The 57,671-nt window shown below is 33.7% G+C and carries 55 protein-coding genes (1 of these 55 running past the window's edge); 26 read left to right on the top strand and 29 right to left on the bottom strand.

The genetic code is table 11. From position 1 onward, the window contains the following. Positions 1–654 carry the 5' portion of a hypothetical protein gene (locus Q0845_RS23320; protein WP_298518863.1) on the bottom strand. The gene continues 42 nt to the left of window position 1, outside the view, so the window shows 654 of its 696 coding nt (coding positions 1–654); its start codon is at positions 652–654; its stop codon lies off the left edge, out of view. A gap of 183 nt (positions 655–837) precedes the next feature. On the opposite strand from Q0845_RS23320, the gene Q0845_RS23315 reads away from it, so the two are divergent. The 4 genes from Q0845_RS23315 to Q0845_RS23300 all read left to right on the top strand — a co-directional run bounded on the left by Q0845_RS23315 (position 838) and on the right by Q0845_RS23300 (position 5,284). Continuing rightward, positions 838–1,914 (top strand): mannose-1-phosphate guanylyltransferase, encoded by a 1,077-nt coding sequence (locus Q0845_RS23315; protein WP_298518860.1) that lies wholly within the window; start codon positions 838–840, stop codon positions 1,912–1,914. A 5-nt stretch (positions 1,915–1,919) separates the two neighbouring features. Next, entirely contained in the window at positions 1,920–3,419 is a 1,500-nt protein-coding gene (locus Q0845_RS23310) for a DUF389 domain-containing protein (RefSeq protein ID WP_298518857.1), read from the top strand. Positions 3,420–3,570: 151 nt separating this feature from the next. Then, positions 3,571–4,182 carry a DUF3841 domain-containing protein gene (locus tag Q0845_RS23305; protein ID WP_298518854.1) on the top strand — a complete coding sequence of 204 codons (612 nt, stop codon included), beginning with the start codon at positions 3,571–3,573 and terminating at the stop codon, positions 4,180–4,182. A 73-nt stretch (positions 4,183–4,255) separates the two neighbouring features. Beyond that, positions 4,256–5,284 carry a hypothetical protein gene (locus tag Q0845_RS23300; protein WP_298518851.1) on the top strand — a complete coding sequence of 343 codons (1,029 nt, stop codon included), beginning with the start codon at positions 4,256–4,258 and terminating at the stop codon, positions 5,282–5,284. Between the two features lie 38 nt (positions 5,285–5,322). On the opposite strand, the gene Q0845_RS23295 is transcribed toward Q0845_RS23300, so the two are convergent. Continuing rightward, entirely contained in the window at positions 5,323–6,093 is a 771-nt protein-coding gene (locus Q0845_RS23295; RefSeq protein ID WP_298518848.1) for an ABC transporter ATP-binding protein, read from the bottom strand. After that, positions 6,093–6,830, bottom strand: coding sequence for an ABC transporter permease (locus Q0845_RS23290; RefSeq protein ID WP_298518846.1), 738 nt, complete (start codon positions 6,828–6,830; stop codon positions 6,093–6,095). Before Q0845_RS23290 ends, Q0845_RS23295 begins: the two co-directional genes overlap by 1 nt. A gap of 138 nt (positions 6,831–6,968) precedes the next feature. Between Q0845_RS23290 and pafA the strand changes: the two genes are divergently transcribed. Further along, a complete protein-coding gene (gene pafA, locus Q0845_RS23285; RefSeq protein WP_298518843.1) occupies positions 6,969–8,657 on the top strand; it encodes an alkaline phosphatase PafA in 1,689 nt (562 codons plus the stop codon). On the opposite strand, the gene Q0845_RS23280 is transcribed toward pafA, so the two are convergent. The 3 genes from Q0845_RS23280 to Q0845_RS23270 all read right to left on the bottom strand — a co-directional run bounded on the left by Q0845_RS23280 (position 8,654) and on the right by Q0845_RS23270 (position 10,921). Next, a complete protein-coding gene (locus Q0845_RS23280) occupies positions 8,654–9,403 on the bottom strand; it encodes a LytTR family DNA-binding domain-containing protein (protein ID WP_298518840.1) in 750 nt (249 codons plus the stop codon). The genes pafA and Q0845_RS23280 overlap by 4 nt on opposite strands. Before the next feature lie 108 nt (positions 9,404–9,511). Further along, positions 9,512–10,390: a glycosyltransferase family 2 protein gene (locus Q0845_RS23275; RefSeq protein WP_298518837.1), complete on the bottom strand. Its 879-nt coding sequence runs from the start codon at positions 10,388–10,390 to the stop codon at positions 9,512–9,514. Positions 10,391–10,393: 3 nt separating this feature from the next. Beyond that, a complete protein-coding gene (locus Q0845_RS23270; RefSeq protein ID WP_298518834.1) occupies positions 10,394–10,921 on the bottom strand; it encodes a methyltransferase in 528 nt (175 codons plus the stop codon). Between the two features lie 175 nt (positions 10,922–11,096). Here Q0845_RS23270 and Q0845_RS23265 point away from each other — a divergent pair, with 175 nt between their 5' ends. The 3 genes from Q0845_RS23265 to Q0845_RS23255 all read left to right on the top strand — a co-directional run bounded on the left by Q0845_RS23265 (position 11,097) and on the right by Q0845_RS23255 (position 13,704). Next, positions 11,097–11,318 (top strand): hypothetical protein, encoded by a 222-nt coding sequence (locus tag Q0845_RS23265; RefSeq protein WP_298518831.1) that lies wholly within the window; start codon positions 11,097–11,099, stop codon positions 11,316–11,318. 144 nt (positions 11,319–11,462) lie between these two features. Next, positions 11,463–12,962, top strand: a complete 1,500-nt coding sequence (locus Q0845_RS23260; protein ID WP_298518828.1) for a lipopolysaccharide biosynthesis protein — start codon at positions 11,463–11,465, stop codon at positions 12,960–12,962. 220 nt (positions 12,963–13,182) lie between these two features. Beyond that, positions 13,183–13,704, top strand: coding sequence for a glutathione peroxidase (locus tag Q0845_RS23255; RefSeq protein ID WP_298518825.1), 522 nt, complete (start codon positions 13,183–13,185; stop codon positions 13,702–13,704). Positions 13,705–14,229: 525 nt separating this feature from the next. Here Q0845_RS23255 and Q0845_RS23250 read toward each other — a convergent pair. From Q0845_RS23250 to gcvP, 4 genes are all read right to left on the bottom strand, one after another. Next, the gene (locus Q0845_RS23250) at positions 14,230–14,622 is read right to left on the bottom strand and encodes a hypothetical protein (protein ID WP_298518822.1); all 393 of its coding nucleotides are present in this window, start codon (positions 14,620–14,622) and stop codon (positions 14,230–14,232) included. 2 nt (positions 14,623–14,624) lie between these two features. Then, entirely contained in the window at positions 14,625–15,419 is a 795-nt protein-coding gene (gene proC / locus Q0845_RS23245; RefSeq protein ID WP_298518820.1) for a pyrroline-5-carboxylate reductase, read from the bottom strand. Position 15,420: 1 nt separating this feature from the next. Then, entirely contained in the window at positions 15,421–16,479 is a 1,059-nt protein-coding gene (locus tag Q0845_RS23240) for a 3-oxoacyl-ACP synthase III family protein (RefSeq protein ID WP_298518817.1), read from the bottom strand. 243 nt (positions 16,480–16,722) lie between these two features. Further along, the gene (gene gcvP, locus Q0845_RS23235) at positions 16,723–19,569 is read right to left on the bottom strand and encodes an aminomethyl-transferring glycine dehydrogenase (RefSeq protein ID WP_298518814.1); all 2,847 of its coding nucleotides are present in this window, start codon (positions 19,567–19,569) and stop codon (positions 16,723–16,725) included. A gap of 148 nt (positions 19,570–19,717) precedes the next feature. Here gcvP and Q0845_RS23230 point away from each other — a divergent pair, with 148 nt between their 5' ends. After that, complete coding sequence (locus Q0845_RS23230; protein ID WP_298518810.1) at positions 19,718–20,533, top strand: hypothetical protein; 816 nt, start codon at positions 19,718–19,720, stop codon at positions 20,531–20,533. Here Q0845_RS23230 and Q0845_RS23225 read toward each other — a convergent pair whose 3' ends face one another. The 11 genes from Q0845_RS23225 to Q0845_RS23175 form a co-directional block, all read right to left on the bottom strand. Next, positions 20,534–20,791 carry a hypothetical protein gene (locus tag Q0845_RS23225; RefSeq protein WP_298518807.1) on the bottom strand — a complete coding sequence of 86 codons (258 nt, stop codon included), beginning with the start codon at positions 20,789–20,791 and terminating at the stop codon, positions 20,534–20,536. It lies immediately after the preceding gene. Positions 20,792–20,802: 11 nt separating this feature from the next. Beyond that, a complete protein-coding gene (locus Q0845_RS23220; RefSeq protein WP_298518804.1) occupies positions 20,803–21,357 on the bottom strand; it encodes a sigma-70 family RNA polymerase sigma factor in 555 nt (184 codons plus the stop codon). A 75-nt stretch (positions 21,358–21,432) separates the two neighbouring features. Then, positions 21,433–21,897 (bottom strand): SRPBCC family protein, encoded by a 465-nt coding sequence (locus Q0845_RS23215; RefSeq protein WP_298518802.1) that lies wholly within the window; start codon positions 21,895–21,897, stop codon positions 21,433–21,435. A gap of 41 nt (positions 21,898–21,938) precedes the next feature. Continuing rightward, positions 21,939–22,430 carry a hypothetical protein gene (locus tag Q0845_RS23210; protein ID WP_298518799.1) on the bottom strand — a complete coding sequence of 164 codons (492 nt, stop codon included), beginning with the start codon at positions 22,428–22,430 and terminating at the stop codon, positions 21,939–21,941. Positions 22,431–22,535: 105 nt separating this feature from the next. Further along, positions 22,536–23,228, bottom strand: coding sequence for a hypothetical protein (locus Q0845_RS23205; RefSeq protein ID WP_298518797.1), 693 nt, complete (start codon positions 23,226–23,228; stop codon positions 22,536–22,538). Between the two features lie 11 nt (positions 23,229–23,239). Then, positions 23,240–24,154 (bottom strand): TIGR01777 family oxidoreductase, encoded by a 915-nt coding sequence (locus Q0845_RS23200; protein WP_298518794.1) that lies wholly within the window; start codon positions 24,152–24,154, stop codon positions 23,240–23,242. A gap of 5 nt (positions 24,155–24,159) precedes the next feature. Continuing rightward, a complete protein-coding gene (locus Q0845_RS23195) occupies positions 24,160–25,047 on the bottom strand; it encodes a class I SAM-dependent methyltransferase (protein ID WP_298518792.1) in 888 nt (295 codons plus the stop codon). A gap of 14 nt (positions 25,048–25,061) precedes the next feature. Continuing rightward, complete coding sequence (locus Q0845_RS23190; RefSeq protein WP_298518789.1) at positions 25,062–25,502, bottom strand: hypothetical protein; 441 nt, start codon at positions 25,500–25,502, stop codon at positions 25,062–25,064. After that, the gene (locus Q0845_RS23185) at positions 25,499–25,828 is read right to left on the bottom strand and encodes a hypothetical protein (protein ID WP_298518786.1); all 330 of its coding nucleotides are present in this window, start codon (positions 25,826–25,828) and stop codon (positions 25,499–25,501) included. The genes Q0845_RS23190 and Q0845_RS23185 overlap by 4 nt, the downstream gene beginning before the upstream one ends. Before the next feature lie 87 nt (positions 25,829–25,915). Continuing rightward, entirely contained in the window at positions 25,916–26,419 is a 504-nt protein-coding gene (locus Q0845_RS23180) for a MarR family transcriptional regulator (RefSeq protein WP_298518783.1), read from the bottom strand. Positions 26,420–26,600: 181 nt separating this feature from the next. Next, positions 26,601–28,634, bottom strand: coding sequence for a M3 family metallopeptidase (locus tag Q0845_RS23175; protein WP_298518780.1), 2,034 nt, complete (start codon positions 28,632–28,634; stop codon positions 26,601–26,603). A 62-nt stretch (positions 28,635–28,696) separates the two neighbouring features. On the opposite strand from Q0845_RS23175, the gene Q0845_RS23170 reads away from it, so the two are divergent. The 3 genes from Q0845_RS23170 to Q0845_RS23160 all read left to right on the top strand — a co-directional run bounded on the left by Q0845_RS23170 (position 28,697) and on the right by Q0845_RS23160 (position 32,447). Then, entirely contained in the window at positions 28,697–28,882 is a 186-nt protein-coding gene (locus Q0845_RS23170; RefSeq protein ID WP_298518776.1) for a hypothetical protein, read from the top strand. A gap of 242 nt (positions 28,883–29,124) precedes the next feature. Beyond that, entirely contained in the window at positions 29,125–31,578 is a 2,454-nt protein-coding gene (locus Q0845_RS23165; RefSeq protein WP_298518772.1) for a T9SS type A sorting domain-containing protein, read from the top strand. Between the two features lie 80 nt (positions 31,579–31,658). Further along, a complete protein-coding gene (locus Q0845_RS23160) occupies positions 31,659–32,447 on the top strand; it encodes a T9SS type A sorting domain-containing protein (protein ID WP_298518769.1) in 789 nt (262 codons plus the stop codon). A gap of 546 nt (positions 32,448–32,993) precedes the next feature. On the opposite strand, the gene purE is transcribed toward Q0845_RS23160, so the two are convergent. Both purE and Q0845_RS23150 read right to left on the bottom strand, forming a co-directional pair. Then, positions 32,994–33,479 (bottom strand): 5-(carboxyamino)imidazole ribonucleotide mutase, encoded by a 486-nt coding sequence (gene purE / locus Q0845_RS23155; RefSeq protein ID WP_298518766.1) that lies wholly within the window; start codon positions 33,477–33,479, stop codon positions 32,994–32,996. A 1-nt stretch (position 33,480) separates the two neighbouring features. Beyond that, positions 33,481–34,635, bottom strand: a complete 1,155-nt coding sequence (locus tag Q0845_RS23150) for a 5-(carboxyamino)imidazole ribonucleotide synthase (RefSeq protein ID WP_298518763.1) — start codon at positions 34,633–34,635, stop codon at positions 33,481–33,483. A gap of 198 nt (positions 34,636–34,833) precedes the next feature. Between Q0845_RS23150 and Q0845_RS23145 the strand changes: the two genes are divergently transcribed. The 6 genes from Q0845_RS23145 (at position 34,834) to Q0845_RS23120 (ending at position 39,954) form a co-directional block, all read left to right on the top strand. Beyond that, complete coding sequence (locus Q0845_RS23145; protein WP_298518760.1) at positions 34,834–35,937, top strand: adenylate kinase; 1,104 nt, start codon at positions 34,834–34,836, stop codon at positions 35,935–35,937. After that, positions 35,927–36,733, top strand: coding sequence for a DUF3050 domain-containing protein (locus Q0845_RS23140; RefSeq protein WP_298518756.1), 807 nt, complete (start codon positions 35,927–35,929; stop codon positions 36,731–36,733). The genes Q0845_RS23145 and Q0845_RS23140 overlap by 11 nt, the downstream gene beginning before the upstream one ends. Before the next feature lie 18 nt (positions 36,734–36,751). Further along, positions 36,752–37,750 (top strand): GTPase ObgE, encoded by a 999-nt coding sequence (obgE, locus tag Q0845_RS23135; protein ID WP_298518753.1) that lies wholly within the window; start codon positions 36,752–36,754, stop codon positions 37,748–37,750. 61 nt (positions 37,751–37,811) lie between these two features. Continuing rightward, positions 37,812–38,252 carry a hypothetical protein gene (locus tag Q0845_RS23130; RefSeq protein WP_298518750.1) on the top strand — a complete coding sequence of 147 codons (441 nt, stop codon included), beginning with the start codon at positions 37,812–37,814 and terminating at the stop codon, positions 38,250–38,252. A 38-nt stretch (positions 38,253–38,290) separates the two neighbouring features. Then, entirely contained in the window at positions 38,291–39,262 is a 972-nt protein-coding gene (locus tag Q0845_RS23125; RefSeq protein WP_298518746.1) for a hypothetical protein, read from the top strand. Further along, entirely contained in the window at positions 39,259–39,954 is a 696-nt protein-coding gene (locus Q0845_RS23120; RefSeq protein WP_298518742.1) for a peptidase E, read from the top strand. The genes Q0845_RS23125 and Q0845_RS23120 overlap by 4 nt, the downstream gene beginning before the upstream one ends. Positions 39,955–40,145: 191 nt before the next feature. On the opposite strand, the gene Q0845_RS23115 is transcribed toward Q0845_RS23120, so the two are convergent. Further along, positions 40,146–40,823 (bottom strand): carboxypeptidase-like regulatory domain-containing protein, encoded by a 678-nt coding sequence (locus Q0845_RS23115; protein ID WP_298518739.1) that lies wholly within the window; start codon positions 40,821–40,823, stop codon positions 40,146–40,148. Positions 40,824–40,980: 157 nt separating this feature from the next. On the opposite strand from Q0845_RS23115, the gene Q0845_RS23110 reads away from it, so the two are divergent. The 3 genes from Q0845_RS23110 (at position 40,981) to Q0845_RS23100 (ending at position 42,684) form a co-directional block, all read left to right on the top strand. Next, positions 40,981–41,361 carry a cyclophilin-like family protein gene (locus Q0845_RS23110; RefSeq protein WP_298518736.1) on the top strand — a complete coding sequence of 127 codons (381 nt, stop codon included), beginning with the start codon at positions 40,981–40,983 and terminating at the stop codon, positions 41,359–41,361. A gap of 3 nt (positions 41,362–41,364) precedes the next feature. Continuing rightward, positions 41,365–41,736, top strand: a complete 372-nt coding sequence (locus tag Q0845_RS23105; protein WP_298518732.1) for a VOC family protein — start codon at positions 41,365–41,367, stop codon at positions 41,734–41,736. A gap of 111 nt (positions 41,737–41,847) precedes the next feature. Next, positions 41,848–42,684, top strand: a complete 837-nt coding sequence (locus tag Q0845_RS23100) for a hypothetical protein (protein ID WP_298518730.1) — start codon at positions 41,848–41,850, stop codon at positions 42,682–42,684. Between the two features lie 54 nt (positions 42,685–42,738). Here the strand turns inward: Q0845_RS23100 and Q0845_RS23095 are convergent, their stop codons facing one another. Further along, on the bottom strand, positions 42,739–44,514 hold the full coding sequence (locus Q0845_RS23095; RefSeq protein ID WP_298518727.1) for a T9SS type A sorting domain-containing protein: 1,776 nt from the start codon (positions 44,512–44,514) through the stop codon (positions 42,739–42,741). 354 nt (positions 44,515–44,868) lie between these two features. Between Q0845_RS23095 and Q0845_RS23090 the strand changes: the two genes are divergently transcribed. Continuing rightward, on the top strand, positions 44,869–46,104 hold the full coding sequence (locus tag Q0845_RS23090; protein WP_298518724.1) for a DUF4157 domain-containing protein: 1,236 nt from the start codon (positions 44,869–44,871) through the stop codon (positions 46,102–46,104). Positions 46,105–46,155: 51 nt separating this feature from the next. On the opposite strand, the gene Q0845_RS23085 is transcribed toward Q0845_RS23090, so the two are convergent. Beyond that, positions 46,156–52,797, bottom strand: a complete 6,642-nt coding sequence (locus tag Q0845_RS23085; protein WP_298518722.1) for an alpha-2-macroglobulin family protein — start codon at positions 52,795–52,797, stop codon at positions 46,156–46,158. 177 nt (positions 52,798–52,974) lie between these two features. Between Q0845_RS23085 and Q0845_RS23080 the strand changes: the two genes are divergently transcribed. Both Q0845_RS23080 and Q0845_RS23075 read left to right on the top strand, forming a co-directional pair. After that, positions 52,975–53,637: a DUF6624 domain-containing protein gene (locus tag Q0845_RS23080; protein ID WP_298518719.1), complete on the top strand. Its 663-nt coding sequence runs from the start codon at positions 52,975–52,977 to the stop codon at positions 53,635–53,637. A 41-nt stretch (positions 53,638–53,678) separates the two neighbouring features. Continuing rightward, complete coding sequence (locus tag Q0845_RS23075; RefSeq protein WP_298518717.1) at positions 53,679–54,821, top strand: hypothetical protein; 1,143 nt, start codon at positions 53,679–53,681, stop codon at positions 54,819–54,821. Positions 54,822–54,891: 70 nt separating this feature from the next. Here Q0845_RS23075 and Q0845_RS23070 read toward each other — a convergent pair whose 3' ends face one another. Then, positions 54,892–55,140: a hypothetical protein gene (locus Q0845_RS23070; RefSeq protein WP_298518715.1), complete on the bottom strand. Its 249-nt coding sequence runs from the start codon at positions 55,138–55,140 to the stop codon at positions 54,892–54,894. Positions 55,141–55,485: 345 nt separating this feature from the next. Here Q0845_RS23070 and Q0845_RS23065 point away from each other — a divergent pair, with 345 nt between their 5' ends. Both Q0845_RS23065 and Q0845_RS23060 read left to right on the top strand, forming a co-directional pair. Continuing rightward, positions 55,486–56,040, top strand: coding sequence for a hypothetical protein (locus Q0845_RS23065; protein WP_298518711.1), 555 nt, complete (start codon positions 55,486–55,488; stop codon positions 56,038–56,040). Next, positions 56,033–56,494, top strand: coding sequence for a hypothetical protein (locus tag Q0845_RS23060; protein ID WP_298518708.1), 462 nt, complete (start codon positions 56,033–56,035; stop codon positions 56,492–56,494). The genes Q0845_RS23065 and Q0845_RS23060 overlap by 8 nt, the downstream gene beginning before the upstream one ends. A gap of 131 nt (positions 56,495–56,625) precedes the next feature. On the opposite strand, the gene Q0845_RS23055 is transcribed toward Q0845_RS23060, so the two are convergent. After that, positions 56,626–56,880, bottom strand: coding sequence for a hypothetical protein (locus Q0845_RS23055; RefSeq protein ID WP_298518705.1), 255 nt, complete (start codon positions 56,878–56,880; stop codon positions 56,626–56,628). Positions 56,881–57,080: 200 nt separating this feature from the next. After that, positions 57,081–57,338, bottom strand: coding sequence for a hypothetical protein (locus Q0845_RS23050; RefSeq protein WP_298518702.1), 258 nt, complete (start codon positions 57,336–57,338; stop codon positions 57,081–57,083). Between the last annotated feature and the right edge of the window lie 333 nt (positions 57,339–57,671).

The raw sequence follows: 57,671 nt of genomic DNA, 5'->3' as shown, positions 1-57,671 counted from the left end.
TCCATCATAAATTTTAAAAAAATCTATAGGTGAATTCGCAACTAGTTTTACAGGTTCTTCGTGGTCATGAATCAAACGAAATACATTGCCTTTTTTATTGACGGCTACATAATTTCCATCTTCCATATCTAAAATGGTATAAAATAACTGATCATCAAGTTCAATTTCAAAAGAATCTGCTAATTCCAAAAGATTACGTTGTTCCGGAGTTAAAGGCTTAAGAATTTTTTCTACAATTGCTTGGTCAGGGTTTTCCCGAGGCAAATGTTCTAACTCAATATTTTCCTTTAAAATCTGTGTCAAATCATAAATTTTATGAAAATATTCAGGAGTGTCAACCTCAATTTTTGTCAAAGCATCTGATTGATAGTATAGTTTAATTGGTTGGTAACGCTGTTCTTTTTTATGAAATACAGAAATTCCAGTAAGATTAAAACAAGTTTTATGATTTCTATTGATGATTTTAAAATCTTCAGAATTATATTTAGTTGCAATGTAAATGCTCTTGGGATTTTGCATAAAACTTATTCCAAATATTTCAGAAAGACCAATTACTGTTTTTAATTCAGGCATTTCAGACGCTAATAATTCTGCGACTTGTAATCTAAATTGTTCAATATGTCTCTTTTTAGTTTTTTGATAGAAGATGCTCATTTTATATTTCCAACTATAGTTATTGTTAAAGCTATAATAATCTTACTCAAAATCAAAATATAGGACAATCACGTTGATTCAACGTTATAAAGCCGTTAATAATCTACAGTTTTGTTACTTTTTTCAGCAATCTGTATTATATTGCTTTCGTAATCGAAAACCTACCAACGAATAATGACGACAATGAACAAGAATTATTATGCAATTCTCATGGCTGGCGGCGTAGGATCGCGTTTTTGGCCTGTAAGTACTTCGAGTTTTCCTAAGCAGTTTCACGACATGTTAGGAACAGGAGAAACGCTTATTCAAAAAACATTTCATAGACTCTCAAAGTTAATTCCAAAAGAAAATATCTACATTCTTACGAATGAAAAATACAACGATCTGGTGTTAGAACAATTGCCAGATGCGACACAAAAGCAAGTGGTTTTAGAACCTGCCATGCGAAACACAGCACCGTGTATTTTATATGCTTCGCTTAAAATTCAAAAAGAAAATCCAAATGCAGTTATGGTGGTTGCACCAAGCGATCATTGGATTGAAGATGAAACTGCTTTTATAAATAATTTACAAGCATCTTTTGATAAATGTACGCAAGAAAATGTATTGATGACCTTGGGAATTCAACCAACATTTGCCAATACAGGTTATGGATATATCAACTTTGAAAAAAGCGAAAATGCCATTAAGAAAGTTCATAAATTCACGGAAAAGCCTAATTATGATACTGCAAAACAATTTTTGGAAAGCGGAAATTATCTGTGGAATGCAGGAATTTTTATTTGGAGTGTACAAACCATTGTAACATCTTTCCAAAAATTTCAACCAACACTGTACAAACTATTTGAACAAGGCATTTCTGTGTACAATACAGATTTTGAAGATGATTTTATTCGTGACAATTATGGCAACGCTGAAAACATCTCGATTGACTATGCCATTATGGAACACGCAACACAAGTATACGTATTGCCAGCTACATTTGACTGGAACGATTTAGGAACTTGGGGAAGTTTGTATGACAAGTTAGACAAAGAGGAAAACCATAACGCAGTTGTAAATGCAAAACCTATATTGCAAGATGCGAGCGGGAACATGATACGTACGACCAACAAAAAAGTCGTGGTAATTGATGGATTAAATGATTATATTGTCGTTGATAAAGAAGATGTTTTGTTGATTTATCCAAAAGAAAAAGAGCAAGACATCAAGAAAGTTTTACAAAAAGTTAAAGACACCTTTGGTGAAAATTACGGATAATACACATGAGTACAGAAGGAGAAAATAAATTTAATTTTACAGAAGACGAATCTAAAGAAACCACAAATGGTGCGCCGACACCAGTTTTAGACGATCCTAAAGGTATATGGGAAGGTGTTAAAAGCTTTATGCATAATCTTTTGGATATTCGTGACGATGTTGACAAAGATCAAACGATTGAAGATGTAAAAAAGGATATTCCGTTTAGAGGAGCCACCACGTGGATTTTAATTTGTTCCATTTTTATAGCATCGGTTGGATTGAATGCCAATTCAACCGCGGTAGTGATTGGAGCCATGTTAATTTCTCCACTTATGGGACCAATTTTAGGAATGGGAATGTCCATTGCGATTAATGATATTGATACTTTACGTAAATCGTTGATCAACTTTGGAGTCATGGTGGTGATCAGTATTTTGACTGCTTTCTTATTTTTTGAATTTTTCCCGTTACAAGAAGACTCTCCAGAATTGTTAGCAAGAACCAAACCCGATATCCGTGATGTATTGATTGCATTCTTCGGAGGTTTAGCATTGATTATTGCTCGAACAAAAAAAGGAACGATTGCTTCGGTAATTTTTGGTGTGGCAATTGCAACAGCCTTAATGCCACCTTTGTGTACGGTTGGTTTTGGTCTAGCAAAAGGCGGAAGCGTAGGTATGGGATATGCTGGAGGCGCCATGTATTTATTCATTATCAATACAATATTTATAGCTTTGGCGACCTTTTTAGTACTGAAAATACTGCGTTTCCCAATGTTAAAATATGCCAACTCTGCGAAAAGAAAACGTATTGCAAGATTGGCATCTGTAGTCGCATTAGCTGTAATGGTTCCTGCAGTTTGGATGTTTTGGAAAGTGTTGCAAGAAACTAATATTAGAAGAGATTATGATTTATTTGTTAAAAAAATTGTCGCAAATGATAAGGTTTGGTTGCATAAAGAAGGAAAAGATGGTTTGGATTTAGAGAAAAAACAAATAAACCTATATTTTAACGGTGAAATCTCAGAAATTTTAAAGACAGAATACACCAAAAATTTAGAATCATACTCGTATATCAAAGATTTTGACTTAGCTATTGAAGCTAGTAATACTAAGAGCGTCGATAAGATTTCTGATGCTTTAGATAGAGCTTATAAAGATATAGATCAAAAAGATATTATAATCAAAGGTTTAGAAGATCAAATAGTAAATTTAAAATCGCAAGTTTCTAATTTAAATACACAACTAGAATCAAAAGCTTCTCTAGAAAATCAAAACTATGTAGCCTTTAGTTCGGTTGCAAAAGATGCAAAGATTAAATATGGAGATTTACGCCAGTTTGGATTTGCTAGAATGTTAAGTTCACAAGATTTTAGTACTGTAGACACCATTCCAGTGGCTGCTGTAAAATGGAGAACTGAATTAACAGATAGTGTCCAAACGGTTCGTGAAGCTGAATTAAAAGTATGGTTACGCCAGAAACTAGCACTTGATACCTTGATTGTAGAGCGTATTAGAGAGTAAAAAGTATTGAAAATAATAACTCATTAAAAAGCGGACTTACCTAAGTTCGCTTTTCTTTTTGAGAACAAGAACCATCTTACATACACTTCAAGAGAAAGTTTTTTATGTATACTATCAATAATGACTTAGTTGTCTTATTAAATATTCCTTTATGAAAGTTAGATTATGGACAATTCAAAATGAGCAAGGTTGGAATGAACTCCAAACAAAAGGCATATATACAGGGAAAAAGGAATTCATAACTCCAGAATTTATTCTAGGATACGATTGGTTGCGTGCTCAAATGGAACAACGAATAGGAAAGTCTAAAAACCCTGAGCAATATCCAGTATGGGCTTGGTATCAATCCATAGATGATAAAAGAAAAAAACCAGATTTGCGTACTTCTGGACACTTGCCTTCGGGAGAAGTTGGATACCGAATTGAATTTGAAAAAGATGAGAAAGAAATACTATTGTCTGACTTCGTATTATGGCATTGGTCATTATGTTATCATGATTATATAGCTGATTCCGAAGAAGAAGCTATCAGCTTTGATGAAGAAAAAGAACGTAAAAATATTCGTGGTTTCCTCAGTGGTCATCTTGAAGAGTTATCTTCATCATTTCAAACAAAAATCAAGAAAAGTTGGGAGAAGATTTTTGATATGAATTTTGATCTAGAATATTATACGGATTCTTATCACGAAAAGAAAATTCAAGCGACATTTTGGGAACTCAAAAAGCAAGAAATTATCAAAGTAGATAAGTTCATTGCTAGATAACTAAAAGTGATCAGTTGTAACATTTTGCTATAATACACCACAAATACTATAAGAAACCGTAAACATTACCACTATGTTCAAAACTTCACTCACATCACTTGTCCTTGTTATTTTACTATGTATATCTTGTAAATCTAAACTCAATCCCGATCCAAATATAGAAGGCGCTTGGATACAAGTCTATTATCAGTTTTTAGAGGATGGAGATGATAAAACCGCTTTTAAAGACCCTTCTGGTAGTAAATTCTTTTTTAATTTTAAAGACAATACAGTTCATGTCAAAAAAATTGCAATCAATGCTCAGGGAAGAGCGATGGATACCATTGTCAATTTTACGTTGAAGAATGGTAAACTTACATATGGAGACGATGCTTCAAGTACAGTAGAAGTAAAAGTTACAAAAGACAACCTTGTCATGACATCGAATTATAATCAACCTATTCATACAGTATTCAGAAGATTACCAACCAATTCAAAAAAAGTACACTGGAATCCTAAAGGAAAAGAATATGTCACTTTTCAAGAGCAAGAAAAAATATACCATGATTATGTAAATGACACAGTAATGTACTCTCATTCAAAAGGTGTTGGATTGTTGATGAAACCGTATTGGGAGATTCAACATATTAATAATTATACTTTTTTAGTGTTTGAATCTGATCTTTATAGTGATGAAGAACCTGGTATTCATTATGCATTGGTAGATTCATTAGCAGGAAATAAAGTATACGTAACTGATTATATGGCTGGTAATAAGCCATACACTTTTGAAGAGCAAGAAATAGCACACGAAAAACCAATATCACTGTTTGGAACTTGGAAACTTGTTAAAAAAGAAAGTATACCTAGAGTAGATACCTTGAGTAGCGTTTCACTTCCATTAAACAGTTTACGTATTTCCCAAGATTCTATCTTAATAGATCAACGACTATTTAAATATTCAACTCAATGGAAGTATTATGAAAATGAAAAAACCATTGTATTACCTAAAAAAGAAAAAGTACTAAGCATTGTCAAACTATCAAAGGATAGTCTAGTATTAGACATGGATCTTTCTAATGACGAATTTACAAATAGAAAATTTACTTTCGTACGCGAATAAAATCAAAATGCATAATTGCTACTCATAACGAGTGGTAATTATTCTTTCAGTTCTTTTAAATATACTTCTCTTACTTTTTTGAATAAATCTGAAGAGTATACAAAGTCTGTCACCGATTCATTATCTGTCTTAAAGATTTCCTTATTCGTGCCTTCCCAAGCTTTGATACCGTTTTTTAAGAAGACAATCTTTTCGCCAATTTCCATTACAGAGTTCATATCATGTGTATTGATCACAGTTGTAATGTTATATTCGTCGGTGATTTCTTGAATCAGATTATCAATGACAATGGCGGTTTTCGGATCCAATCCAGAATTTGGTTCATCACAAAATAAATACTTCGGATTCATCACAATAGCGCGCGCAATAGCTACACGTTTTTGCATTCCTCCAGAAGTTTCTGCTGGAAATTTATGATGCGCATCTATCAATTTTACACGCTTCAATACAATATCTACACGATCTTGCATTTCACTCACTGCTTGATTTGTAAACATTCGTAATGGAAACATTACGTTTTCAGAAACGGTCATAGAATCAAACAAAGCACTTCCCTGAAAAACCATGCCCATTTCGGTACGCAGTTCTCGTTGTTCTTTGCTAGATAAACTTTTATAATCTTTCCCATCAAACAAAATAGCACCTTCTTCGGGTATGTGAAGACCTAATAAAGACTTTAAAAAAACGGTCTTCCCAGAACCACTTTGACCAATGATTAAGTTGGTTTTTCCCTTATCGAATGTGGTCGAAATTCCTTTTAAAATTTCAACGCCATCAAAAGATTTCTTTATGTTTTTTACTTCGATCATTAAGTCAGTAATAATTGTGTGATGAGGTAATTTATCAAAATAATAACAACACTCGTCCAAACGAACGATGTTGTACTTGCTTTTCCAACTTCCAATGCACCACCTTTCATATAGTATCCGTAAAAAGAAGGAATTGTGGCGAGCACAAAAGAAAATAGAAAGGTTTTAATAAAAGCATAGGTTACATGGAATGGAATAAATTCGATCTGTAATCCTTGAATAAAATCAGCGCTTGTTGAAAAACCTCCGTAAATAGAAGCTAACCAACCTCCAAAAACTCCTAAAAACATAGCGATGGTAATTACAAAAGGATACAAAGCCAATGCTACAATCTTAGGAAATACCAAGTAATTCAAAGAATTTACACCCATGACTTCCAAAGCGTCAATTTGCTCCGTTACACGCATGGTTCCAATACTCGAAGTAATGAACGAACCTACTTTTCCAGCCATAATAATAGAAATAAACGTCGGTGCGAATTCTAAAATTACAGATTGGCGTGTGGCAAAACCAACAAGGTATTTTGGGATTAAAGGATTGTTGATGTTTAAGGCAGTTTGTATGGCAACTACACCACCCACAAAAAAGGAAATAAAACATACAATTCCCATGGAACCGATGATTAAATCGTCAATTTCTTTAAAGATAAGATTTCTTAGCATGGACCATTTGGTCATTTTACTAAATACGCTTTTTAACATCAAAAAATAGCGTCCTATATTTTCTAGGTAAATCATGGGCTAAAAATACATTATTCGTAGAAGCTAATAAAATAATTAACGATTTAATGATTAGTTAAAATGTTATTTGCAGTAAAACAATTACTTTTGGCACAGTATAATTTCCCGAACTTAAAATAAATGATAAGATCCGTTATGAAAAATAGTATCTTACTTAGCATATTGTCTTTATTTTTTATTCAGTGTATTTCTGTAAAACAAAAAGTAAAAACAGCGTCTAAAACAGCAACGAATACAAATGCACAAGCTGCAGAATCTACGAAACCGAAATTGGTAGTAGGTATTGTAGTCGATCAAATGCGTTATGATTATTTAACGCGTTTTGAAAGCAAATACGGGAATGGCGGTTTTATGCGAATGATTAATGAAGGATATAACTGTAAAAACAATCATTACAATTATATTCCAACCTATACAGGTCCAGGACATGCATCTGTATATACGGGAACAACTCCAGAAAATCACGGAATTATTGCCAACGATTGGTATGATAAATTCATAAAGAAAGAAGTATACTGTGCGTCAGATGATCGCCAATCTTCAGTTGGAGTAGAAGGACAATGGGCAGGAAAAATGTCGCCACACAGAATGCAAACTACAACGGTTACCGATCAATTGCGTTTAGATACACAACAACGAGGAAAAGTAATCGGAATTGCCATTAAAGATCGAGGTGCTATTTTACCAGCAGGTCACGCAGCCAATGGAGCGTACTGGTTTTATGGAAAAGATAAAGGAAGCTGGATTACAAGTACATACTACAGAAATGAATTGCCAACTTGGGTCAAGGAATTCAATGCAGCCGATGAAGCTGAAAAATACTTGACAACTTGGAATACTTTATATGACATTAATACCTACACAGAAAGTGATATTGATTTAAGTGCTTACGAAAGTAGTTTTAAAGGCAAACCCAATCCAACCTTTCCGTATGATTTAAAAGCATTGCAAGCAGAAAATGGAGGCTTTGATGTGTTGAAAGCGACTGCGTACGGAAATAGTTTGACAACTGATTTTGCGATTGCAGCGATAAAAGGTGAAAACTTAGGAAAAGATGTTGATACAGATTTCTTAGCAGTAAGCTATTCCAGTACAGATTATGTTGGACATAGATTTGGAGTAAATTCTAAAGAAATTCAAGATACTTATTTACGATTGGATCAAGATATTGAGCGTTTGTTTGCAGTTCTTGATGCTGAAGTTGGAAAAGGAAATTATACAATTTTCTTAACAGCAGATCACGCTGCGGTACATGTTCCATCGTTTTTACAAGAAATGAAAATACCTGCTGGATATTTTGATCATGGAGCACTAGAGAAGCACTTGAAAAGTTTTCTAAATACCATGTATGGAAGCGAAAAATTAATCGAGAATGTTTCTAGCGGACAAGTATTTTTGAACTATGCAGAAATTAAGCGTTTACAACTTTCTGCAACGGCGATTGAAAATGCGTTGCAACGCGAATTATTAAGCTACGATAAAATATCAAAAGTATATACGCGAACGGCATTTCTTAATAGTGAATTCACGCACGGAATTGCTGCTGCTTTGCAACGTGGATTTAACCAAAAACGTTCAGGAGATGTTTGTTATGTGCTTGATATTGCTACCATTTCATACTCACGTACAGGTTCTACACATGGTTCAGGATTCAACTATGATACGCATGTTCCGTTATTATTCTATGGAAATGGAGTACAACAAGGAGAAACATTACAACGTACAAAAATTACCGATGTAGCGCCAACTATTTCAGCATTGTTAGAGATTTCACTCCCAAATGCTGCTACAGGAAATCCGATAGAAAGTGCTTTAAAACACTAAAGTGTTTTGCTGTTGTAAAGCTTTAAAAGATCAATTACTTTTTTACGATTTCTAGAGGAAGTCGCGATTTCTTTATTGTCAATCATAATCATGATTCCGTCGTGCGTAACTTTTTTTACATTTTGCAAATTGACTAAATACGATCGATGTACTCGGAAAAAATCACTGTGTTCTAACATATTTTCTATAGACTTTAAGTTTCTAGAAAATAATAACTGTTGGTTGTTTCTTAAATGAATAGTGGTATAACTTCCGGCTGCTTCACAATACAAAATGTTTGAAATCCGAATCGTAGTATATTCGCTTTTTTCATAAATTGTGATGGACGTGTGTTTGTTTTCTATTTGCAATTTAAACGCTTCATACTTTCGTCGATCAAAAGCAGAACGTTTTAGTTCATACATGTCCAACACTTTTTTAAGTTGTTCTTCCTGTATCGGTTTGTTTAAATAGTAAAAAGCAAAGTAGTCCATCGCTTTCTCTTTATAATCTACAAAACCAGTGGTGAAAATGACCTCAAATGTCATTTCGTTTTGTAATTGATCTAGAACTTCAAATCCGCTACCAGTGTTTAATTGAATGTCCAGAAATACAAGTTCGGGTTCTTTTTTCTTAATCAATGTTACTGCGTCATGAACATCGGAAGCCCAACCAAGAATTTTTATGTTTTTGTGATTTCGGTTTAAAATAGACGTCAAATATTCCATAGAAGACTTTTCATCTTCGACGATTATTGCTTTGATCATTTATGTATATTTTTCTGAATAGGGGATTCTTGAAAGGTAATATTGACTAAAATACGTTTAATTTCTGAAAAAATGCAAATTTTTATTAAAAATACGAAGTTGTACCTGCTATTTTTCTGACTGTCTGATGCCTAAAAAACTGGTTGCTTTTTGTGCTATTTGCGCACGTCTGTAGCTTCGAATGAAACGCGCTTGCGTTGGAGTTACCATTTTTTGAATCTTTGCCTTTTTAGCCGTAAAAAAGCCTTTCATATAATCTAAAAAAACATTGAGACTTTTCTTTTTGAGAGCAATTTTCAAGGAAGCAATGAAAGAAATCCAAAAACCATAACCCAGTTTGTAAAAGACAGCTCCATGATTGCGATGAACTTTCTGTTTATACGTCTTTCCTGTGGGTTTTAAATGTTTTATATGCAAAGATTGATCAACATATACCTTCCATCCATGAAAACGCGCTAAAAGTACATCTGCGGTGTCCCAACCTAATGATTTTTGTAAACCACCAATTTGTTCAAAACAGGTTTTTCGATAGGCTTTAAATGGACCGCGGACATGATTTTTATCTGCAACAGATTCATAAACCCAGTTGCCATTATGTTCAATATAGGCTAAACCGCCTGCGACACCAATTTTTGGATTATTTGTAAAGTGATTGCAAATCGTTTCAAAATAGTTGACAGGTAAAATAACATCTGCATCCAACTTTACAATGATATCAAAATTGTCATCTAAAGTTTCAAAACCTTTATAAAAAGCTTCTACCACTTTGCTGCCTGGAAGATGTTCATTGCTTGCATGTGTATTTACTTTTGAGATGAATGCATGTTGTTTTATAAATTCATCCACAATAGTTTCAGTAGCATCCGTAGAATTATCATTGACAACCACTACTTTTTTGGGAAGTAAAGTTTGTTGCACAACAGAAGCAAGCGTCATTTCAATAAAATCGGCTTCATTATGTGCAGGAATAACAATGTAATAATTCATAAACTATGCTTTGCGTTCGGCATACACAGCGTAATAGCGTGGAATTAAATGACGAAGAAGCGGTCGTGGTGCAATTGGCGGACGCGAAGGATTGGTCCATTTTCGTGTCTTTTTAATTTCCCAACCAGATTTCTCCAAAAGCCAATCAAACTGCCAGTCTTCAAACTCGTGGTAATGTCTGTCCCAAGGATCAGTTTTACTTCTGTAAGCAGTTGCAAACCACAAGCGCAACGGAACGGTTACCACCAATTTTTTAGCTTTAATTTCTTTCAAAACATTAAAAGGAGCCACCAAATGTTCGAAAATTTCAAACGCAGTCACTACATCAGCATCACTGTTTTGTACAGATGAAAAATCTTCATCCAAATCTTCTCCCTTTGTGTTCTCTACCACATATCCTTCCTTACTCATAATTTCAGAAAAAGGATTTTCTACTCCTAAATCTAAAACCTTTGAACCTTCAGGAATGACTTCTTGTAAGAACTCAAGGGTATATTTATAGCGTTTATGCGGATAGAATTTATTATACATATTTAAAGTCTTGGTAAATACAAATATATGTAAAAGAGTTTATGAGTTTGCGAGTTTGGGAGTGTATTTTTTGGATTTTTGGAGTGTTTCTTAAATCTAGAATCACTTTATAATTCTTATTGGGTAATGTTTTCCTGATTTTGATCCTATAATATATAAATCAAAACTCAAAGAAATGAAAAAACAAAAATTAAAAAGCTTAACACTAGAGAAAAGAATAATTTCTAAAATCACAAACATAGCGGGTGGTGCTCGATTTCATACCTATACGTGTAATTCCAATTCAGTATTAATGTGTCCAATTGATGCTGACACGAGTGATCCTTTAGATCCAATTCCAGACGAGCCAACATTATTTGTAGCCTCTGTGTGCTTTTGTTATACAGAAACATGCTAACAAAATAAAGATCATGATAGAAAAAGCGAACTTCGGTTCGTTTTTTTAATTTAATGCTCCATCGGTGAAATCTTTAATCTTTCCAACATTTAATTCAACAATACAGACAATTATGTACATTTGTGATACAAAGCAGTTCTACGATTGGAAAAACACCAAAAAGAAGTATCGTCGCAAACACTTAAATTTAGTATCATCAACTATGTTGGTGCGGCTATTGGAATTGTGTCTACGCTTTTTATTTACCCAAATGACAAAGAGTTTTTAGGCATCATTCGTTATATCTTTGATGGCGCGCAAATTCTTATGGCATTTTTTGTGTTCGGAACTTCACAATCTTTGGTGAATTATTTTCCTCGATTTAAAGAATCAGCTGAAAAGCGGAATATTTTCTTTTCAACGACATTGCTCATTGTCATTATGAATAGTGCATTGTTTTCAGTGATATTCTTATTGTTGGCAAGTTCATTATCGAGTTTGCTTCCAGATTTTCATGCCTTCGATTATATTCAATATTCTGTCATTGTAGGTTTTGCTTTCGCGATTATGGATGTCTGCAAACGGCAAGCATCTAACTATAAAAAAATTGCAATTCCGACAGTATTAGAGCGATTTTCAATTAAACTGTTCTTTCCAGCCATATTTCTACTATATTTAGGAAATATCATTACGGTAGAAACGGGCAAAATTATCTATGTGCTTTGTTTTGTTGTGATTATGATCATTGCTTTGTGGTATGCGAAAAAAGTAGCGAATATTCGATTTAATTTTTCAGCTAAAAAAGTATTTAATCGTTCGTTTAGAAGCGAATATACAAAGTACAGTCTGTTTGCTTTTTTCAGCATTTTGGGTTCGCTCTTGGCATTTAAGATTGACGGAATTATGGTGCCAAATTTAATTGAAGGTGCTAATGCTATGACAGCCAATGGAACGTACAGTATCGGCGTAGTTTTGGCAGCAACATTGGCAATTCCTGCGATTGGTTTATATACCATTTACAGTCCTATCATCACCGAATATATTGCTAAAGATGATATAGCTTCCTTAGGAAAAAAGTATCAAGAAGTTTCTAAATTGCTCTTTGCGATTGGTGGCTTTTTATTAGGATGCATCTTTTTAGGTGTGGACGATTTGTTTTCCATTTTACCTACTCGTGAAAACTTGATCGATACCATTCCTGTCATTCTAATTCTAAGTTTTAATGTGGTTATTGACATGACAACTTCGTTCAATTCACACATTTTGTTGTATTCGAAATACTATCGTTTCAATATGGTAGCCATTGCCATTTTGGTAGTGTTGAATATTTCATTGAATATATACTTCATCAAATATCTCAACATGGGCATAGAAGGTGCTGCGTATGCTACGTTGATTTCCATGACCTTGTACAATACTATCAAATTAATCTTTATCTATTCAAAATATAAAATCCAACCTTTTACCCAAGACCATATTTGGATGTTCATTTCTTTTGGGGGAACGGTAAGTTTGTTATATTTTATTCCGACAACAACGTATACAATTTTAGATATTATTATTAAAGTCGGAACGTTTATGTTGGTGAATGGAATTGTGATTTACAAACTTCGAATGATTCCGGCGATTAATGATTGGATTTCAGCCAAAATAGGGAAGAAGTAGGTTGTTCATGCGATATAGAATAGTTTCTTAGGTAATTTTTTGCATAAAATAAAAGACTAGACGTAACCTTTTTCGTCATCAAAGTAGTTCTTCAGTATTAATTTTAAAAATAGTTCAATGATTGTAGTACAGAGAAATGGAAGAAAAGTAGACTTTCTATTTCTCAATACGAATTCTAAAAGACACATAAAATCCGTATTTTTGTATGAAAAGAAAGGCTATGAAAACAATTGATAAACCTAAATTAAGTACTCCTGCAGAAACTGAAAGAAAATCGATGTACGATATTGAAATCAATGATCTTCAAGGAAATCCAATGTCGCTTTCAGCATTTAAAGGAAAGAAAATATTGTTTGTCAATGTAGCTTCTAAATGCGGATTTACTAAACAATATAAAGAACTGCAAGCGTTGAGTGATAGGTATAAAGATAATCTGGTGATTATTGGTTCGCCGTGCAATCAATTTGGAAAACAAGAACCTGGAGATGCAAGTCAAATTCAAGAATTTTGCGCAATCAATTTTGGTGTGACTTTTCCACTTACGGAGAAATTAGATGTCAAAGGTAAAAACCAACATCCGCTATATACTTGGTTAACATCTAAAAATCTGAATGGGAAAAAGCGTTCGAGTGTCAAATGGAATTTTCAAAAGTATTTGGTCGATGAATATGGACAACTTATTAATTATTACTATTCATTTACAAAACCGATGAGTTCGAAGATTACGAAACATTTGATTTGATTCGGTTTATGTGAGTTGTGAAGTAATTAGACTATAAACGTCTGATCGAGTGGATTTGTGTAACAAATTTGTATCGAGATCTGCTGTAAAGTAGTTTTGGGATTTATACTTTCAAAGTACTTCTCGATACTATTTTTGTGTATTTCGGCAAGCTCAATGTCAAAAAAATCACTCGAAGTGACGTGTTGTGTTATGAGATAATTTTAAATTGAATATTCAGTATTCAAAACTATAAACGTCTGATCGAGTGGATTTGTGCAACAAATTTGTGTCAAGATCTGCTGTGAAACACTTTAGGATTTATACTTTCAAAGTACTTCTCGATACTATTTTTTTGTATTTCGGCAAGCTCAATGTCAAAAAATCACTCGAAGTGACGTGTTGTGTTTCGTTGAGAAGTAATTCAGTATTCAAAACTATAAGCGTCTGATCGAGTGGATTTGTGCAACAAATTTGTATCGAGATCTGTTGTGAAAGACTTTAGGATTTACATCAAACACAGTCGCAACTCGTAAAATTTAGAGGTTATTTAACTTTTTTGATAGTACTGATATAAACAGTGTCGCCATCATAATCAATAAATCTTGATTCTTGTACGTAAGAATCGCCGTTTACACTGATAATCTTTACCATTAAATCATACATAGGCGTATCTTTTGGTCTTGATTTTAAAAAAGCTTCATTGCCTTCTAAAAACTTAAGTCGATAGCTGCAATCATCAATCCACGTAATTCTTAACTTGATTTCCTTTCCGCTGAATTGTTCTGTTTGAATAGAGTCATTTCGTTGAATGGTAGCTTTTACAATACCATTTTCGGTATTTATAAATTCTCCTGTTTTAAACTCTTCACACTTGTTTTGCGCATACGAAAATGTGCATGCAACTAGTAGAAAGCAAAAAGTAAGTACGTTTTTCATATTTATTTCTTCTGAATCGTTTCAATAGAAGTTTTAATTCCTTTAATTAATGATGAGCTAAATCCTTGATGTTCCATTTCGTTCAATCCTGCAATAGTGCAACCTTTTGGCGTGGTTACTTTGTCTATTTCTTCTTCAGGATGATTGCCGTTTTGGAGTAATAATTCACTGGCACCTTTTACGGTTTGAGACGCAATTTTTGTGGCTGTTTTGGCATCAAATCCAATTTCAATTCCACCTTGAATCATCGCGCGGATAAAACGCAAAACATAGGCAATTCCACAAGCACCTAATACGGTTGCTGCGTCCATTAAACTTTCGTCAATTTCAATAGTTTCGCCTAAAGCATCGAAAATAAATTTTGTTTTAGACATGTTTTCTGCGGAAGCATTATGCGTAGCTAAACAGGTAAGCGATTCGCCAATAGCTGCAGCCGTATTTGGCATGGCGCGTACTATTTGAATATCATCATTGACACATGCCGATAGTTGTGCTAAAGAAAAGTCACTAATCACAGAAATGATCAAATGTTCAGACGTAATATGAGGAGCGAGTTCTTTTAAAACACTTTCAATTCGATACGGTTTTAAGGCAAAAATTAACGTTTTCGATTGTTGTACTGCCAATACATTGTCCGAAGTTGTATGCACACCTTGTGACTTCAAGTCTTCTAGAAGTTCAACTTTATTGCGTGTGACATAAATTTGCGAAGGATTGTTGTGTTGTTTCAACAATCCTTGTGCAATAGATTTTCCTAAGTTTCCGCCACCAATAATGGCAATCGTATCTTGATTCATGCTAATATTTATAAACAATCGCGTTGATGTTCATTCCAGCACCAACACTTGCAAACATAATAATGTCGCCTTTTTGTATATCTTGATTATCTACTTGTCCTTTGGTAACCATATCGAATAAAGTAGGAATTGTTGCTACTGAACTATTTCCTAAATTATGAATAATCATTGGCATAATGCTTTCGGGAGCTTCTTTGCCATACAAACTGTAAAAACGCTCTATAATGGCTTCATCCATCTTCTCATTGGCTTGATGAATAAATATTTTCTTTAAATCATCAATAGCAACACCACTTTTATCCAGACATGCTTTCATGGCAGCAGGAACATTTGTCAATGCAAACTCGTATATTTTACGCCCGTACATTTTTATGTAACGCGTATCATTACACAAGTCAGGATTGTTTGATTTTCCAAAGTATAAATAATGCGCTTCTTCATAAGAATGTGTAGCAGTTTCATGTGCAATAATACCACAATCTTCGGTGGTAGCTTCAATAATAGTTGCACCAGCACCATCTGAATAAATCATAGAATCTCGGTCGTGTACATCTACAACTCTCGATAATGTTTCCGAACCAATAATGAGGCATTTTTTTGCAATTCCCGCTTTGATAAATGCATACGCTTGTATCATTCCTTCAAGCCAACCTGGACAACCAAATACAACATCGTAGGCTACACATTTTGGATTTTTTATACGCAAATTGTGTTTTACTCTACTCGCTAAACTTGGTACCATATCGCTTTGAACAGTACGGTGTTTTACGTCACCAAAATTATGAGCAAAAATGATATAGTCTAAGGTTTCAGGATCAATATTGGCATTTGCAATTGCTTTTTCAGCGGCAAAAAAACCTAAGTCAGAAGAAGAATGATGCGTTTCTGCATATCTACGTTCATCAATTCCTGTAATGGCTTGGAATTTTTTTATAATGATAGCTGTATTTTGCTTAAAAGGACTGCCGTCTTCATTTAAGAATTTGTGTTCAAGGAAAGCTTCATTGATTTCAACTTCAGAGGGAATATAACATCCTGTCCCAGTTATTTTCACTTTCATACAATCATAGGTTTTTTGGGATTATAAGCTACTAAATTAACGATAATAGGCTTTTAATTATTTAGAGGATGCTTCAAAATTAACATTTTTGAGGATAATGCACTGAAACGTTAAGGTTTTGAGGAATTCGTAAAATAAAGCGCTTAAAGATGATAATTCATCAAAGAAGAATAGAAAGAGTTCAAAAAAAGGAGCGTTTGTTTGAACGCTCCTTATATATTCTATTTGTATGTTTTAAAAACGTTATGCTTCCGCATATGCTTCAATAGGCGCACATGTACAAATTAAGTTTCGATCTCCATACGCATCGTCTACTCTACGAACTGATGGCCAAAATTTATTGTCGGCAACATATGGTAATGGAAATGCTGCTTTTTGACGTGAGTAGGGAAGATCCCATTCGTCAGCAGTTAACATGCCAAGTGTATGTGGCGCATTTTTCATTACATTGTTCGTGTCACTAGCAGTTGCTTCTGAAATTTCTTCAAAGATAGCTAACATTGCATCACAGAATCTATCTAATTCTGTTACGCTTTCACTTTCCGTTGGTTCAATCATGATGGTTCCTGCTACTGGGAACGATACTGTTGGCGCGTGGAAACCATAGTCCATCAAACGTTTTGCAATATCTGTTACCTCAATTCCGTGTTGTTTAAACGGTCTGCAGTCAATAATCATTTCGTGCGCACAACGTCCGCGTTCATTTGTATATAAAATATCAAATTTTGTTTCCAAACGTCCTTTGATATAGTTTGCATTTAAAATTGCGTATTCGGTAGCTTCTGTCAATCCTCTTGAACCTAACATGGCAATGTATCCGTAAGAGATTAAACATACCAATGCGCTTCCCCAAGGAGCTGAAGAAATTGCTGTAATGGCTTTTTCTCCACCAGTTTCAATAATTGGATTGCTTGGTAAGAAAGGTTTTAAATGTGCTGCAACACAAATTGGTCCTACACCAGGTCCACCACCACCATGTGGAATAGCGAATGTTTTGTGTAGGTTTAAGTGACAAACGTCTGCACCAATTGTTGCAGGATTTGTCAATCCTACTTGTGCATTCATGTTGGCGCCATCCATATATACTTGTCCACCATTATCGTGAATAATTTGCGTGATTTCTTTAATAGTAGCTTCAAAAACTCCATGTGTTGAAGGATAGGTTACCATCAATGCAGCTAAGTTGTCTTTATGCAATAGTGCTTTTTCACGTAAATCATCTACATCAATGTTTCCATCTTCTGTAGTTTTGGTTACAACTACTTTCATTCCTGCCATTACTGCACTTGCTGGATTGGTTCCGTGTGCAGATGCTGGAATTAGACAGATATTTCTGTGTGTATCACCTCTAGATTCATGATATGCTCTAATCACCATTAATCCTGCAAATTCTCCTTGCGCTCCAGAGTTTGGTTGCAATGAAGTTCCTGCGAATCCTGTAATTACATTCAATTGGTGTTCTAGTTCTTTCAGTAAAATTTGATATCCTTCTGCTTGTTCTACAGGAACAAATGGGTGAATATTATTCCACTGAGCTGAACTTAACGATAACATTTCCGCCGCAGCGTTTAATTTCATCGTACAAGAACCTAAAGCAATCATGGAATGGTTTAATGATAAATCTTTACGTTCTAATTTTTTGATGTAACGCATCATTTCCGTTTCCGAATGATAGCTGTTAAATACAGCTTCTTCCATAAACGTAGTTTCACGAACTACAGTAGCTGTAATTTTTGAAGTATTTGTATGTTCAAATTCGATGGTTTCTTTTTCAACAGAAGCAGCTAAGATGAACACGATGTCTTGTAAATCGCGCGTTGTTGTTGCTTCATTGATTGAAATTCCAATCGTTTCGTCGTCTATATATAAAAAGTTTACTTCGTTTTGCGTTGCAATTTCTTTCACTTTTGCTGCATTTGCTTTGATGACAATGGTATCAAAGAAAGAAGTATTGGTTTGTTCAAAACCTAATTTTTCAAGTGTATTAGCTAAACTAACCGTATTTGTATGTACTTTATTCGCGATATATCTCAATCCGTTTGGACCATGATATACAGCATACATTCCTGCCATTACTGCTAGTAAAACTTGCGCAGTACAAATGTTAGATGTTGCTTTATCTCTTTTGATGTGTTGCTCACGTGTTTGTAGTGCCATTCGCAATGCACGATTTCCATCAGTATCTTTGGTAATTCCGATAATACGACCCGGAATATTACGTTTATACGCTTCTTTTGTGGCGAAGAAACCAGCGTGTGGTCCACCATATCCTAAAGGAATTCCAAAACGTTGCGTTGTTCCAACAACAACATCAACACCAAAGCTTCCTGGTGATTCTAATAATACTAAACTTAAAATATCTGCGGCAACAGCAACTCTGATTTCGTTTTCATTCGCTTTTTCAGTGAACGCTTTGTAATCAAAAATTTGTCCGTATTTCCCTGGATATTGTAATAAAGCTCCAAAATAGTCTGATGAAAAGTCAAATTCTTCATGATTTCCAAAAACCAATTCAATTCCAATAGGAATGGCACGTGTTTTTAGTAAAGAAATTGTTTGTGGTAATACTTCGTTAGATACAAAGAATTTTGCCACATTTGCTTTTTTCTGTGCTCTTGATCGTACACCAAATAACATCGTCATGGCTTCTGCGGCAGCTGTACTTTCATCTAAAAGTGAAGCATTGGCAAGTTCCATACCTGTAAGTTCTGTAACTACTGTTTGGAAGTTTAATAAAGCTTCCAATCTACCTTGTGCAATTTCGGCTTGATACGGAGTATAAGCAGTATACCATCCTGGATTTTCAAAAATATTACGTTGAACAACAGGAGGCGTTACAGCTTCATGATATCCTAAACCGATATAAGATTTGAAGATTTTATTGTGACCAGCTAAATGTTGCATGTGCGACAAAAATTCGTTTTCACTCAATCCTTCAGGAAGTGAAAGAGAGTTTTGTAAACGAATCTCACTTGGAATCGTTTCATCAATAAGTTGTTCTAACGAATCAACTCCAATAGTTTGCAACATTTGCGGAACATCATGAGTTCGTGTTCCGTTATGTCTTAATGAAAAAGAATCAGTTTTCATCAGCTAATAATATTTTCTTTTATGGTTGTGTATATGGCATGCAAAAATACAATTAAAAAATCACTTCTTTACAATTTTATAAGCTCAGCAATCTAGAAAGTTTTTAACTAAAAAGTTGGGTTATGAACAGTTTGGCTATTTTTGTTTAATGAATGTTTTAAAAAAGCTTTTCAATTTTTATTTAGATAGCAGTATTCATATTGGATGTAGTGTGTATGCTTTGACATATTGTACGCTATTTTTATTTGATTTACCGTACGATGAAGCTGTTTTATATTTCACATTTTATGGTACTATTGTTACATATAATTTTATAAAATATGGAAGTTCGGCAAAACAATACTTTTTTGTAGCTACAAAATATATCAAGTTGATTCAATTTTTGAGTTTTGTGTGCTTTGTATTGGCTTCGTATTATGCATATCAAATGCAGTTCAAAACATTATTAATTGCTGTTGGATTGTGTTTATTGTCATCTTTATATATCATTCCGTTTTTACCCAAACAGAAGAATCTTAGAACGTTAACAGGCTTTAAAATTTCTATTGTTGCTTTGTGTTGGGCTGGTGTTACGGTAGTGTTGCCTATTGTAAATGCAGATGTTTCTATCACTGAAACAACTGTAGCTTTGATAGCTTTTCAGCGTTTTGTATTGGTGTTGATTTTAATGATTCCTTTTGAGATAAGTGACTTGTCTTATGATGCAGCAGCTTTAGGAACGTTGCCACAACGTATTGGCACTCGCCGTACCAAACAATTAGCTTATGTATGGATTGTACTGTTTGTAATTCTTGAATACTTAATAAGAAATAATTTGTCTACAGCCTTTTTTATAACTGTCGGCATTGGTGTTTTATTGGTGTTTTGTATTTGGAAATCAAGCATAAAAAAATCGAAATACTTTACATCCTTTTGGATAGAAAGTATTCCGATTCTATGGTTCTTACTTCTATTACTTACGTAATTAGTATTTGCTCATTTCTTCTTGCAGCTTGCGTTGCATTTCTTCTTTTCTGTCTTGCTCAATCGTGTCAATGTTTGATTTCTTTACAAGTTTTGTCAACTTGTTATTATTACTAGAATATCCTCTTGTAATACGACACCAAGACAATCTTACGTTTAGCTTTACTTTTTCCCAGAAGCTTGCTTCACCATATTGCGTCTTATCACAAATATGTTTTGCTTCTTCACAGGAAATAAAAAATTTATATTTTGTACTCATCTACTTTATTATTAATACCAGTTCTGTTCGAGGCATCCAGAGAGCGCTGTTCGTGCTCTATGAATGATAACCCACAGGTTAGACGCAGTTATATTTAATTCATTACAAATAGTTTCGGTATCGTATCCTAAAATGGTTTTCATTTTAAAAATCTTAGCCTGCTTTTCAGGAAGTTTGTCGATGCAATCTTCAATAGCAAGTCCGAGTTCTTCGTTTTGTATTTGGTCTTCGGCATTTTTGTCGTAACCATCGGCTACGCGTTCTTCTAACCAATCGCCTTCAGATTCTGTATCAGAATTGTAATTTATTCTAACTTCTGCTTGTCCTTTTTTGGAGTTTATTTTGCGATAATAATCAATGATTTTTCGCTTCAATATGGAGATGAGCCAAGTTCTTTCGGATGCTTCTCCTTTGAAATTTGCCATTGATTTTAATCCGGCAAAAAATGTCTCTTGGACTAAATCTTGCGCAGTTTCTCTATCTTTCACCCTAACAATTGTGTAATTGAAAAGGTAATCCGCATAGAGCGTAATCCACTTGTTAGGATCCAGTTGATTGTTTGGCATTTGAGTGCTATTATTTTTTCAAAAGTAATTGATAATTGTTGAAATAAAAAATTATCAAGGAGAATGAAAAATCTGTCAATCTGTTAAATTTAACAATTCTGAACGTTGTTTGATATATTGATTTCGTTCTAAGAGAAATTTTGTGAGATACGATTTTAAAATAAAGTAGTTAAAAAGTTGTCCAAAAATGCTGTAGGGAACTTCATATTTGAACACATCAATCATTTCAGTTTCCATGCCTACCGTTTTAAAAATATGTTCGTGACGTAGACTTTTAAAAACACCTTTTACCATTTCATCTACAAAAAATGTAGGCGATTCAAATTCAGAAATAATACTTGTATGTTTTAGATACAATCCAAAATGTTTGGCGCGCCAAGTGACTGTTTCTCCTAAATTAATTTTACCCGAAGTCCTGCCTGCAATTGCTTTTTCACGTGTGTTTTTGGTGGAATTTTCATGTTCCGTAATATCTCTAGCCATGTCAAAAACTGTAAGGATTGGCGCGTTTATTTTGGTGCTTAGGAGGATTGTAGTCATGAATTATTCTTATTAATACATTTAATCTTCTCAAATGTAAATTACTCAAATTTCATTCTATGAAATATGGTATTGTATATGTGGTTTTTGTATTGTTTTTTATCAATAACTGTATCAATTCGATTATCGAAATACGGTTCAAATACTGCATAATCTCTTTTTGCCACTTTCAACTTAAAACAATCGCCTACTTTTATTTTGTGTTTATCAATTTTTCCAGGTCTAGTAAAATATGTTCTATGAAACACGGTATCATTTTTAACAAAATAGAAAAATATTCTATCTTCTACACCTTTCCTTTTTGATGCTCTCTCTTTTAATTTTTCAATAACACCTATGGTTATAAAAGAATCAGCAAGTTGTTTTTCTTTATAGTTTTTTAGAGTTTTAGACAAAAAAACTAATATCATGAAAGTAACGACAAGAGTTAAAATTGCATAAAAAGTATCCCTTTTAGTCCAAGGTTTTCTCTTCTTTTTGAGGTGCTTGCTTTTTTTTCGCCAATTTCCTTTTAAGATATCTATAATGTGCATTTTCAAATGTAATACTTTCGTCGATAGGTCCCAAAAATCGTTTGAATGGGCGCTTTTATTTTAGTATTGAGATGAATAGTAGTCATGCTTTAAAAGAAAATAGTATTATTCATTGAGTTTGTCATGAGCGGATTTCAATTTTTTTTGTAATCCGATGGGACTCAATTTTCGTTTTACAAATTCTCTGGCGAGAAAATCATAAGCGGCACCAGTACTATACAAGCCAGTTACTTGTGTGTTGTTATACTTTTCCAGATATTCTAAAGAAAAATCTTGGATAGCACTGAGTATTTCTGCATACATATCTGCGTCAACTTCAAAATCTGTAGGCAATGATTTCAAATAACTTTCTTCATAAAAAGTAAAACCAAATTTGTTCTTTATAAGGTCAAATTCAAATGGAAGTTTTGTGATTTCTTCTTCATTATAGTAAATATGTTCATGAATAAATTTGATTTTATTTGAAGATAGTTGTTCAATTCCAATAATAGAAAAACGATTGTCTTTCATTGCTTTGGAAGCATTCACAACAAAATTTGTACGCTCAACAGCCAATAGCATCAAATTTTCTTCTTTTTTAGATTTAATAATTTTGTAGCTTTTATGAATGTGGTCATTACACTGAAGATTTTCTTCACATTTATACTCATACAAAGTATCATTTTGTTTTGTTATGGACGTAAGTTCATTGTCACTAATGAAATAATATTTTGAATTCGACACGTTTTTTGAGCAAGAAGCGATCAATAAAAACACTATAATTATTGATATGCCTTTTATAAAGTTTCTTTTTTTCATGAGATGAGTTTTTAACGGTTGATAATTTCTTGAATTGCTTTTTCAGCAGTTGGATATTGAAATTGAAAACCAGCAGCAACTAATTTTTCAGGAATGACAAACCTGCTTTTTAAAATCAATTCAGCTTCGGTTTTGATTATACGAGCTCCAAATTTGAGCAACCATTTTGGCTGAAAAAGTCCAAAAGGAACATTCATTACTTTACGGATAGTTTTCATAAAGCTTTTATTTGGGATTGGATTTGGAGCCGTAATATTGAATACTCCAGAAACTTGTTTTTCCAATAAAAATGCTACAGCACGACAAAAATCATGCTCGTGAATCCAGCTTACTTTTTGCTTTCCATTTCCTTGTGTGCCTCCTAAACCAAATTTCACTAAGTTTTTTAATGGAATAAACGCACCGCCATTTTTTCCTAATACGATCGAAGTTCGCAAAGCAATTTTATGAGTTTTAGGAGTGTTGCAACTGTAAAAAGCTTTTTCCCAAGATTTAGCGACATTCATAGAAAAATCGTTTCCAATGATTCCGTTTTCTTCCGTCATTTTACGATCTAACGAATGTTCATAAATAGTCGCAGTTGAAGAATTCATCCAAACTTTTGGAGGCACAGCACAGGCTTGTATTGCTTTTCCTAACACTTTTGTGGAATTCACTCTAGAGTTTAAAATTTCAGCTTTGTTTTTTTCGTTGTAGCGACAATCTACCGACTTTCCAGTAAGGTTGATCAGTACAGCAGCACCTTCCAATTCGGTCATCCAAATGTCAAGTGTTTTTGCGTTCCATGCTACATAACGCAACTTGTTGTTGCCTGTTTTTTTAGCGTTTCTAGACAGTACGATTATTTCGTAATTCTTAGTTAAGAAATAAGCGATTAATGATTGTCCTAAAAATCCGCTTCCGCCAGCGATTACCATTTTTTTCATATCTATTATTTTTTAGCTGTGATTATATAATACCCAAAATTCATCATGCTCAAACTTGTCAATAAAGCAAAGAAGGAGCCTTTTAAATTCTTTTTACTTTCAGGTTTTAGCGGTTCTTTTTTGAATAGTTTTTTCAGAATAAATCCGCTGATTGCAAATGGTACATGCAATACAGAAGGCGCTACACGATACCAAATATTTTGCACTTTGATTTCTTTGAAGCCAATTCTTTCCAAATCAGAAACCACACGATTAATATTTCCTAAACTTTGTAAACTCCACGACTCGCATAAACCTCTGTACGTATATTTTGCAAGCGGATTCATGTTCTTGAAATCCTTTTTTGTGAATGCATCTGCAATGACAAAGGTGGAATTTGGTTTTAAAATTCGGTATGTTTCTTCCAAAGCATCTGTACTACAACCTGAATGACATAAACTCTCAATCGCCATGGCACCATCAAACGAATTTTCTTTTAAAAGTGTGTTGCGATAATCTCTGTTTAAAATGGTACCGCGTTCAGAACGTAATAATTCATTTCCTTTTTCCACTTGAAATGGAGAAATCGTCAAACCTGTAATCGCCAATTTTGGATAGTTTGCAATTCCGTGACGAATAGAAGCGCCCATTCCGCAACCTAAATCCACAATATGCTTTTTCTGATTTTCAATGTTCAATCGTTTCAATACTTCCTTATTCATTTGATTCAACATAGTATCACGTGTAAACAAAGAAGTTTTAAAAGGAATATAAAAGCCAAAGTGCATGTTTAGATCTTTACTCCAAAAGCTATAATCATCTGTAGCTTTGTCATAAAAATCAATAATCTGTTCTTTATTGGTAGGCTTTTGTAATTCTTTTTGTAAATAGGTGAGTAGACAGAGATTTTTCATGATGTTGCTGTTTTTTAATTGAAATAAATTCCAATCAGGTTATACGTAAATAGTAATGTGTACACAGTTGCAAACAATACAAATAGTGTATTCATGCAGTACGAACCAATTTTAAAAATAGGTTGTTGTGGAATGGTGTACATAGGATAATATGCAATTTGCGTTGCCACTTTTCCAACCCAATACATTCCTATCAATCCAGTAATCGCTAATGCTAAATGTGTTTGATTTTTTAAATCGTTCGTCAGTAAAATTGCAATCACACCAAAAGAAAAGTTTAATCCTTGAATGTATCTGCCATACGTTTTGGCAATTTCTTGATTTAATGGTTTTAGTTTTTTGACATCCGTATACCAATCAAAAACACGATGACGTATGTACGGATAAATTAAAGCGGTAAATATTTGACCAATTCCGCCTAGGATAATTAGCCAATTTGGAATAAAATCTTTCATAATACTTTTTGATTAAGTTCAAATACGATATACGTGAAATAAATGGCAATACTCATAGGTAAAAATATAAGGATGTATATATTGTTGGAGAATATTTGTGTAGCGCCGTAATAGCATAAGAGACAAGAAGTAGCCAACACACAGTAAATAAGTAAATGTGTTTTTATTTTTTTAGAAAACTTGTTGTAGTTGAAAAGAAGTATAAAGAAGAACAATACTTGAATGCCGCCTAAAACTATTTGCATCATGAGTCCTGGGAAAAGCATTGAATATCCCAAAATTGTCAATCCTAAAATGATGTTGTTGGTGTAATAAATGAATTTCATAACTATTGTATTTTTTAAACTTTCAATAAATATTGAAAGATATGTTAAAAATAAAAAGGAAAATGAATTCCTTTCGTGTGTGTTTTTTTATTTTAAGAGCTTAATAAATGTCTTTGTCAACCAATTAGACTCTTGATTTACGACTCGATTTAAAATTGAATCTGCTGTATCTGCCAATTCATGCAAGGCTTTTGTTTGTTTGATAAATTCTTTCGTTTCAGCAGTTCCATTGTCTTCAATATTACTGACTTCTTTTAAGACCTTTAATGTTGGTTGAATTTCTCTTCGACTTCGTTCTCTCGCTATCTGTCGTGCAAGTTCATTCACGTCTTTCTCTGAGGTAAAGTATTCTTTTCGTTCGCCTGCTTTGGAAGTCTTAAAGACAATTCCCCAATCGATTAACTGACGTAAATTCATACTTGTATTTCCTCTGGAAATGTGCAATTCTTCCATCACATCTTCCATCGATAACGGTTCAGGAGAAATGAGCAATAAGGCATGAATTTGTGCCATGGCTTTGTTAATTCCCCAAAGTGATCCTAAGGATCCCCAAGTTTGTATAAACTTATCTTTTGCATCTTTGTATTCCATGGTTCAAATATATAAAAATTTTCAAACTTTCAAAAATTATTGAAACTTTAATTTTGTTTCAAGAAAATTTTGTCAAAAAAAAAGTTCGTCACAAACATTGTTTTCATGCTTGCAACGAACTTTAGTATATCTAACAGTCTAACAGTCTAACAGTCTAACTCAGTCTAAGTAGTCTAAAAATCTATTCCGTTAACAATCCTGCACGTTTTAAGAGTGCTTCTGGTTTTGGTTCGCTTCCGCGGAAACGCTTATATAAAGTCATAGGATGTTCGGTACCACCTTTTGATAATACGTTTTCTGCAAACTTCGCAGCAATTTCTTTGCTAAAGATGTCATGTTCTTTAAAATACTCAAAAGCATCTGCATCCAAGACTTCAGCCCATTTATAACTGTAGTATCCCGAAGAATAACCACCTTGAAATATATGTGAAAAAGCAGTACTCATCGCTGTTTTAGGATTTTTTGGAAACAAACGTGTGTTTTCAAAAGCAGCTTGTTCGTGTGCTTTTACATCAGTAATATTTGTTGGATCGATTCCATGCCAATTCATATCTAACAAGCCAAAACTTAACTGACGCATGGTTGCCATTCCTTCTAAGAAGGTTGCCGAAGCTTTGATTTTTTCTATGTATTCCATCGGAATGACTTCTCCTGTTTCATAATGCTTTGCAAATATGGCGAGCGCTTCTGCTTCATAACACCAGTTTTCCATGACTTGACTTGGCAATTCCACAAAATCCCAAAAAACAGAAGTTCCGCTTAAACTTGGATAGGTTGTATCTGCCAACATGCCGTGCAATGCATGTCCGAATTCGTGAAATAACGTAGTTACCTCATTAAATGTCAACAAAGAAGGTTTAGATTCCGTTGGCTTTGTGAAGTTACATACAATAGATACATGCGGACGTTCTACAACACCATCTTTTCGTTGTTGTGATTTGTAGGATGTCATCCAAGCGCCATTTCGTTTTCCTTTTCTCGGATGGAAATCAGCATAAAAAACGGCTACAAAATTATCTTTTGCATCAAACACTTCATAGGTTTTTACATCTTCATGGTATACATCAATATCTGAAACCTGCTCAAAACGAATATCAAATAACTTTTCAGCTACAGTAAAAGCACCAGCAGTTACATTTTCAAGTTTAAAATAAGGCTTTAGTTTTTCATCATCCAAGTTGAATAATTCTTGCTTTAATTTTTCAGAATAATAAGCACTGTCCCAACTCTGTAATTGCTCAATTCCATCTAACTTTTTTGCAAAATTTGACAACTGTTTGAATTCACGTTCAGCCGCCGGTTTTGCCTTTTCGAGCAATTCATTTAAGAAAGAAATTACTTTTTCAGGTGTTTCTGCCATGCGCTCTTCTAAAACAAAATGTGCATGCGTTTCATACCCTAATAAATTGGCACGTTGATGGCGTAATTTAGCAATTTGCAATACATTCGCCTGGTTGTCTAATTCATCATTTTTAAATGCTTTAGAACCAAATGCTGTGGCCATTTGTTGACGCAAGTCACGGTTTTCAGCATATTTCATAAAAGGAATATAGCTAGGATAATTGAGTGTGAAAATCCATCCTTCTTTATCTTCACTTTTTGCAATGGCTTTAGCAGCTTCGAGTGCACCATTTGGAATTCCAGCTACATCTTTTTCATTTGTTAAATGCAATTGAAACTTATTGGTTTCTGCAAGTACATTTTCGCCAAATGTCAAGCTGAGTTTGGATAGTTTTTTATCGATTTCTCGAAGTATTTCTTTTTTGTCAGCTGGTAAATTAGCACCATTTCGTGAAAACGATTTAAATTTTTTATCGAGTAATGTGTGTTGCTCTGTACTTAAATTGAGTGTATCTTTTTGAGCATATACAGCTTTCACTCTTTCAAATAAAGCGTCATTCAAAATAATATCGTTAGACCATTCAGACAATTTAGGAGAAATTTCCTGAGCCATTTTTTGAATATTCTCGTTCGTTTCTGCTGAATTCAAATTGAAGAAAATACTTGTAACACGATTCAGTTGTTCGCCAGAGTATTCTAATGTCTCAATGGTATTTTCAAAAGTTGGCGCCTGTTGATTGGCAACAATTTGGTCAATTTCTTTTTTTGCTTTTGCAATTTCCGCATCTACTGCGCTGATGAACTCGTTTTCATTAATTTGTGAAAAAGGAGCTGTTGTATATTTTGTAGAAAACTTTGAAGTTAAAATATTCATTAGTTATTGTGTATTTGATCGAAATCCAAAATGTATCATTATAGGAAAAACCTAATTATAAAATGTTTTTGGTAAGCTTATGTAACGAAGCTGATTTTCGAATTTTTATAAGACTCAAAGATAAAGATTTTACCTATAACGAAATTGCTCTAACGATGAAAAGTATGATGATGAACAGAATATTAACACTTCTCATAGAAACAGGACAGTTATTGATTTCAGTGATTCCAAGTATGTATTCACTTTAAATATACTATCATAAATATTTAAAAAATTGCTTCAACACTGATTGTAAGAATTTTATGCGATAAAATCGGTATTTGAGCGGACTATTTGATTGTTTGATCGATTTTAAACCTTTATCTTTGTAGGAAAAGGTTATTTTTATAGTAAGTCATATAGTTTTATATAAGTAAAGTGTAATTTATCTAAACCTTTGAAGACCAAACTATAGACAGTTTACGTATATAAATTTAAAATTGCCCCAAAGATGAAAAAAATATATATGTTAAGCCTCATAATGATTACAACATTAGGAGCATTAGCGCAACCACCAAATGATGGTTATTATTTAGACGGAGTTGATGATTTTATCGAATTAATTGACTCAGACAATATCAATACTACTACTATAAATGATAGAACCATAGAAGGTTATTTCAAAGTTGACGATGCAACTAGTCGTCAAGTGATCTACAAAGAAGGTGGAGGAACACGAGGAATTGTAATGTATGTCGAAAATGATTATGTAGTTGTTGGCGGATATAATAGATCTAATAGTGATTACACACCACGATGGAATGGAACATACTTCAGAGAACCTATTAGTGACGACACTTGGTATCACATAGCCTTAGTATTTGATAATGTAGGTGTTCCTGTAAATAATCCAATCGCAGCTTCAGATAATACAAGTCTAAAATGGTATTTAGACGGAACTTTAATGGATTCACGTGCTGGTTTTGAAATTAGAAGTCACTCAGGAGATATCAATTTAGGTAGATCAGATGCTACTAATGTGCGTTACCCAAATTGTGGAACTTGGACATCAGGAGGAAGTTCAGAATATTGTTTTAACAACAACTCTTCTTCTAACTCTAGTAATTACTTTGCTGGTAATATTTGGGGATTTAGAGTTTGGAATGATGTACGTACCGCTACCGAAATAGATACTAATAAAGATGTTTTAATAACGACAGTAGGAACCGATGATTTAGTAGCTGCTTTAGATGGAGACACTATTACATATTTGGATGATGATGATGATGTAGTTACAGATTCAGCAAGCAACAAAACAGAAATTACTTGGTCAGCAACCGCTGCAACAACAAGTTGGACAACTGGAAGTAATTGGGTTGGCGGAAGCGCACCAAATGCTGCAAAATTAGAATCTGTAGTCATTCCGTCATCTACAAATTACCCTGTACTTACGGCACATACTATTGTTGGAGAATTAACTGTGAATGCAACGGCTTCTATTACGGTGAATGCAGGCGCTACTTTAGATGTATATTATGATGTTACCAATGATGGAACAATTACTGTTGAAAATGATGGAGCATTGTTATCTAGAGAAAGTAGAGATATAAAAGGTACTGGAAATTTTGTAATAAAAAGAGATTCGCCCAATTATACAGATCATCGTTTTTATTCATATTGGTCAACACCTGTCGCCGAAGCGGATGCAACAATAGCTACGATTTTTCCAGATGTAGGAGGATATGATTATTACTGGAATGCTTCTGCAACGAATGCTGCTTGGAGCAATGATCATACAGATATGGAAGTAGGAAGAGGTTATGCGCTTAGAGCAAATCACTTAAATGTACAAACTGCAAGTTTTGATGGAACTGTAAATAATGGTGATATTGATGAGCCAGTTTATTATACAGTAGATCCAAATACAAGCGAATCAGGATATAATATTATTGGAAATCCATATCCGTCTGCAATTGATTGGGAATTATTTCAAAAAGACAATACTGACGAAATTGAAGGAACTGTATATTATTGGAGACAAACAGATTCTCCAATCGGAGACAATTTAGCGTCCGATTATATAGAATACAATAACACAGGTTCAAATCCACTTGGAGCAGCCGACGGAAATATTGGAACTGCGCAAGGTTTTGCTGTACAAGCTAAAAGTACAGGTTCTGGAACAGTAACATTCAAAAATTCACATAGAGTTGTAGCGAATAATGATCAATTTTTTAGAGCCAATGGAAATGTTGGCGCGTTTACTCCAGAATCAACTGCAGAAAGCACAAGTAATAGTTTAACAGATGGACGTTTATCATTGCGTATGTCTGGTAATGGATTGTATGTAACACAACTTATAGGTTTCATTCCGCAAGGAACAGAAAGCTATGATAACACTTATGATGGTCCATTTATTAACGAAGGCGCAGGAATTGAATTTTATTCATTCATTACAGACAGTAAAATGTCGATTCAAGCATTGCCAGAATTAACAAATGTTGATGTAGAAGTTCCTTTAGGATATCAAGTATTATCAAGCGCAACGTATACAATAGCAATTGATGCTGAGTATCTATCGCAAGATTTCGATATCATTTTAGAAGATAGATATCAAGGAACATTTACAGACTTACGTCAGACTGCATATACATTTACCACAAGTCCTACAGAAGAAAATGATCGTTTCTTTATCAATGTACAATACAGAAATACATTAAGCGTAGAAGATGTAGAAATCGCTGCGGATCAAGTAAATGTTTTATTTAGTGGTGATGAATTACAAACGCTCACAAAACGTACAGATTTTGAAACCATTACAATGTATGACATCTCTGGAAAACAATTGTTGCAACGAGCATATTCAGACATCATAGTAATGCCGCAATTGGCAAGAGGAGTATATATTGTAAAGTATACCACAGAGTCAGGTATAGTACTCACGAAAAAAATCCTAAAGTCTTAACAGTGAGAAATATGTAGGACACGTAAATTTTGTTTAATATTGCCGTAGAGGTTTTAATTACACCTTAAACAATCTCTACCATGAAAACGAATCTACTCATATATCTCCTATTTTTGGGTGTATGCTTTACGTCATATAGTCAAATCAATCATCATAACACTTCCAAAGAAGGTAAAGCAGCGTATGTTAAAAACGCAGAAAACAGTCCAACTGATGGACGTATTTCGTTACGTTTAGCAGGAAATGGCTCTTTTGTTACAATTTTACTAGGATTCATTCCGGAAGGAACTGTGGATTATGATGACGGATATGATGGCCCTTTTATCAATGATGGTGCTGCCATAGAATTCTATTCGTTTTTAGGAACTACACGACTTTCCATTCAGGCATTGCCAGAGCTTACGAATGTAAACGTACAAGTACCTTTAGGATGCGAACTCACTTCCGATGGATCTTATACCATATCTATTGATGCTGAATTTTTGAGTCCTGATTTTGATATTATTTTAGAAGACAGAGATCAAAATGTATTTACCGATTTACGCCAAACTGCTTATACGTTTTCAGGAGTTACAGGAGAGTTACATGATCGTTTTTTTCTGAATCTTGATTATCACAATACATTAGATATTATAGATGTAGAAGACGCTTCTGATAAAGTATACGCGTATTTTTCTTCTGATCGATTAAAGCTATATAGCCAACGAAACGATATAAAAACAGTAAAAATGTTTAATAGTATTGGGAAACAAATCTTTTCTTCTCATTTTACCAACGAAATTCTGCTCAAAAACATAGCAAGCGGCATCTACATTTTACAGTATACAACTACAGTTGGAGCAAAAATTACCAAGAAAATTGTAAAATAGACATACTAAAATACACTTTATCGATAATTAATGCGCTTTATCGATTCCTTAAAGAAACTTTTTTCGCTATTCTTCAAACTATCAGATAATTAGGAATTTTGTCCTGTTGATTTAGTAGAGATAAATTTTTTTCATGGTTTAACAATATATGTAACCTACTTGACGCATAATTACAATGTTGATAGCCCTATTAACTGTATTATAATTAAAATGGATTGGTTGATGTAAAACCCTTTAAGGAAACTTAGAGGGTTTTTTTATGTATTGAGTTGAGGCTAAAATAAACGTTTTAGGAGCAGAAATGTCTTTCATCGAAAAGTTTAGTCATTTCAACGATAAAACCAATTTTTACGTATCAGAATACTAGAAAAAACGCGCAATGCAATACATTTGAATCATCAATACAAACTACTTTATCCAAAATTTATTTTTGGGGTAAAAAATGATTAATAATATGGTAGGTTAGTTTTATTTTTGAATGGTTTGTAAAGATAAAAAAGCCGCTTTTCGAAGCGGCTTTTACTATTTTTAAAATGTTGTGTTTTTTTATTGAGACACTTTTTTAGCGCCTTCTATCACTTTTTGTTTCAATCCTTCTTTGTATACTAAAATTTTATCCAACACACATTTGTCAGAACTACCAATAATTTGAGCGGCTAAAATTCCAGCATTTTTTGCTCCATCTAATGCAACCGTTGCTACAGGAACGCCACCAGGCATTTGTAAAATAGACAATACAGAATCCCAACCATCAATAGAATTTCTAGATTTTACGGGAACACCAATGACAGGCAATGGAGATAAGGAAGCCACCATGCCAGGCAAATGCGCTGCGCCACCAGCACCTGCAATCACAACACTAATACCACGTGTATGTGCATTTTTTCCATAATCGAATAACTTCTCAGGAGTTCGATGTGCCGAAACAATATCGACTTCAATCTCAATATCAAACCCTTTTAAAATATCAATTGCTTCTTGCATTATAGGAAGATCACTTGTGCTTCCCATAATAATTCCCACTTTTGCCATATTATTTGCTAATTACGTTGATTGTTTGTTTTACGGTTGCGGCTACTTTTCGTGCTTCTGCAACATCTTTATTTACAATAGTTACATGTCCCATTTTACGAAACGGACGCGTTTGTTTTTTACCATAAATATGTGGTGTTACACCATCAAGCTGCATAATTTTTTCAATATTCTCATATACCACATCGCCAGTATGTCCTTCGGCACCAACCAAATTGACCATAATTCCTGCCACTTTGCTTCCTGTTTTACCTAACGGAAGATTCAAAATTGCGCGAATATGTTGTTCAAACTGATCTGTATAACTGGCTTCAATACTATAATGTCCGCTATTATGAGGTCTTGGCGCAACTTCGTTTACTAAAATCTCATCATCTTGAGTTTGAAACATTTCTACGGCTAAAATCCCAGTATGTTCAAACGCTTCAGAAACTTGCAATGCTACTTGAGTTGCTTTTGCTTCAATTGCAGCTGGAATTCGTGCTGGACAAATAACATATTCCACTTGATTGGCTTCTGGATGAAATTCCATCTCCACTACAGGATATGTTTTAATTTCTCCAGAAACATTTCTAGCGACAATTACAGCGAGTTCATTTTTAAAATCGACCAATTGTTCGCACATGCATTCTACATTGGGTAAATTTTCCAAATCTTCAATAGTACGTACTACTTTTACGCCAGTTCCATCATATCCAAACTGTGTACTCTTCCACACAAACGGAATAGAAATCACATCATTTTCTACACTATGGATTAGCTCTTCTAACGACATATATATAGAAAATGGAGCCGTAGGAATGTTGTGTTTCTGATAAAAAAGCTTTTGAATACCTTTATTCTGAATGGTTTGTAATGTTTTTGCAGATGGATATACATGCACACCTTCATCTTCAAGCTTTTGCAAAGCATCTACATTTACGTGTTCAATCTCAAAAGTCAACACGTCTACATTTTTACCAAAATTATATACAGTTTCAAAATCCATCAAGTCGCCTTGATGAAAATCATTACAGGCTATTTTGCAAGGTGCTTCGGCACTTGGATCTAATACGGAAGTATACACATCAAACTTTCGCGTGGTATACAGCAGCATTTTTCCTAATTGGCCGCCACCTAGAATTCCTAATTTAAAATTAGAGGAGAAATAATTCATTAGTTTTCACATTTTGTGACAAAAGTACAAATCTAAACTCGTAAAAGTAAACTCGTTAAACGTTATTCATAAATCAATTTGTATCTTTGCACCTTTAAAATGATTCTGTACTAGTATTTGGAAGATAAAAACAGATAAAATGTTGCATTTTTTAGCTAGAAAAAGGACGATTTTATCATTTAAAAACACAGTTAAAACGTGATTAAACTACACGATAAATATTTCAAAAAATTTATCTCTGAAACTCAAATTCAGGAGACTGTTGCTAAACTAGCTTCAGAAATGGCAGAAGATTTAAAAGATGAAAATCCAATTTTTATCGGAATCTTGAATGGTGTCTTTATGTTTTTCTCAGATTTTATGAAAATCTATCCATATACCTGTGAGATGAGTTTTATAAAATTAGCTTCTTATCACGGAACTTCTTCTGGAGACATTAAGGAACTCATTGGACTTTCTCAAGACATTGAAGGAAGAACAGTAGTTGTTTTGGAAGATATTATTGATACAGGAAACACTTTAGAAGAATTACACAAAATATTTAAGGCAAAAAAAGTAAAGAACTTTAAAGTTGGAACTTTATTCTTTAAGCCAAACGCATATCAAAAACAACACAAAATAGATTATATCGGGATGGAAATTCCTAACGAATTTATTGTAGGCTACGGATTAGACTATGACGAATTGGGAAGAAACTTACCCGAAGTTTATCAATTACACAATCACAACATGATCAATTTAATTTTATTCGGAAAGCCAGGTGCTGGAAAAGGAACACAAGCAAACTTCTTAAAAGAAAAGTACAACTTGGTACATATTTCTACAGGAGACGTATTTAGATATAACATAAAAAACGGAACTGAATTAGGAATTTTAGCCAAGTCATTCATGGACAAAGGAGATTTAGTTCCTGATGAAGTAACTATTAATATGTTACAAGCTGAAGTAGAGAAAAACCCAGAAGCTAACGGATTTATTTTTGATGGTTTCCCAAGAACTACAGCACAAGCAGAAGCACTAGATAATTATCTAACGTCAAAAGACATGGGGATTTCTGCAACAATTGCGATGCAAGCTGACGATGAAATTTTAATTCAACGTTTACTGGAACGTGGAAAAGTAAGTGGTCGTGCAGATGATCAGGACGAAGAAAAAATTAGAAATCGTTTTGACGAATACAATCAAAAAACAGCTCCATTAATTGACTTTTATAAGAAACAAAACAAGTTTCACCGTGTAAATGGTATTGGAACTATTGAAGAAATTACAGTTCGTTTAAACGCTGTTATTGATGGTTTATAATAACGAAATATACATACAAAAACTTACACAAGAATTGGCGCCACTACAACAACAAATAGTGGCACATTCTTTATATAACAAAGTGAATTCTGTAGCAGCGTTGAATACGTTTATGGAATATCATGTGTTTGCCGTATTTGATTTTATGTCATTATTGAAAGCATTACAAATACATTTAACGCAGACAAGTTTGCCTTGGACTCCAAAAGGAAATCCTATTACAAGACGTTTTATCAATGAAATTGTTTTTGGAGAAGAAAGCGATATTGACAAAGACGGAACGCCAATGAGTCACTACGAAATGTATGTGGAAGCTATGGAAGCATCAGTGGCAAATACAGCGAAAATTACAGCGTGTATCACGCAGATTACAAATGGTAAAAGCATTGCAGAAAGCTTGATTGCGGTAAACGCACCAAAAGCAGTGCAAGAATTTGTTAACTTTACCTTTGCAGTGATTGAAACACAAGAAGTACATAAAATTGCAGCAGTATTTACTTTTGGTCGAGAAGATTTAATTCCAGATATGTTTTTGGAAATGGTCAAAGGAATTGATCAAAAGGGAATCGATGTGAATCTAGATAAATTTATTTATTATTTAGAACGACATATTGAGCTTGATGGAGACGAACACGGACCCTTAGCTTTACAGATGATTCAAGAGTTATGCGGCTCAGACGCTCAGAAATGGGCAGAATGTGTTGCGATAAGCAAAGAAGCTTTGCAACATAGAATTGCACTTTGGACGGCAATTGAACAAGAAATAGAAGTACATTCGCAGCGACAATTCGCGTAGCGAACAAAAATAGAGACAATGACAGAAGGGAATTTTGTAGATTATGTAAAAATGCATTTGACTTCCGGAAACGGAGGAAAGGGTTCTATGCACCTACTTCGTGAAAAGTACAACGCAAAAGGCGGACCAGATGGTGGCGATGGCGGACGTGGAGGACATATTATTTTGCGCGGAAACCAAAACCTTTGGACCTTATTTCATTTCAAATTAAAAAGGCATTACAAAGCTGAACACGGATCGCACGGAAGTGGAAATAGAAGTACAGGAGCCGATGGACAAGACGTCTACTTAGATGTACCGTTAGGAACCGTAGTTCGTGATACAGAAACGAATAAAATACTTTTTGAAATTACGGGACATGATGAAGAGCGCATCATTGCGCAAGGTGGAAAAGGCGGACGTGGAAACTGGCATTTTAAATCGCCTACAAATCAAACTCCACGATATGCACAACCGGGAATTCCGGGCGAAGAAATTGATATAATTCTGGAATTAAAAGTATTGGCAGATGTTGGTTTGGTAGGATTTCCAAATGCTGGAAAATCAACATTATTATCAGTCATTACTTCGGCAAAACCTAAAATTGGCGATTACGAGTTTACAACCTTAAAACCTAATTTGGGAATTGTAGAATACCGAGATTACAAATCGTTTGTCATGGCAGATATTCCTGGAATTATTGAAGGAGCTTCTGAAGGAAAAGGCTTGGGATATTACTTTTTACGTCATATTGAACGAAACTCAACCTTGCTCTTTTTGATTCCTGTAGATAGTGCCGATATTTCCAAAGAATACGACATCTTACTCAACGAATTAAAGAAATACAATCCCGAAATGCTCGATAAAGAACGTTTCATTGCCATTTCAAAATCAGATATGCTTGATGATGAGTTGATCGCAGAAATGCGCGTAGAACTCGATAAAGATTTAAACGTTCCGTATATGTTTATCTCTTCCGTGGCGCAATTAGGCATCATGGAACTTAAAGACAAACTCTGGGAAATGTTAAACAAATAATAATGAGCGACTGTAAAGTCGCTTTTTTTGTATCTTTTTTTGAAATAAACAATCAATCATCATGAAAATCATCACATCAAAAACATGTTTCGTACTTCTTTTTTTAATGTCCATTCAATATGTAATTGCGCAAAAAAGTGAACGCATTTCTACCGTAGATTTTGTGCAAATTGTAGATGGAAATAGGGCAGAGACCATTTTTTATTACGAATACAACTGGAAAATTTTACGTACCATGGCGATAAAGAAAGGATACATTGCTTCTTTTGAAATCATGGAAACTCCGTATTCCGAAGAAGCACCGTTTCATCTCATGTTAATTACGACGTACAAAGACAAAGCACAATACGAACAACGCGAAGAAAATTTTCAAAAACTCATCAAAGAAAAGGGAGAACTTCTACTATTGAACGATAAAAAACCTGCCGAATTCCGAAAAAATCTATTCCATAAAGAAAACATAACACATCAATCTAAAGAAATTGTTATAAGAAAAAGTTAAAATTCCATATCTTACGGTCACAAACCGAAAATTTTACCATGAAAAAGTATCTTACGCTGTTGCTTGTTTTTTGCATTCAAGTTGTGTTGGCTCAAGACATTGTTGTAGAAGAAGGCATTGCTTATATAGAAGGTGAACCTTATGTGAAAATCATAAAAAAGAACAAGAAAAACTTCTTTATTTATGATTTAAAAACCAATAAGCAAATTATCAAAGTTCAACTCTCTAAAAAATATAATGTAAGAGCAGAGAAGTACTATCCTAACACAAAAATTTATTTTTTAAAACAGGATATTGATGCTGCTTTTCCAGAAGTAAAAGTGACTTCCCAAAAAGATATCGTTCAATTGTTATTGAATAAAGAGCTGATTTTACCGAATGGCTCTTTGAATGAAGAATATGCGAGAGAATACCATGAAATAACGCCGATAGGAAAACGCTGTAAAAAGACACTTAAAAAAGACTTTGGAGGTATTTTGTATCACAAGTTTAGACCGATTGTAGGTAATGATACCATAGAAATTAATGAAGTGAAGTATGAATGTGTATCTACGGCATTTTATACCAAAAAAGTATTGTATGATCGCTTTGGGAATTGGTCTAAGGAAATTTACAGAAATGCATCTCAACGCCTTCCAGAATTGGTTTGGATGAATGTAAAACTGTTTGAAGATGATGACAAAAAGTTTACAATAGTAGCCAGAGGATTAGAATCCAGAAAAACCATTTATGCGTCTATCATGGTTTTTGACGAAAATAACTATGATATGCTTGATGAAAAATCGCCTTATCGCGATAAAGTTGTAGCACTTTTTTCAGATTTTATACGAAATGATACAGATAGTAAAAAATTCTACAAAGCATATTGGACCAAATACGATCCGAAAGGTTGGATGCGAATACAAGAACAAAAAAGGAGAATGACATCTGCAAGGAAGCATCCATATTCTCCATTTACGCAACCTACAAGTGAATCAAAAATTAGAAAACCGAATAGAAGAAAACAATGAGTGATACACCAACTTTATTCGTTTACGGCGGACAAGTCAATCAAGGATTTGTAAGATATACAGCAGCACTTACAGGAAAAAAGAAACCGCGAATTTGCTTTTTGCCAACAGCTACAGGCGATGCCGCTTGGTATATTGAATATTGGTATGAGTTATGTCATGATTTGGAAATAGAACCACATGTAATGAAAATCTGGATTAGTTCGAGTTCACAAGACTGGGATTTTGAAGATTATTTATTGCAAATGGATGCTATCATTATAGGTGGTGGAAATACATTGAACATGATGACATTATTGAAAGCGCACGAAATAGACAAAGCACTCATGAAAGCATACCATCAAGGAATTGTATTAGCAGGCGGAAGTGCCGGTTCTTTATGTTGGTTTAATGGCGGATTTACAGATTCACGTCCCAAACAATTAACTTTTGTAGAAGGTTTCAATTTCTTGCCGTTTAGTCATTGTCCGCATTACCATTCAGAGCCATCGCGTCGTCCATTATTTCATAGCAATATTGCCAGCGGAATCTTAACTGATGGATATGCTTGTGATGATTTATCTGGAATTATTTTTGAAAACGGAAAACCTGTCAAAGCGATGTCGCTTAACGAAAACAATCATTCGTATTATGTTTACAAAAAAGACGATCAAGTGATTGAAGAACGCTTGGAAGCAGAGATTTTTGACTAATTACGGATTCCCAGGTGCAATTTCAAGATCGTCACTTCGAGCGAAATCTTGAAAATATTTTATATCGAGAAGTACTTTAAAACTAAGCATTTACTTAGTAAGTTCTTGTTTTTTTGACCACAACTTCATGAATCTTTCCTTTTTAGATTGATTTCGTATGTCGTTAAATTTTCCAAATTACGGTACTAAAGTTAGCTTCTAATAGCTTTCTTAGTTTTCAATACATTTCCATCTGCAACAATTCGAATCAAATAGATGCCTTTTGCTTGTTTAGACAAATCAATTTGTGGATTCTTTGACAGTTTTGTATATGTGTTTGATTGTAATAATTGACCGTTCATAGTATAAACTTCCGTTGTTACTTTTGTATAACTTTCATTCAGCTGTAGCTGAAACATTCCGTTTGCAGAAGGATTTGGGAAAAGACGAATCATACTTTTTTCATTTGGAACATTCTTTTCAATAGATACGCCTTCAGATGTTACTCCGCAAGCTCGCCTTATACTAAATTTTGTACATGCAATTTTTGTACACTCAATTTTTCGTTCAGGAACAATAATTTCCATCGCGTCCATTAGCTCTGATGAAGTGTTTAATATAACAGAAACTTTTTTCAGATTAGTAACAGTAACTTCTTTCGTTTCAAAACCCAAATACGAAATCTCTAAAACAGTAACTCCTTCAACGTCCATCGTAAATTGTCCTTTGTCATTTGTAATCGTTCCTTTTTCAGAATTTTTTACAATCACATTTGCGTCTGCTAACACGTTTTTATTTTCATCATAAACAATTCCAGTAATGGTTCGTTTCTGCGCAAAGCAGGATATAGAAATAAAAAATAATAGAATAAAAAGTAATTTGGTTTTCATAGATGATAAGTTTATCATTCCTGTGAAGACAGGAATCTATTATATGTGTTTGATTCTGAATCAAAACTATCGTAACTTCTCCAACTAGAAAATGATAAGTACGTGAACGTTCCTTTTCAGTGAGTAAACCTTCATTTTTTATAATATCATACTTTTTATGCAACCCATTTTACATACAAAAACGGCAAAATTAGAGATCATTTGGGATGAATCTTGCGGAATCATCAATCAAATAAAAGAAAGTAATTCACTTGAAGGAATCGCAACACATATTCAAGGCGAAGTCTTTTTTTATCAATATGAATTGGACATTCCGTTTGATGGCTCCGAACGCGAAGTTTTTGAAATTGGAGATGTTGTATATTGGCGATCACAAACCGACAATACAAAGTTTGGCATTTTGTTCATGTATGGAAATACAACCTATGGCGATGGCACAAAACCACGAACTTCCAGTCCGGGAATTAAAATCGGAAAGATGCTACATCATGATGCAATTCAATTAATTCAAACAGGAGAAAAACTAATACTAGGATAACTTATGAAAAATTTTGATATACAATCCATTCGGCCATTTATAGGTGCAAAAGACTATGAGCTTTCTAGAAGCTTTTATCGTGATTTAGGTTTTGAAGAAATTGTCATACTTCCAAATTTGTCATACTTCCATATGGGAGATTTCGGTTTTTATCTTCAAGATGCGTATGTAAAAGATTGGATAGATAATTCAATGGTTTTTATGGAAGTGAAAGAGTTACAAAAGCATTTTGAACATGTAAAATCGTTACAATTAGACGTAAAATACCAAAATGTAAGACTCAAAGAAATCGTTCATAACAATTGGGGAAATGTATTCTTTATCTACGATCCTTCAGGAATTTTATGGCAAATTGGTGAGTTTGTAAAACGATAAATAATTATAAGAACCTACGTTTTGCTTTCTTTTAATTTGATGAAAACTTTATTTTTTGTAGTCTTTATCTTTAATTTATGGTAAATTGAAGTCATCATTGATACTAAAATCATGAATTCATATCAAGAAAAAACAACAAAGCATACACAAAAATCAGTAGCTAATAGTGTTAAACACGACCAAGCTTCTTCGACTGTTTTTCAATTTGAAGACAATCGACCAGAAGCAATTGTGCAGTTGAAAATGAAAGAACTGATAGAGAAAAGCAGTGTGTCTAAACCATTAATTCAAAGAAAAATACGCTATAATAATAAAACCAAGGTTTTTTATAAAAATTCAAAGCGTCCAGCTTGGCGTAAATATTTAAAGGATTATGTAGTTGATAGCTATAATACAAGACATGGGACTACATATACTTCAACAAATATTAAGTTGAAAGCATTGAGTTTAGATCGTTGTCATAAAATATCTTTTTCAAATATTCAAGACTGGATAATAGATTATTTGAATGGTAAAATGACGAAAGTTGTTTTTAGAAATAATACAAATCAATTATATAATGGCTCTTCTGTTGTTGATAAACCACTTATGGAAGCACAAAGAGATCTTATGTTTAAAGGAGTAACAGATAAGCAAAGATTAGATGCTGCTAGAACATTACTAAGTTTATTAAATAGTGCAACAGGAAATGTAGAGTTGGGAGACGCTAGCCTGAATAGAAGTATAGGGAAACAATTGGATGTTAATTTTAAGGCAAAGGGGAGCAAGCAATCATTGACACCTACATCTAGGAGAATGTTGAATAGACTAGCTAAAAAAAATACCAGTGGTATTGCATTGACTCCAGGGAAAAGTAGTGTCAAATCTTCTCATGTTGGCACAAGCGTATCTATTAGTAATACAACTCCAAAAACTAAAAAGTTAATAAAAAAACATATTAAAGATTAGTCTCTTGTTAACATATAAAAGCTGTTTCTAATACATTAGAAGCAATTTTTACGGTTATTGTTTCATAAAACGTGTGGTAAGCAGTGTCTTATCAGTGGCAATTCTAATAAAATATTGACCAGACTTTAAATCGGTTACATCAATCGATGTTAGTTCCGTATTTTTATAAGGAATGGTTTTAACTTTTTGTCCAAACATATTATAAATTGTAAATGAAGAAATAGTAAGATCTTGTTTAAGTTTTAGGTATAATTTTTCTCTCGTGGGATTTGGATACATGGTAAAATAATCTTTAAAAGACAACTCTGGAGTATCCAAAAGACAACAGAAAACATCATGCGTCAACATCATCTCATTATTTCCTAAAGTAACATCTGCTTGCGGAGAAGTAGCAATGGTAGAATGGTTGAAGGTATATGAATGTTGTGTTGTAAAATTTAAAACAACTAAAACTTCAAATGTTTCAAAAGGTTTCAAGTCTGCAAAATCCCATGATAGTCCACCAGTGCCAAACTCAGCACCCATAGGAGTAGTTGTAATAGATAGTATTTCTGTAATATTATATCCGTAATAGAGCGTTCCAGATTGCGTTGTCGTTCCTTTATTTTCACAAACGATCCTAAAAGAAAAAGTTTGATCACTGTCTAAGAAACTTAATGGATAATCATTAGTTATAGGATATGAAATGCCAGTAAGTGCGTTAACTCCTGCGGACATAAATGTCACTTCCAAATCTGGGAACACACCATTGGGTGTTACACAAAAATCTTGAATATTTGGAGAAGCATCATCTGGAAAAGTTGTCGTTATGGAAGTTGGTGAAAAGCTAAAATATGTGGGATTTAATGGAGCTGGTGTCACCGTATAAGTTCCATCTTGAATGTTGAAATTATAATTTCCAGACGCATCTGAAAAAGTAGTATCTGTATTTGTACCATCAGAAAGTGTAAATTCTAAATTCGGATATACTACATCATTAGAATCGCAACCGTCCGAGCCTTCATCATATAGAATTTGCCCAGAAATTGATGAAAAATTTTGCCCAGAAACATAAGAACACAATGAGTTTACAACACAATTGGTATATCCGTAATCCGTGACTCTTTCTTGAATATTTCCAAATTGTTCAACATCTGCACATATATAACGCAATGTTGGATTTCCAGAAAAACTAGATCCAAAACGTTCAAAACTGCCATTTTTTATAAACAACGATTCCAATAAATTATCATCGCATTTAAGTAAGGTAAGTCCTGTAAGATGATTGGTGTCTAGTGTAGTCAATAAGTTGCCAGAACATTCAATACGAGAAACCGTGAGTCCTTGTGTGTCCAATGTTGAAATCTGATTACCAGAAACTAAAATGCTTCGCAAACTAGTCAAACCACTAAGATCAATACTTGTAAGTTGGTTATTACTGATATTAAAATACTCCAAATTGGTTAACCCAGAAATATTGACACTTGTAATATTATTATCATTGATATTTACAAACTCTAAGTTAGGTAGCGAAGAAAAATCTACCGTTGTCAGATTATTAAATCTACAATTCAATTCTCCAAGGTTGGTAAAATATTCGATTCCTGTTAAGTCAGAAATATTTGAAAATCCCAATTGTAATGTTCCTACTAATAAAGCCTCCGAAACTTCAATTTCGCCGTTGTTATTGGCATCCAATCGAAACGAACTTCCCGTAACACCATACGCAATTCCGTTACCAGATTCAGCAGCTAATAACCGTGCTTTAAAATTTGCATCTGGGATATTAATAATTTGTGCATAGGTTGTAGATGCAATGCAAAAGATAATGAGAAGTAGTAGTTTTTTCATGGTATGGTTGTGTAATGATATTCTCAAATATAGTGAAATTATAGAAGTATAATTGTATTAAGTAGTTTATGTACTATAAGTGTTTATGATAGATACAAGTTGAACGGTTGTGTCTTTTTTATGGTTTAATGAAAGTAAAACTACAAGATCTTTCTATATTGCAAAATTGAAAATACGTGAATATATTTTTTCGCTATGTGAGTGTACTTTTTTAATTGTTTAGTGGAGATTAAATATGTTGTAATTCGATTACGTTTTTCTACCTGAATTTTTCTTCGAATTATTTTTTATGGTATTAAACTTCGAAAAATTGTAATCTTTATCTTAAATTTATAATACTATGAAGGTATTATTATGAGTTCTTATCAAGATAAAACAACAAAAAGCAAGCAGAAATCGGTAGCAAATAGAAGCAAAACTGAATCTGATGCTGCGTCGGTATTTCAATTTAAAGACAATCGTCCAGAAGCTGAAGCGCAGTTAAAACTAAAAGAACACATAGAATCTTCAAGTAGGGAATCTAAACCAATTCAAAAAAAAGGAAATAATACAGGTTTGCCAGACAAATTGAAATCTGGAATTGAAAGCCTTTCTGGGCATTCCATGGATGATGTCAAAGTGCATTACAACTCTAGCAAACCAGCGCAACTCAATGCACATGCGTATGCACAGGGAACAAATATTCACTTAGCATCTGGACAAGAAAAACATTTGCCGCATGAAGCTTGGCATGTAGTACAACAAAAACAAGGACGTGTACAACCTACCAAACAGCTCAAACAAAAAGTCAGCATTAATGATGATGCAAGTTTAGAAAAAGAAGCAGATGTTATGGGCGCAAAGGCGATGCAATTAAAAGCAAACTCATCAACTTATACTAAAAAAAGTACTTCAAGTTCATCAAAAGAAACCGTTCAATTATTTAGCTATACTCGAAAAGAACCTTTACATGGTGTTACCATGAAAGTTAAAATTCAAGATACAGGTAGTAGATTAAATGTTATTGATCAAACTGTTCCTGAGGAAGAACAAAATATAGGTCAATTAACAGGCTATATAGGTTATGAAGAAAACAAAGAAGAGAAGGAAATGGTTTTAGACCATTTTGAAGCGCAACCAGCAGGATCTGGACTTGGTACTCTATTAATGTTTGAGTTAGCGAATTTGGCACTTTCTGGAGGCTATAAATTAATATCGGTAAATGCACCCGCATTATCAGCCATGGGTGCTTATAAATATTTTGGAGGCGTTCCTAGAAATCCTGAAGCACATGAAGCAATTAAGGGTATGCATTTAAAAGCAATGGAAGCAGAGCCAGAAAGACATGCAGACTTTGTTAAAACTGAGGCAGAAGAACATGCAGCTGCGCAAGTTGGAAAAGCAAAATATTTTAATCCTGAACTTGAATCAGGAGCAGCTTCAGAAATTTATGAAGATGCAAAACATACACATCAGGAGGCGCATTCTGGAGTAGGAGATCATGAAAGAGTAGCAGACTTAAGAGCTTTATCAACACAATTGACTTACGACCCACTTGCACTATATAAAAGAACATTGGAAAGTGTAGATGCAAGATGGACTTTTAAATAGTTGATCATTGGATAGTTCTTTTGAAAAAAGCTATCCAATGATATTACTTTATCAAAATACTTTAATTCGAATCCCTTTCGTATGACTTCGCAATTGTGGCGCATACATACTTTCTATGGTTGTGATTCCGTTTGAAAATTCGCCGCTATTGTTTACACGCACATCATATTCTAAGATAAAAACACCTTTCGGAATTCGGTCAAAGAAGAAATTTGTACTGGCATCACGCGTACTTTCATAATAGCCAATTCCGTCTTGCCATTTGTATTCCGACAATACATTGATAGGTTCTAAACCAGCAGCGCGCATGTCTTTTAAGTGAATAAATTCCACATCTTTTTTATTTCTAATAATTAAATGAACCGTAATTTTATCGCCAACTTTCAACTGTTTTGCATCTATAGGAACTAAGATTTCTTCTCCACTGCGTGTTTCTTTGAGATATAATTCTTTTGACACTTGTAATGTTCCATCTTCACTTTGTGTCACTTTGTCTAATTCCTCAAAATATTGCCAGTATACAGCGCCAAAACCTGCTGTTTTTCCATTGTTTTTAATCTTTATAATAGCTTTATCGCTTGTAACCTCATCTTTCTTCCAAGAAGTTTTAAAATAACCCGTACCAGCTTCTTTTGCCGTTTCAGCTAGCTTTTTTGTGCTAATTTTTTCTGTTCCGATGGTAAAACTTGTATTGTCTTTGATGGAAACGAATTGCTTCGGATTCAACAATAAAGCATACACAGCTTTTGTGGTGGCTTTAGTGGTTTCCCAACGATTGTATTGTTTTTGTTGTAACAACCACAATTGCAACTCCTGAACCATCTTTTCGTCTTTGATAATTTCTGCAAAGGCTTCAATCAATAATGCTTGTGTTTCTATAGCACTTGCATTGTAATAACGCCGTTCTGTAATTTCTTTCCAATACATACCATTCTCTGAAGTTTTTACGGCAGATTCTTCCAAAGCTTCCATGATTTTTTTCGCATCTTTTCGTTTTCCCATTCGTGCCAACGAAAGTGCAATCATGGCTTTATCTTCAATAGAAGTGAGCATCCAGTTTTTACGTAAAGTTTCCAAATAGAAATTCATGGCTTTTTCAACCTTCGGTGGAATTTTTATAAAATCAGGAACCATACTTCGTGTATACAAATAGTTGATTTGTCGTCTGTATTTTGCATCGTTTGGTTCTTTTACTAAATCTGCATGTGCAATTAAAAAACGCTCATCCGCATACTTATAAGCAGCTTCCATGATATTTTCATAATATATCGTTTCGCTATCTTTTGTAATGATATTTAGTTTGACCAACTGTGCAAATGTTTGTAAAATATGAAGAGTGATATAATAGTTTTCTCGTCCGCCAGCAAACCAAGGAAATCCGCCAGATTCCGTTTGCAGTTCGTTCAATTTGTACCACATTTCTTTCTGCATTTCTTCCAATGCTTTCGAATCAAAGAGTTTGGCTAATTGTTGTTTTTGTTGCGTTTGTGAAGCTGCATCACGAACCCAAGGAGTTTCCGAAATCAACAACGATTTTAACTCAGGGTTTTTCTCCAAGTCAGCAATTAGTTCTCCATTGGCTTTCCAAGCTTCAAACACTTCTTGCACTTTAGGCGAACTTTGCAAAATATGCGCAGCCAACATATTGGCATACAAACGTGAGGAAGTTTGTTCGGCACATTCATACGGATATTCTATCAAATATGGCAAAGACTGAATGGCACTCCAAGTTGGGTTGGACGTGTATTCCAAAGTCAATTGATGTTGCGTTAAACTTTCACTAGTCGTATTGGCGAGTTTTTCAAAACGAATTTCTTTCTGTTCACCAGCTTTGACCATAATTGGTTTAGCTTCCGTGATGAGCAAACTGTTTTTCAATACAGGAAGCACACTTTCTTCTCCATCCGAGAATTGTTCCGCCGTAGCGATTACTTTATACTGAATGGCATCAATACCTTCAGGAATATAAAGTTTCCAAGAAAGATTTGTGTTTCCTTTTGCATCAAGTGTAAAGCTTTTATTTTTTTCAGTAAGATGCACTTTAGTATCTATAGATTCCATCGTAGTAGCATCAAACAATCGTAACGAGGCAATTCCTTTGCTAGCTTTTTCTTGAAGATTGACCACTTTTGTAGAAATGACAATCGTATCTTTTTCACGTAAAAATCGTGGCATATTTGGTACAACCATCAATTCTTTTTGCGTCACTGCATTTTTGGAAAGTGTTTGAAACATGCCGTTTTTTTGATGTGCAAACAGTTGAAACTTCCAACGAGTCAACGATTCTGGAGCTTCAAATTCTACTGCTACAATTCCTTGTGCATCGGTTCGTAAATGTGGATAGAAAAAAGCAGTTTCTTGCAAATTTTTGCGCGTTTCAATCGTATCTAAATCTTCTTCGGTTACACCTACAATCACATGAACACCATCAATTATTTCTTTGCGTGTACCATATTTTGTCGTCACAAGCACAACACCGCCGGCACCACGACTTCCATATAAAGCAGTTGCAGCAGCATCTTTTAAAACACTTAGTGAGACAATATTTTTATCAGATAAATTTCGAAATTCATTCTGATCTACAGGAACACCATCAATCACAAATAAAGGTTCAGTATCAGTATTTAAAGTACCTCTTCCTCGTATAATAATACTAGTAGATTGTCCGGAAAAGCCACTTGCTGTATTCGCATTCACACCAGGCATACTGCGCAACATTTGATCTAAAGTGCCTGTAGGAACTGTATTCATTGATACACCATTTACCGAGACTGTAATACCCGTTTTAGTACGTTTTCGAGAAATTCCAGAAGCCACGATCATTACAGATTCTAATCCTTCACCGGCTTCTAGTTGTACATTGATATCATTTCGTAGTCCTACAGGAATTTCTTGAGTTTCAAAGCCTACATAACTTATCGATAAAACATCATCAGAAGAAGCATCAATAGTATACAAACCGTCAAAATCGGTAGTCGTTCCTCGTTCCGTACCTTTAATAAGCACTGTGGCACCAGGAAGTGGAAGACCCGATTCGTCCAAAATATGTCCAGAAATATTGCCCAATGCAATCGCTTTATTTTTGCGTTTTTTCTGCTTTACAAGCTTATCTATATAACGATAATTGGCATTGGTGACATCATTAAAGTCTAGACCAAACTCATCAAGCTTCAAGTAATTTTTAAAAACAGGCATGAACACTTGATTGGTCATATTATAGAATTGTTTGGAATTTGTTACTTTAAAATGATAGCTATTCATACGCGGAATATCGTAGCTACTTCCACCATAATGATCTTGATTTGGATCCCAAAAATGCGATTTGAATTGATCCAGCGATTCATCATACATAGAAGCCAATATTTCTGCATTGCTTGGGTTTTGTTCTAAATCGAGAATCTTAAATCGCCATATTTCTTTTTGTCCAGGAATTAATTTGTTGCGGAATGTTTCTGTCACGATAGTAAGAAACTGATTTTTTTCATAGAGTTTAAACGAAAAATCATCTTCATAAAAGCTATTGAATTTCGTAAAACTCATACGAATAGTATATTGATCTGTATGCTTTTGATCTACAGGAACTCGAACAATTTTAGATCCTTTGTCAATAGAAACCAATTGGGAAGAAAGTAATTTTCCTTGATAAAATTTATGGAGCAATACATTTAGTGTTTCGTTGCGCAATGCTGTAGCAAGTTTTAATTGTATAAATCCATCGTCTTTATAATTACTGTTTAGAACTTCGTAATCAAAAAGCTCGTTATCGGCTAAATACAAATCTGTTTTATCGGTGATGATAAATGTTTCTTTGGAGACAATACTATCTTCTTGTTTTTCATCATAGGCTTTACTTTCTATAATGTATTTTCCTGATTCCCACGTAGAAGTATCAAACGTAAATGTATTGTTGTTTTCTGTTTGAAATACTGCGTTGGCAACTTCTAGTGCTTTTTCATTGGCTTCTTTTTCCTCTTCATCATTATAACTGATATGAGGAAATTGTTTGATAAAATCTGCTTTCGAAATGATTTGAGTTCCAGGTGTGTTCCATGGACGTTTTCGAAATACACGCGCATCTTTTTTAAGTTTATGAATGGTAACCTTTCCTGTAGTTGTATAAGGAACATTGTTTATATCACGTGCAGAAAGTGTTACTTTTAAAGGATTTGCACGTTCATTTTTAGTCGGAATGTCTGTGTATAAACGGAAACTCTCCCTGTTTATAATAATGCTTTTTTCTGCGGTTTGTGTTTCTCCATTAATGTCTGTTATTTCAATATTGAGAGTGTATTTATAATCAAAAATTTTATCGAGCGGAATTTCCTCGTGTGTTTTTGCTACAAATGAAATGCTAAAGTTTCCTTCGGCATCTGTAGTCGATACAGAATCAATAAGGATAACTGGCTTTTGATACTTTTTTCGCATTGCATCACTATCAAAATAGGCAGATACTGTTCTTTGTATTGTATAGCTTACTTTTCCATCAGTGATAGGACTTCCTAATAAAGCTTTTGCGTTTCCAGTAATTTGAACGGAATCATTGAAATAAATGTTTTTTGTGAGCGGATTGAGCGTTACTTCAAAGCGCGGACGTTTGTATTCTTCTACTTGAAACTCATGTTCATATTCATAAAAACTTTCAATAGCATCCCAAAAAGGATGTTCGTCTTCTTCAAAATCATAATCTTCTTCTACATTCAAGGTAAATTCACCAGTGCCTGCATTTTTGGGAATGACAAACGAACCGCTTATAGCGCCAAATTCGTTGGTTTTGAGTCGTAACCTTTTAATTTCGTCACCTGCGTCAGATACTATAGAAATAGGAAGAACAACATTGGGAACAACCGAACTAACATCATTTTTTTCTTGCAATAGAATGACTTTAAAATAAGCCGTTTGTCCAGGTCTGTAAATGCTTCTGTCCATAAATACAAAAGGCTTTGCATAAATAGGTATGTCTTCTTTTGAGTCGTTAATATCATAATTTTGTGCACCGTATAAGTAAGTACGATCATCGAATAACGTGTCATTTTCAAATGTGATATATTTTTGAATACTTTTTATTTTTTCACGTTTATTAATAGTTGCGTTTCCATACACATTGGTGCGTTCTTTTTGGTTGATACTTTTATCTTTATTGAAAATGTGAACCGTGGCATTGTAAATAGGTTTTCCTGTGCTACGATCTACAATCGTGTGCATATCTTCATTTTCGAACTCTGTAATCGCTGCTGTTAAATTCGTTTTTTGGATAAAATCATACGCCAATACATCGGTATCAACTTCTCCTTTTGGATTGTCAGATAACGTAATTAAATAACGTCCTTTTGGTAATGGTGCTAAACTAATTTCGGTCGTATGCTCGTAATAATCTTTCGGAATTTTGGAGATGTATAATTGTTGGTAGGTTTCCTTTCTCTTTTTTAAAAAATCGCCTATAATGGAATCTCTTTTCATATACCCTACATTGTTTGCGAATGTATGAGAGATACGATATGCCTTCAAAAATAAAGTGTCTACATTTCGTACTCTGACTTGTAATAGTGAAGGTTTGTTTGGAATGCTATAAGTTTCGGCTTTAAATCGAATTGTTTTTTGTTCAATCTTTTTTTGAAGCAACTTACATTTAATACCACCTTCGGAATTAGGATATGTAGCGGTCATCTTTTTAGTGATAGCAAGTGCACGAGTTCGATATTCTGAATGCTCTTTATTTGATTTGTACAGATAGCTTTGAGACATTACAAGATATTGATCGGCAATTTCATATTGAATCAAAGCTTCCAAAGGATCATTTGTATACTTTTGTGCAAGTTGTTTCAATCCTTTTATATAGTCAACGCTATATTTCTGATCCATAGATTCTTCTAGAATATACTTGAAACGTTGGATTACAATATCAACATAAGCTTCTTTTTTGCCTTTATAAATACGTTCCAGTTTTTGAAAAAGGTATAATACATTGCTCCGACTCACTGCTTCTTTCTTATTGAACTCGAAATTTTGTTTGATGAATTCATCTGTCTGTGCAAAATCTTTTGAAGAGAATTGAGTCCTATTTCTTCTGTAGCTGTATGGAATTTCACGCTTATAGAATTCGAGCATATTATATACAAGAATATCATACAAACTCGATCGATATTTTTTGGTATTCGCTTTTCCGTCTAACAATACCATATAATCTTCTACGGGAAGTTGTAAAAGTGCTTTTTCCTCAGTGATAGAATGTTGGAAATGTTTATGAATCTCTGTAATAAACATTTTTGTGGTCCACAATTGAATATCGTCAGGAATAACATCGGAAGCAAGTATGGAACGTTGCCTAATTTTATATTCATACTTACTAAAATACTGTGCTAAAAAGCGCGCATACATATTCTCCAAAATTGCATTTGTTGGAAATGATTGTCGGTCAATTTCTTTTTTCAGATTTTCCAATACCGTTTCTTCAGAAGCTTCTGTGATGAGTAATGAAAACTTTGTGAGGTGAATAAAACTCTTTACAATTTGAGCCGTATTTTGATCTTTCTCAGCATTTTTATAAATATGCTTTACAATACGATTGGCAGAAGAAAGTTTTCCTTGAATTTCGAAATTTTCTACCTTTTTCCATTTCTTATCATAGTTATATTGTGCTACACTTAATTGAACACATAAAAATGTAAAAAGACTGAGTATGTATATTTTCTGCATGGGATGTATCAGTTCGGTTGAGGTTACAAATGACTGCAAACTCCTTTTAAGATACAATAACCGATTAGGGAATGTATCCTATGAATTAGTTAAGAGCTAGTTTTTTGGAACTTTAATTTTGATGTCATCTAATATTCGTATAGCTTTAACAAACACAAACCGATGATACCAACCTATATGAAATACGTAACATTATACTTTTTATTGTTTTTTTCTTTTTGCTTGAGTCAAGAAGTTTCTAATGAGGTCATTGCATATAAAGATATAAAAGCTGAGTTAGATACGATTTGGGGCATGGAACAAACGCCTATTCGACAGCGAGATGCTGCTAGAAGAAAACACGGAATTGATTCTGAACAGTTTCAGAAATATCAAAAAATATACAAAAAGAACCACGCTATCAACGAAAAGAAAGTCAAGGAAATTCTAGATACGTATGGCTGGCCAACCCAAGAAACGAGAGGAGAACGTGGAAATTGGACTTTATGTAATGTATTGCAACATTCCGACAATACGGTTCGCATACACTATCTTCCAATGATGAAACAAGCTGTAAAAGATGGTAGGCTAGAAGCGCGTTTTTTGGTAAGAGCAGAAGACAGAATTGCCACAGAAAAAGGAGAATTACAACTGTATGGCGGACAAATGAAATACTATCCAGAAACCAAAAGTTTTAATGTGTGGCCTGTGTACGATCCTGCCAATATTGACAAAAGAAGAGCTGCGTTGGGATTAGAACCAATAGCTCCATTTCTAAAAAGGCGTTTTGATTTTGATTGGAATTTGGAAGAACAACTCAAAAGAACGGCTGAATTTGAACAAGAGAAAAATAAAAATTAATCTACGAATACGTATCTTAAATGAGAATCGTTACTATACATATGAAAGACACTATTATCTTTTTTTTGTGCCTTATTTTTGCTTTCGCGAATGTACAAGCACAGGAATTTCCAAAACCAGAAACCGCTTCTCCAGAAGCTACTTTTTATACCTACTTGGACAATGAAAACATTTCTGATCCCACAAAGTTTAATGGAAATGTAAAAAAAGTCATCCGAACCTTCAAAGAATACGAACAAGGTGGAGTGGATGCTATTTCGCTAGAAAAAACGAGTCTGTATGTAAACAAAAACGGAGTGCTAGAAAAAACAGTTCGACGAACATATTCTTACGGTATAGAAGATTCTAAAGAAATCACTTATCATTTAGAAGAACCCAAAGCTGATATTAAAAAAGATGGAAATCGGATTGAAAAAATCATCAATCGGACACAAGCCCAAGACGATGAACATTTATATGATGTTGATTTACAAGGAGACGACCATTATGTGTATGAAAACGATCGTTTGATAGCATTTTACAATAATAATGATAGTATTTCGTATGTGTATGATGCAAAAAACCGTTTAACAAGTGTACGTATTTCAGAAAGTCTAATTGCAGAAGAATACAATGAAGAAGAAGATGTTGTTTCCTATATGCGATCTACTTTTGAAGATAAAGGACTCGAACAAGTATATTATATAAACGATTTGCCTGCCCGAAAAATAGTGTATGATAAGTTCGGTGAAGTCATTGATGTGTATAAAAAAACATATACCTATACATCAAACAAACTCTTAGAGAAGTTTCAAACAGAATACAAACGTTATTTATTTGATTATTACGAAGCGGAAGTTCCGATAGAAAAACAAAAATATGCAGAATTTCCACGGGTTGAAACGAATGATAGCATTCAAACAGGAACTTTTCAATATTCTAAAACTAATAAAATCACTTCGTATCAAAGAACAAAAGGAGCAGAAGAAGAAACCTATACCGTAATCTACGACGACAATGATCAAATGCATTTGGTAGAAGGAACGTTAACATTTTATCAAAAAGGAAGATTGGTTTCGTTAGAAGTTGAGTACGAATATCTATATGACAAAAAGGGAAATCCGAGTTCCATACGATCGTTTTACTATCTCGGAGGAGAAAAAATATTGCACAGAGAAACTACTTTTGAAATAGCATATTATTAGCACATACTAAAAACAAAAAAGCTTCAAAATATCATGTTTTGAAGCTTTTTTGTTTGAAACAATAACAAACTTATTTTTTACTTTTCTTTGCTGACTTTTTCGCTTTTTTAGCAGAAACTTTAGGTGTTTTATTTCCTTTCTTCGCTTTCTTTTGACCTGTGCCTTTTTTCGCTTCTGCTTTTTTATTTTTTTTCTTTGCAGCCGCTTTTTTCGCTTTCTTTTTTGCAATTTTCTTGGCGATTGCTTTTTTAGTATCTGCCTTTTTTACTTTCTTCTTACTCGCTTTTTTCTTTGCGTCTGATTTTTTCTTTTTACTCATAAATGTTGTTTTATACAACCGAATTGTCGTAGGTTGATGTGTATTCTTATATTGAACTCAAAGTTAAGTAAATGTTATGTGAATATTAAGTAAAAGTTATCGAAATAAAGGAAAGTGAATTTAAGGTATTGATATTTAGCAAGTTAATTTATGATTTTAGGCGTGTAAACTATTTAGAAAATTCTACACAAAAACAGACCTTCTGTCTATGTAAAACAGTGTGCTCATCAAAATTGTATATATCATTTGTCTTATATTTAGAAACTTAAAAAATAAAACCGATGAAATATCTTTATCCAATTCAATGGAGATGTGAATTCGAAAATTAGATTTAAAGATTAACTTATGGGATTAGATATATTTTTACAAACAGAGATTGAATTAGAAAGAAACAACTTAGACAATTTTGAAACCCAAAGTTTGAGTCGTGAATTTTGTAATTTAATGTGTCGAAAAGATGTCGTTGATCATGAACCTGAGTTGGACCAAATAGGGAAACTTGTAGATGTTGATATTTCGTGTTTTTATCAAATGAATATGTATCCAGATGATGAATATATTGCTGAATCTATAGAATTTGCAAAAAGCGAAGCGGAAAAAGAAACTATACTTGCCAATGCAGCAGCTTCCAGAAAAGCAATTACTGGAAATATAACTACGGTATTACAAACACTCAATGCTTTGCTAGAAAAACTGTCCAGCATAGACAATTTGCCTTCTTTATTGCTGCCAACGGACTTTGATACACTGAACAATGCCTATTACTTTTCAGATTTCATGCAAGACAAAGGAAAAGGTTATATAGATAATAATTTTGGACAAGATTTACGAAATTTCAAACGCTTTGTGGAAGCAGCTCTAGCCAGTGGAAACAAAACAATTTGGTTTAGTTATGGATAAAGAAATATCAAAATATAGTTTAGATTACTTTAAAGGCATATTTCATACATATGCACTTCAAAATGATCCAGGAATAAATGTATTTTATAGTTTTGATATAGATGATTTCGCAACGGAAAATACAATAGAAGAATCATTAATAAAAAATATTAAGTATTTAGAAAATTACGAATTAACCTTTGAGAAAATTACAAAGGAAGACTTTGAAAACTTACTAAATGGTTGGCTGTTTGCGGAGTTTCGTCCTAACTCCATAAAACATATCTCTACTATTAATACTACCAAACATCTTGTAGATACATTAGTTTCTTGCTTTGGAATTACGACTTATCATAAAATGATTTCTATTAAGAATGATGGGAAAAATGCAGAAAATGATTTTGGATATGCCATAGATTTTGTAGTTCTCAGTTCGGAGACGAAAAGATACCTTTGTGAGTTTACGATTGGTTAAAATAAAAATTTCACAAAAGACAAAGGAAAACGATGCTCAAACAGCGAAAAATCATAAAAATAGAATAAAAAAAGAGTCATTCTTACGAACTAAGAATGACTCCTTTCTATATAATGATTAAGAATTATAGATTACAATTCCCATGCAATTTTTGCTTGTCCACTCACAACTCTATACTGTAATTGTAAAGAATTGACAGTAATTGGAATATCTACTGTTTGCCCAGGTTTTACAGGAATTGTTGGACGTTGCCCGTTAACTCCGTAAAAAAGTTCTGCACGCTCTTGCGGACTAAATGTAAGTTTAATAGTTGTTGGAAAACGATCTGGTGAAATTTGTGCGCCACCAGTAGTTCCTGGATCTAAAATTAAGGTTGAAGTACTCATAATACATGTTTTTAAAATGGTTCATAGAATATTGATGCATATCAATGATGTAAAATTGGAGCTTTTTAAAACATGAAATAAGCGTGGAAATGCGGAATTTGCAACACCCGTATTTTACTCAAAATGCAAGTGTTTATACTGAAAAAGCTATTCCTAACACGATAGAAATAGCTTTTCTTAATGAAATATATGGGAATTACTTATTGTACATCCCATTGAAGTTTTGCTTGCCCTTGTGAAATTCTATATGATAGTTGTAAGGAATTATAATCTACTGTAACTCGTGTTTGTCCTGGTGGTAAAGGAATTGAAGGTTGTTGTCCGTTCACTCCATAAAAAATTTCTGTATCACCATATTCAGGATCAAAAGTAATTAAAATTTGAGCTGGATAGTTGCTTGGTTTTACTTGTGCTTCACCTTTTGTTCCTTGATTTAAAATTAAAGTTGAACTTGTCATAATGATTTGTTTTTAAATGATTAATAAATAATAGGTTTGGTAATTATTAGTGTAAAATTGCAACTTTATAAAGTGTTGATTTAGAGTAGAATTGACCAATGTTAAATACAGGTGTATCAACAGGAAAAGTAAGTGTTTTCTCCTATTTGAAAAATGTAGGTGTTATTCACGCATACGAAACGTCACTTCGAGTGATTTTCAATAGAAAATAGTATCGAGAAGTACTATGAAAGGGAATTGTTTTCAAGGAAATCTTGACTGCGCTCGATTTGACAATTTGATTTTAAAATTAAACACAGGAAACGTCACTTCGAGTGATTTTCAATAGAAAAT

It is taken from the genome of uncultured Kordia sp. (assembly GCF_947489565.1).
GTDB lineage: Bacteria > Bacteroidota > Bacteroidia > Flavobacteriales > Flavobacteriaceae > Kordia.
This window is presented reverse-complemented; position numbering and strand designations above follow the sequence as displayed.

What these genes read in the sequence shown, in the direction of transcription:
- Q0845_RS23265 (WP_298518831.1), top strand. Translation starts at nt 11,097, where the DNA reads ATGAAAAAACAAAAATTAAAAAGCTTAACACTAGAGAAAAGAATAATT.
- Q0845_RS23190 (WP_298518789.1), bottom strand. Translation starts at nt 25,502, where the DNA reads ATGAAAGATTTTATTCCAAATTGGCTAATTATCCTAGGCGGAATTGGT.
- Q0845_RS23075 (WP_298518717.1), top strand. Translation starts at nt 53,679, where the DNA reads ATGAAAGACACTATTATCTTTTTTTTGTGCCTTATTTTTGCTTTCGCG.
- Q0845_RS23100 (WP_298518730.1), top strand. Translation starts at nt 41,848, where the DNA reads ATGAATTCATATCAAGAAAAAACAACAAAGCATACACAAAAATCAGTA.
- Q0845_RS23130 (WP_298518750.1), top strand. Translation starts at nt 37,812, where the DNA reads ATGAAAATCATCACATCAAAAACATGTTTCGTACTTCTTTTTTTAATG.
- Q0845_RS23060 (WP_298518708.1), top strand. Translation starts at nt 56,033, where the DNA reads ATGGATAAAGAAATATCAAAATATAGTTTAGATTACTTTAAAGGCATA.
- Q0845_RS23050 (WP_298518702.1), bottom strand. Translation starts at nt 57,338, where the DNA reads ATGACAAGTTCAACTTTAATTTTAAATCAAGGAACAAAAGGTGAAGCA.
- Q0845_RS23220 (WP_298518804.1), bottom strand. Translation starts at nt 21,357, where the DNA reads ATGCCAAACAATCAACTGGATCCTAACAAGTGGATTACGCTCTATGCG.
- gcvP (WP_298518814.1), bottom strand. Translation starts at nt 19,569, where the DNA reads ATGAAAACTGATTCTTTTTCATTAAGACATAACGGAACACGAACTCAT.
- Q0845_RS23275 (WP_298518837.1), bottom strand. Translation starts at nt 10,390, where the DNA reads ATGAATTATTACATTGTTATTCCTGCACATAATGAAGCCGATTTTATT.
- Q0845_RS23070 (WP_298518715.1), bottom strand. Translation starts at nt 55,140, where the DNA reads ATGAGTAAAAAGAAAAAATCAGACGCAAAGAAAAAAGCGAGTAAGAAG.
- Q0845_RS23105 (WP_298518732.1), top strand. Translation starts at nt 41,365, where the DNA reads ATGAAAAATTTTGATATACAATCCATTCGGCCATTTATAGGTGCAAAA.
- Q0845_RS23165 (WP_298518772.1), top strand. Translation starts at nt 29,125, where the DNA reads ATGAAAAAAATATATATGTTAAGCCTCATAATGATTACAACATTAGGA.
- Q0845_RS23180 (WP_298518783.1), bottom strand. Translation starts at nt 26,419, where the DNA reads ATGGAATACAAAGATGCAAAAGATAAGTTTATACAAACTTGGGGATCC.
- Q0845_RS23185 (WP_298518786.1), bottom strand. Translation starts at nt 25,828, where the DNA reads ATGAAATTCATTTATTACACCAACAACATCATTTTAGGATTGACAATT.
- Q0845_RS23175 (WP_298518780.1), bottom strand. Translation starts at nt 28,634, where the DNA reads ATGAATATTTTAACTTCAAAGTTTTCTACAAAATATACAACAGCTCCT.
- pafA (WP_298518843.1), top strand. Translation starts at nt 6,969, where the DNA reads ATGAAAAATAGTATCTTACTTAGCATATTGTCTTTATTTTTTATTCAG.
- Q0845_RS23200 (WP_298518794.1), bottom strand. Translation starts at nt 24,154, where the DNA reads ATGAAAAAAATGGTAATCGCTGGCGGAAGCGGATTTTTAGGACAATCA.
- Q0845_RS23085 (WP_298518722.1), bottom strand. Translation starts at nt 52,797, where the DNA reads ATGCAGAAAATATACATACTCAGTCTTTTTACATTTTTATGTGTTCAA.
- Q0845_RS23125 (WP_298518746.1), top strand. Translation starts at nt 38,291, where the DNA reads ATGAAAAAGTATCTTACGCTGTTGCTTGTTTTTTGCATTCAAGTTGTG.
- Q0845_RS23110 (WP_298518736.1), top strand. Translation starts at nt 40,981, where the DNA reads ATGCAACCCATTTTACATACAAAAACGGCAAAATTAGAGATCATTTGG.
- Q0845_RS23270 (WP_298518834.1), bottom strand. Translation starts at nt 10,921, where the DNA reads ATGTATAATAAATTCTATCCGCATAAACGCTATAAATATACCCTTGAG.
- Q0845_RS23150 (WP_298518763.1), bottom strand. Translation starts at nt 34,635, where the DNA reads ATGAATTATTTCTCCTCTAATTTTAAATTAGGAATTCTAGGTGGCGGC.
- Q0845_RS23115 (WP_298518739.1), bottom strand. Translation starts at nt 40,823, where the DNA reads ATGAAAACCAAATTACTTTTTATTCTATTATTTTTTATTTCTATATCC.
- purE (WP_298518766.1), bottom strand. Translation starts at nt 33,479, where the DNA reads ATGGCAAAAGTGGGAATTATTATGGGAAGCACAAGTGATCTTCCTATA.
- Q0845_RS23210 (WP_298518799.1), bottom strand. Translation starts at nt 22,430, where the DNA reads ATGCACATTATAGATATCTTAAAAGGAAATTGGCGAAAAAAAAGCAAG.
- Q0845_RS23205 (WP_298518797.1), bottom strand. Translation starts at nt 23,228, where the DNA reads ATGAAAAAAAGAAACTTTATAAAAGGCATATCAATAATTATAGTGTTT.
- Q0845_RS23305 (WP_298518854.1), top strand. Translation starts at nt 3,571, where the DNA reads ATGAAAGTTAGATTATGGACAATTCAAAATGAGCAAGGTTGGAATGAA.
- Q0845_RS23055 (WP_298518705.1), bottom strand. Translation starts at nt 56,880, where the DNA reads ATGAGTACTTCAACCTTAATTTTAGATCCAGGAACTACTGGTGGCGCA.
- Q0845_RS23090 (WP_298518724.1), top strand. Translation starts at nt 44,869, where the DNA reads ATGAGTTCTTATCAAGATAAAACAACAAAAAGCAAGCAGAAATCGGTA.
- Q0845_RS23300 (WP_298518851.1), top strand. Translation starts at nt 4,256, where the DNA reads ATGTTCAAAACTTCACTCACATCACTTGTCCTTGTTATTTTACTATGT.
- Q0845_RS23160 (WP_298518769.1), top strand. Translation starts at nt 31,659, where the DNA reads ATGAAAACGAATCTACTCATATATCTCCTATTTTTGGGTGTATGCTTT.
- Q0845_RS23295 (WP_298518848.1), bottom strand. Translation starts at nt 6,093, where the DNA reads ATGATCGAAGTAAAAAACATAAAGAAATCTTTTGATGGCGTTGAAATT.
- Q0845_RS23215 (WP_298518802.1), bottom strand. Translation starts at nt 21,897, where the DNA reads ATGACTACAATCCTCCTAAGCACCAAAATAAACGCGCCAATCCTTACA.
- obgE (WP_298518753.1), top strand. Translation starts at nt 36,752, where the DNA reads ATGACAGAAGGGAATTTTGTAGATTATGTAAAAATGCATTTGACTTCC.
- Q0845_RS23255 (WP_298518825.1), top strand. Translation starts at nt 13,183, where the DNA reads ATGAAAACAATTGATAAACCTAAATTAAGTACTCCTGCAGAAACTGAA.
- Q0845_RS23065 (WP_298518711.1), top strand. Translation starts at nt 55,486, where the DNA reads ATGGGATTAGATATATTTTTACAAACAGAGATTGAATTAGAAAGAAAC.
- Q0845_RS23230 (WP_298518810.1), top strand. Translation starts at nt 19,718, where the DNA reads ATGAATGTTTTAAAAAAGCTTTTCAATTTTTATTTAGATAGCAGTATT.
- Q0845_RS23195 (WP_298518792.1), bottom strand. Translation starts at nt 25,047, where the DNA reads ATGAAAAATCTCTGTCTACTCACCTATTTACAAAAAGAATTACAAAAG.
- Q0845_RS23120 (WP_298518742.1), top strand. Translation starts at nt 39,259, where the DNA reads ATGAGTGATACACCAACTTTATTCGTTTACGGCGGACAAGTCAATCAA.
- Q0845_RS23280 (WP_298518840.1), bottom strand. Translation starts at nt 9,403, where the DNA reads ATGATCAAAGCAATAATCGTCGAAGATGAAAAGTCTTCTATGGAATAT.
- Q0845_RS23080 (WP_298518719.1), top strand. Translation starts at nt 52,975, where the DNA reads ATGAAATACGTAACATTATACTTTTTATTGTTTTTTTCTTTTTGCTTG.
- proC (WP_298518820.1), bottom strand. Translation starts at nt 15,419, where the DNA reads ATGAATCAAGATACGATTGCCATTATTGGTGGCGGAAACTTAGGAAAA.
- Q0845_RS23140 (WP_298518756.1), top strand. Translation starts at nt 35,927, where the DNA reads ATGGTTTATAATAACGAAATATACATACAAAAACTTACACAAGAATTG.
- Q0845_RS23290 (WP_298518846.1), bottom strand. Translation starts at nt 6,830, where the DNA reads ATGATTTACCTAGAAAATATAGGACGCTATTTTTTGATGTTAAAAAGC.
- Q0845_RS23225 (WP_298518807.1), bottom strand. Translation starts at nt 20,791, where the DNA reads ATGAGTACAAAATATAAATTTTTTATTTCCTGTGAAGAAGCAAAACAT.
- Q0845_RS23250 (WP_298518822.1), bottom strand. Translation starts at nt 14,622, where the DNA reads ATGAAAAACGTACTTACTTTTTGCTTTCTACTAGTTGCATGCACATTT.
- Q0845_RS23315 (WP_298518860.1), top strand. Translation starts at nt 838, where the DNA reads ATGAACAAGAATTATTATGCAATTCTCATGGCTGGCGGCGTAGGATCG.
- Q0845_RS23310 (WP_298518857.1), top strand. Translation starts at nt 1,920, where the DNA reads ATGAGTACAGAAGGAGAAAATAAATTTAATTTTACAGAAGACGAATCT.
- Q0845_RS23170 (WP_298518776.1), top strand. Translation starts at nt 28,697, where the DNA reads ATGTTTTTGGTAAGCTTATGTAACGAAGCTGATTTTCGAATTTTTATA.
- Q0845_RS23240 (WP_298518817.1), bottom strand. Translation starts at nt 16,479, where the DNA reads ATGAAAGTGAAAATAACTGGGACAGGATGTTATATTCCCTCTGAAGTT.
- Q0845_RS23095 (WP_298518727.1), bottom strand. Translation starts at nt 44,514, where the DNA reads ATGAAAAAACTACTACTTCTCATTATCTTTTGCATTGCATCTACAACC.